The sequence below is a fragment of the Microbulbifer maximicatervae (SeqCode) genome (assembly GCF_052467815.1).
The window spans coordinates 842672-895000 of sequence record NZ_CP174326.1; the positions used below are offsets into that span (position 1 = coordinate 842672).

Below are 52329 nucleotides of genomic sequence, written 5' to 3' on the forward strand. Positions count from 1 at the left end.
CTTTTAAAGGCGCCCAGAAAGAGATTGCCGATAAGATTCTCAAAGAGCTTCGCGATCGATTCCGCTTCCTCGTCGATGTCGGCCTGAATTACCTGACCCTAAACCGCAGTGCAGAAACCCTCTCCGGCGGCGAAGCACAGCGCATTCGCCTCGCCAGCCAGATCGGCGCCGGCCTCGTGGGCGTAATGTATATTCTCGACGAGCCCTCTATCGGCCTACACCAGCGGGACAACGAGCGCCTGCTCAACACCCTTACCCACCTGCGCGATATCGGCAACACGGTTATTGTGGTGGAGCACGATGAGGATGCCATTCGCAGTGCCGACTTTATCGTCGATATTGGCCCCGGTGCCGGTGTCCATGGTGGAGAAGTCGTGGCAGCGGGTACCGCCGATAAAATTTCCAAATGCAAGAAATCCCTAACCGGTCAGTACCTCTCCGGCAAAAAGAAAATTGCCGTACCGGAAGAACGCTACGTACCCGACTCGGACTATTTGTTGCGCCTCGAAGGGGCCAGTGGAAATAATTTACAGGACGTCGATCTGGAGATCCCAGTAGGATTATTTACCTGTGTAACCGGTGTATCCGGCTCTGGTAAGTCCACCCTGATTAATACAACACTCTATCCTCTTGCCGCCACTGCACTTAACAAAGCAACAACTCTTAAGGCCTCTCCCTATAAAGAAGTACACGGTCTGGAGCACTTCGACAAATGCGTGGATATTGATCAGAGTCCTATCGGGCGCACTCCTCGCTCAAACCCGGCAACTTATACCGGTATTTTTACCCCAATTCGCGACTTGTTTGCTGGCACCCAGGAAGCCCGCTCACGGGGCTATAAACCTGGACGCTTCAGCTTTAACGTCAAGGGTGGGCGCTGTGAAGCCTGCCAGGGCGACGGGGTGATTAAGGTAGAAATGCACTTTTTGCCGGATGTCTATGTACCCTGTGATACCTGTCACGGCAAGCGCTACAACCGCGAGACCCTGGAGGTACACTACAAGGGCAAGAATATCCACGAAGTATTGGAAATGACCGTGGAAGATGCACGGGAATTCTTTGACCCTGTGCCCGCAATCGCGAAGAAGTTGCAAACCCTAATGGATGTCGGCCTCTCATATATCAAGCTGGGCCAGGCTGCCACCACTCTCTCAGGCGGTGAAGCCCAGCGGGTAAAACTCTCCCGCGAGCTATCCAAACGAGACACTGGGCAAACCCTGTACATCCTCGACGAACCGACTACCGGCCTGCACTTTGCCGATATCCAATTACTGCTGGATGTTCTGCATCGCCTGCGCGATCACGGCAATACCATCGTAGTGATCGAACACAATCTGGACGTGATCAAAACTGCAGACTGGATTGTAGACCTAGGCCCGGAGGGTGGCTCTGGTGGCGGACAAATTATTGCCACAGGGACACCTGAGGATGTTGCGGAAATGGACATTTCCCATACCGGACGTTTTCTAAAAACCATGCTGAACTGATTGAACAAGAAAGGATGCTGAACTATCAATCGGCATCCTTTCTTATCAACTCACTTGAAAATAACTATTAGATAGGTGCGACAAGATATGAAGTTATTCAATCGCGACCGCTTAAATTTAGTGATCGCGGTAAGTGCAATTATGATTTCTCTGGCATCCTTCTACGCCACCTACTTGCAAGCCAGAGCTGCCAATCAACAAGTCAAAATAATGACAATGCCGGTTATTCAGTTCAGCCATGAGAACTATGACGAGGAAAGTAATCGGAACCTAATTACCTTTAACTTCCACAATGCCGGGTCCGGACCTGCCATCCTAAAGTCCGTTAGCTTCAAATATAAAAATACAGATTACTCAAGTACCCATGCTTTTTTACAAGCCTGCTGTCAGAAAGAGTATGAAATGATGATGGGTAAATATAATAGGAACCTTAAAAATCATCACCCTCCCCTTGATGAGGGGTTTCAAATCTCATCAGAGATCAACGAAGTTATCATTCCCGCACAATCGGAGTATCCTTTCTACTCTTTAAGTCGTGGTGCTACGACTTCTGAACTGTGGAAAAAAGTTGATAAAGAGAGGTGGAACCTTTCTATTTCCGCCTGCTTCTGTTCTCCACTGGGAAATTGCTATGAATCAAATTCAAAAAAAATCTCTATGGAAGTAAACCAGTGCCCTGACAATTAACTGCCTTGCCAGGCAGGTTCTAAGCGCTTAAGTCATTTCAAAATTAAAACAGGCAGGATGCCACAGTGAACATTGATATCAACTGCGATCTGGGTGAAGGCGCTGATTTACACAGCTGTGACAAGGATGCCCAAATCATGCCGTTTATTTCCCGCTGCAATATAGCTTGCGGCGGCCATGCTGGCACGCCCGAGATCATGGGTAGATCAATCGAAAATGCCCTAAAAAACAACTTAAAAATTGGCGCGCACCCCAGCTATCCTGATTGGGAAAATTTTGGCCGAAAATCTCTAGTTATCCCTCAAAATAAATTACTTGACTCTCTTTGTACACAGGTAGGCCAACTAGAAAATATCGCACGCAGCCTAGGAGCAACTTTAGACCATATTAAACTACACGGCGCTCTCTACAATGATATAGAGTCAAACAGGGAGCTCGCTAAAAGCATTATTACCCTACTCGACAAAGAATATCCTTCACTGAAAATTATTGGGTTAGCCAACGCTGCCATGCAGTTCGCTGCTGCCAAACAAAATAAAACATTTATTCGCGAAGGATTTATGGACAGGCAGTACCTCAGCAATAACCAACTAGCTCCACGCTCAATGGCGGGCGCTGTTATTGCTGAGACAGAACAGTGCTTAGAGCAGGCTATCTGCTTGGCAAAGGGCTTAGAATTTAACGATTATCATGGTGAAAAATTACAATTCTCTGTGGATACCATCTGCCTCCACGGCGATAATCCCCAAGCGCCCATTATCGCCAGACAACTTAATCAACATCTCAATGCAAACGGCGTGAGTATAGCTCGGTGACACACCCTGCCCCCCATATACCACTAGCTATTACCATTAACGGAGATTGTGCAGTAGATATCCGCTTTTCCGGCAAACCATGCAAAGCTCTTAGCCGGACAATTATCGGTTTGAGAGCGGCTCTATTAAATGAAGTGCATCCAGGTATCATTGATATCATTCCTGCATACCAGTGCTTAACTGTTATTTTCAATCCTTCCCTATGGGATCACAAAACCTTATACCAATTACTCACTAAAACTACCGAGGACTTTCTAAACAACCCTGCCCCCTTCACCAGTAGACCACGTATAGTGCGTATTCCCGTATGCTACGAAGAAGGCTTTTCTCCAGACCTTGAGGCATTATCAGAACATACCAAATTATCGTCACAGGAAATCATCAAACGACATACCGCACAACGTTACTTAGTGCATATGTTGGGCTTTACTCCAGGCTTCTTATACCTTGGCGGACTTGACCCAAAGCTATATTGCCCCAGAAAAGAAACTCCCCGAACCAGAATTCCCGCAGGCGCTGTCGGGATAGGTGGAGAACAAACAGGCATCTACCCACAAGCTACACCGGGGGGATGGCAAATTATTGGCCAGACACCCCTTAGTCTTTTTCAACCTGCGGAACCCTCCCCATTTATCGCTGCACCTTTAGATGAAATTGAGTTTTATGCAATAGATTCTCAGCAATTTCATATACTCTCGCAGAGTACTAAAAGTAGTTCACCCTAAAAAGGAGGGTCTATGGGTATTCACTTTCTTCGAGCAGGGCTACAGACAAGTATTCAGGACCTGGGTCGTCCAGGCATGATGCACTGTGGAATTCCATGGGGAGGTGCTGCCGACCCACTATCGATGAAAATAGCCAACCTGTTATTAGGAAACCCGTTAGGGCACCCAACCTTTGAGATCACCCTGCTCGGTCCTAGAATCGAATTCCACTGCAATCTCACTATCGCTATAGCCGGAGGCCAATTCAGAGGTTCCTTAAATAACGAGTCAATTGATAATTTCCGCACCTATAGGGTTAAGCCTGGTGATATTTTGGATATAGCTCAAGCTATTTCCGGTGCAAGAACCTACCTTGCGATTTCTGCCAAGATAGACGCACCCAATATCTTAGGTAGCTCTGCAACTCACGTTATAAGTAAATTTGGTGCAAATAGTGGCAAACCGATCACATCTAACGAAGTCATCCACTTTAAAGAAGTCCACACCGCAAAAGAATCTGTACTAAATAAAAGGTTTCACCTTCACTACTCACATAATTCAAAGCTACGGCTAGTGGCTGGGCCAGAGAGCAATTTATTTTCCAAGAAATTTATTGAACACTTTTACGGCTCAACCCATCTGGTTTCTACCCAAAGCAATCGTATGGGCATTCGTCTATCCACTAAAAAAAATTCTACAATTCATAAAATTACAAACGGAAAGACACAACTATCATCAGCAGGACTCTATCCCGGCAGCATTCAAGTACCACCCGATGCCAATCCTATTATTTCCTTTATTGAGGGACAGACTATTGGCGGGTACCCCCGAATAGGCCATATTATAAAATCGGAACTTCATCGCCTGGGTCAGCTAGCCCCAAAAAACAAAATCACATTTCAAGAAATAAGCATTGAAGAATCGCGTGAAATTTTCAAAAAGAAACAAGACCTAATTAAAAAACTCCAACAGAGCCTGAATCTTAATCACAGGGAGGCACTATCCCTTTAATACAAGCATAAACATTATCAGATACAGAACTATTTAATGCTCAAAAATAACAGCATAAAGTAGAGAATAAAAATTACGCCAAAATAGACAAAATAATTTTATTAACAATTTAAATGGAATATTTTTGGACAAAAAAAAGAAAAAACATTACAGAAATTCTGTGACCGGCAAGTTTCCCCTCATATCTTTCTAGACCAAAACATCATTATTAACTAACCTCATTGGGTTTTACCCAAACAGCGATTTGGACTAGCGTGCAAGTTGATTATCTATAGGGAGCAAATAAATCTCCAAACAATTATTTCAGGATCAACAAAGCACATTCCAAAGAGAAAACACACAATACCTTAAGGGGATTAATAATGATAAAAATTCTCCGCGGTTTTATTTCAATACTCTTAGCGAGTTCTCTACTTATCACAGCGCATGCAAATGCAGAACCGGGTGATTACAACTTCTGGACTACCCTAAAGCATTTGTTTGATCCACCCAATGCCGATGCGCCAGTCACCTCGCAGCAAGCTGAGGGGATGTATCCACTAACTATGGATGATCCCAGTTTTAATGATGATTTTGATCCTGGCGACTACAACACCTGGCAAAAAATTGATGTACCTACCAGTACAGGTGCCATGTGTGGGAATGGATCACCCTATAAGTTCTTTGTTCACCGTGTTCCAGATACCAGTAACACCATTTTCTATTTCGAGGGTGGTGGGGCATGCTGGGACTATGAAAGCTGCTCAGGACAAGCTGGTATTCGCGGGGCTCGCAACCCCAATGGCATTCCCGATGATTACCTAAGCAATGTGCACTTGTTAGATTTTACAAATTTCGAGAATCTTACTACCGCTGGCGTATCCCCTTTGATTTATACACATCATCCCTACGACCAGTATAAAACTGGCGAGTGGAATATGGTTTACGTGCCATACTGCACTGGGGATATCTACGTAGGCGATAAAACTGAAATATACGAGGACACTACTGGCGAGAACCCCGACCTTATCTGGCACCACAATGGATTACGCAACGTTCAGGCAGTTACTTCCTGGGTGAAAAATAATTTGCAAAAACCGAAGCAGATGCTCGCTGCGGGTTGTAGTGCAGGCAGTATTGGTGCCCTGTTTAATTATTCAAAATTGCGCGAGGATATGAATGTCGATTATGGCTATCTCCTCGATGATTCAGGCCCTCTCTATCAGGCACCTTTAGACGGGAGTGACAGCACCCAATATCCCTCATTACCGCTACATAAAGAAGTGCTGCGCTCTTGGACTACCTATACCGCCGATAGCGATGAAAGCTCGGAAAACCCCATCACTATGTTAAAAGCCATAACACCGGGATTCGAAGCCAATCAGCTAGCCTCACTTTATGCTGCGCTTTCCAATAAATTCCCCTCAGATCGATTGGGTATTACGCACTTTCTTGCTGACGGGAATTTTTCATCCTACTCCTACGAGAGATTTTATGAGGATATTTATAATGATCCCGATGCAGACTCCCGTTTAAATAAATTGCGACAGCGCTGGCAGAAAGATACCCATGAAAATTTGATTCCACTGCTGGATCAAACTAGTAACTGGGGCTATTACTTCCCGATGTTCCGCAACTTGAACGAGAGCCACTGCACAACCATTATCGATTTAAACTATGGTGAGATTGCCGAGCACGGGCTTGAATTAAAAGATTTCCTCGACAACATCGTCAATCATAACGGTGGAGGAATGATTCGGGCATACGAAACCGATGAGGTTTCAGATTATGAGGACAATAGTAACTGGTTCTATGATCTGATCGGCTTGTTTATGTAATTAAAATGCCCCCAGCGCTGCCGGTAACTAGCTGGCAGCGCTGAATGATAGAAAGCCTAACTGCCATATACCGCCTCACGGGCGTCCTGAAGGCGTTTACGTAAGTATTCATGTCTACTCATACCATCGGGAAAGGACGTCATCTGCTGAACTTCCTCAACGATCGAGCGCTCAAGATCCTTATAGGTGGAAAAGCCCGGAACCTCGACATGAGGGTCGTAATCCCTGATCACCGTTTGCGCTTTATCCCGATAAATATTAAATAGCTCTTCAGCTCTTTGGGTGAACTCTGCCTGGTTAAGGCTATTTTTTTCCAGCCAGGCCAACTTCATTGAAAGCGCTTCATAGCCTGTAATACGCGATTCCCGCTCTATTTTTTCAATTGCATCCCAGGCCTCTTCACCAGAGAGATTGCCCAGGTCTGCAAAGTAGTCCTTGAGCGCCTGCTTAACATTCTCACGGTCCAGATAAGCCTGAACCCGAGGATGATTTAATAACTCTTCGACTTCCCCATGTTCCAGCTGGGACCAGGGTATGCTGTCAGAAATATTCTTTACTAATTCACTATCATCTTTTAGCGGCTCTATCATCTGGCGCACCTTGGCCACACTTGAGCGCACATCAATATCGTAGTGATCAACCCCTACAACGGCGAGCGTTACTGCTCCGGCAAGCAAAATCAGCTTTTTCATAATTAGTTACCGAGCAAATTAGAAATTATGTATTTGTCTGTCGGTAACTATCTAAGCAGAGAATTGGGAGAGCATGAAAGAAAATAACGCCCTCACCAATGAATAGAGTGCCAATATCTTACAGACTGATTAGCTAGCCAACCCAGTTAACAGCTTGCTCATCGTCTTTTTTTCCTACACAGGGCTCATCCTTGGTCTTCGGCGCCACATAGCCTACCTGTTGCTCCCGCGGAAGGTTTGCGGACTCCCAATTGGAAACCGCTTCTGCGCAGAGGCTGCGTTGCTCAGGGGATAGCGCAACACCATTGGGCCATTTTCCAAGTTCAATGGCTCGCTTTAAGCTGCCCACAATCTCGGGATTCAAACTCTTTAACAGTTGCTCAAAAGACATACAAAAATCTCCTTATGGCAAAAAAAAGGCCGGTCAAAGACCGGCCTTCCGTAGCGCTATGGCTAATAACGCTTAAGCTTCAGCAGCTTCGTCTTCTACTTGAGGACGGTCTACCAGCTCAACGTATGCCATCGGCGCCTTATCACCAGCGCGGAAACCGCACTTCATGATACGGATGTAACCACCAGGACGGGCTTCGTAACGAGGACCCAGCTCGTCGAACAACTTGCGCACAGCATCCTTATCACGGATACGAGCGAAAGCCAGACGGCGGTTAGCAACACTGTCTTTCTTAGCCAGAGTGATCAGCGGCTCGGCAACGCGGCGCAGTTCTTTGGCTTTGGCCAGTGTGGTTTTGATCAGTTCGTGCTCCACCAGAGAGGCGCTCATGTTCTTGAACATGGCCTTGCGGTGAGCGCTCGTGCGGCTGAATTTACGGCCACTATAGCGATGACGCATGACTCAATTCCTTACGACCTAAGTTGCTGTCACAGCAGGTCGTTCTGGAGCGGTGTCGCGCTAAGCTGTAGCACCGCTCGGGTTCTTTCTACTAATCACGACACCGTCGCGACTACCAAATGCTTACAGGGGGCTTAACTTGCTGTCGCCTTTCAGGCTGGCCGGCGGCCAGTTTTCCAGGCGCATACCCAGGGACAAACCACGGGAAGCCAGTACGTCCTTGATTTCAGTCAGAGACTTCTTACCAAGATTCGGCGTCTTCAGCAGTTCTACTTCAGTGCGCTGAATCAGATCACCGATGTAGTAAATGTTCTCTGCCTTCAGACAGTTCGCCGAACGTACAGTCAACTCCAGGTCGTCTACCGGGCGCAGTAGTACCGGATCAACTTCAGGCTCTTCAGCCTTCGGCTGTGCATCCTTCTCGCCTTCCAGGTCCACAAATACTGCGAGCTGTTGCTGCAGAATAGTGGCGGCGCGACGAATAGCCTCTTCCGGGTCCAGGGTACCGTTGGTCTCCAGATCCAGAACCAGCTTATCCAGGTCAGTGCGCTGCTCTACACGCGCGCTTTCCACGCTGTAGGAAACACGACGCACTGGGCTGTATGAAGCATCCAGCTGCAGACGGCCAATTGCACGGCTTTCCTCTTCCTCGCCACGACGAGCATCGGCGGGCTGGTAGCCACGGCCGCGCGCTACAGTGAGACGCAGGTTGAGCTCGATATCACCAGTAATGTTGGCGATCACGTGCTCAGGATTAACGATCTCGATGTCGTGATCTACCTGGATATCTCCGGCAGTCACCGCACCTGGGCCCTTTTTGCTCAGGCTCAATACCGCCTGATCCTTACCGTGCATAACAACGGCGATTTCTTTCAGGTTGAGCAGGATTTCAATTACATCTTCCTGCACACCTTCGATCGCGCTGTACTCGTGCTCGACACCTTCGATTTCCACCTCGGTGACGGCGCAGCCCGGCATGGAGGACAGCAGGATGCGACGCAGCGCATTGCCAAGAGTGTGGCCAAAGCCACGCTCCAGGGGCTCCAAAATCACTTTGGCGTGATTCGGATTGTACTCGGTGACGTCAATACGACGCGGTGTCAAAAACTCGTTGACAGCAGTCTGCATAGCCATACCTGTTTACAGTTGCATTCCTTAAAGTGGACTTATTGTTACTTGGAGTACAGTTCCACGATAAGGTTTTCGTTGATCTCTGCCGGCAGATCGACACGATCCGGAGTGCGCTTGAAAGTGCCTTCCAGTTTGCTCGCGTTTACGTCTACCCACTCGACATCGCCACGCTGGGCAGCGAGGGAAACGGAATTCTGGATACGCAGCTGCTTCTTGGCTTTCTCACGTACAGCGATAACGTCGCCTTCTTTAACCTGGAAAGAAGGGATGTTAACGGTAGTGCCGTTTACAAGAATCGCTTTGTGGGAAACCAGCTGACGCGCTTCAGAGCGAGTTGAGCCGAAGCCCATGCGGTAAACCACGTTGTCCAGACGCTGCTCGAGAAGTTGCAGCAGGTTTTCACCTGTAGCGCCCTTCAGACGTGCTGCTTCCTTATAGTAGTTACGGAACTGCTTTTCCAGTACGCCGTAGATACGACGAACTTTTTGCTTTTCACGCAGCTGAATACCGTAGTCGGACAGACGACCGCGACCAGCGCCATGCTGACCGGGTTTGGATTCTGCGCGACACTTGGAGTCGTGCGGACGAACACCACTCTTCAGCTGCAGGTCAGTCCCTTCACGACGGGACAGTTTACATTTTGGTCCAATATAACGTGCCATTTTGTCAGCCCCCTCTTACACGCGACGCTTTTTAGGTGGACGACATCCGTTATGCGGGATAGGCGTCACGTCGGTGATGTTGGTGATCTTGTAGCCGCAGTTGTTCAGTGCGCGAACGGCAGATTCGCGACCGGGGCCAGGGCCCTTAACTTCTACGTCGAGGTTTTTCAGGCCGTATTCCTGAGCTGCAGTACCTGCGCGCTCAGCGGCAACCTGGGCTGCAAACGGGGTGCTCTTACGCGAGCCACGGAAGCCAGATCCACCTGCAGTGGCCCAGCTGAGGGTATTACCCTGGCGATCAGTGATCGTCACGATCGTGTTGTTGAACGATGCGTGGATGTGGGCAATACCGTCGACAACGGTCTTTTTGACCTTCTTGCGAACAGTAGTTTTTGGCTTAGCCATACCAGTATCCTAAATCCTGTATCAAATCCCCTCGGCGATTAGCCGAACGGGGCATCTTGAACCGCGATTTCGCGCCTTAGTTAAGGCTTACTTGCGAATCGGCTTGCGCGGACCCTTACGGGTGCGAGCATTGGTCTTGGTGCGCTGACCACGCAGCGGCAAGCTGCGACGGTGACGCAGACCGCGATAACAACCCAGGTCCATCAAACGCTTGATGTTCATGGATATTTCACGGCGCAGGTCGCCTTCCACGGTCAGTTTTGCAACTTCACCACGGATGGTTTCGATCTGCTCTTCAGACAGTTCGCGGATTTTGGTGGATTCAGCGATACCAACCGCTGCCAAAATAGACTGAGCCGTAGTGCGACCAACCCCATAAATGTGGGTCAGGGAGATTACGGCGTGCTTGTGGTCTGGTACATTGACACCAGCAATACGTGCCATAGAGGCGTACTCCACGTATTGGAGCCACTGCTTTATATTAAGTATGTGACTCTACTTTGATTTCGGCGCTGACAGCGACTAAAAAACCGGCGGCGCCACCAAAAAGGCGCGCAAGAATAGCTTTTCAGACACTAATTTGCAATAGCCAACGTCCGCATCGGTCCCCCGAAGCGGATGAAGACGACAGTCAACGCCCCCAGTTGGAAGCTTGCTGTTGCTAACTTCCCACCCCAAAAAACTTCCCGGGGTGTTGCCATTCGATACGGGGCTGTATCGAGTAGCGAATTTTTCCAGCTTTTACAGAGGCGCCCTATGGGCGCTCTCCGCAAGGGGCTGGCCCCTTCTTAGCCTTGACGCTGCTTGTGACGTGGCTCAGCGCTGCAGATTACCCGCAGAACACCCTTGCGACGCACGATTTTGCAGTTACGGCAGATCTTTTTTACAGAAGCGCGTACTTTCATGACCTTACCTCAATTCAATCAAACTGCGAGCAGGCGACGCCCTAGCGACGACCGTAGCTTTGCAGGTTAGATTTTTTCATCAAACCCTCGTACTGGTGCGACAGCAGATGCGATTGTACCTGTGCCATAAAGTCCATCACTACGACTACAACGATCAGCAGTGAGGTACCCCCCAGATAGAAGGGAACGTTAAACCCAACCACCAGGAACTGCGGCAGCAGGGATACCAGTGCGATGTATACAGCACCCACCAGAGTGAGGCGAGTCAGCACGCTATCGATATAGCGGGCCGTCTGCTCTCCAGGGCGAATACCTGGCACATAAGCACCGGACTTTTTCAGGTTATCCGCAACTTCATTCGGGTTGAACATCAACGCCGTGTAGAAGAAACAGAAGAAACCAATCAACAGTGCGAACAGAATAATGTTCAGCGGTTGCCCTGGTCCAAGCTGCAACGCCATCCACTGCAGGATCTCTGCACCGAGACCTTCCCCGCCCTGACCAAACCACTGTGCCAGTGTGGCCGGGAACAACAGGATACTGCTGGCAAAGATTACCGGAATTACACCGGCCATGTTTACCTTCAGCGGCAAGTGGCTCGCCTGTGCAGCTGGAGCTGCAGAGTAACGTCCCGCTTGGCGCCTGGCATGGTTGATCGTAATGCGGCGCTGGCCGCGTTCCATAACAACCACAAAGAACACTACAGCAAGAGCGATGACGCCAATCATCAACAGCATGAGTATGTGCAGCTCACCCTGTCTCGCCTGTTCAAATGCCTGGCCGATGGCACCGGGTAAACCGGCGACGATACCGGCAAAAATCAGCATGGAAATGCCGTTGCCAACACCGCGCTCAGTGATCTGCTCACCGAGCCACATCATAAATACAGCACCAGTCACCAGTGACGTTACCGCCACAAAGTAAAAACCAAACGCGGGCTCAGATGAGTAAGCCAGGTTCTGCCCTGCCAGGCCGAAAGTCATACCGATCCCCTGAATCAGGGCCAGTATTACCGTCAGATAGCGGGTGTACTGGTTGATCTTACGTCTTCCGGCCTCCCCTTCCTTCTTCAACGCTTCCAGAGAGGGAGTCACCGCGCTCATCAACTGCATGATGATGGACGCGGAGATGTAGGGCATGATGCCCAGCGCCAGAATACTCATCCTTTCCAGGGCGCCGCCTGAAAACATGTTAAACAGGCCAAGGATGGTTCCCTGGTTCTGGTTAAACAGGTTTGACAGCTTTTCCGGATCAATGCCGGGCACCGGAATATGTGTCCCCAGTCGATAAACAAGAATCGCTAGAAACAGAAAACGAAGGCGAGCCCAAAGCTCGCCCAATCCCTTGCTGTTGCCCAGGGGATTTCCACCGGATCCTGGTCGTGCCATTGGCGCCTCGATTAGTCTTCTATTTTACCGCCAGCAGCTTCAATCGCTGCCTTTGCACCTTTGGTAACTCCCAGACCCTTAACGGTAACAGCTTTGGTCAGCTCACCTGAGAGGAACACTTTGGCGCGTTTAATATGGCTGCCGATAATATCGGCATTCTTAAGCGCTGCCAAATCGATTACGTCATTTTCTACCTTCGCCAGCTCAGCCAGACGTACTTCTGCGGTAAAGCGAGAAACACGAGCGGTGAAACCGTACTTAGGAAGACGCTTCTGCAAAGGCATCTGACCGCCTTCGAAGCCCGGACGAACACTGCCGCCGGAACGCGCTTTCTGACCTTTGTGGCCGCGGCCACCGGTCTTACCAATTCCGCTACCAATACCGCGACCAACGCGCTTGGCGCTGTGCTTGTGGCCTGGTGCTGGAGACAAGTCGTTCAAACGCATGTTATTCCCCCTCAACCTTAACCAGGTAGTTTACTTTGTTGATCATACCGCGCACGGAGGGAGTATCCTCCACTTCCACTGTGTGGCCGATGCGGCGCAGGCCCAGACCCGCAACGCACGCCTGATGACTTTTCAGGCGTCCGTTGATGCTTTTGGTCTGGGTCACTTTTATGGTCTTCTTAGCCATGGTCTTAACCCACCAATAACCTTAAATCCGAGCTGTAATTAGCCCAGAATCTCTTCGACAGATTTACCGCGCTTGGCAGCTACATCTTCCGGGCTCTGCATTTGCTCCAGAGCTTTGAAAGTTGCACGTACTACGTTCACCGGGTTGGTGGAGCCGTAACACTTAGCCAATACGTTGTGTACACCAGCCATTTCCAGAACGGAGCGCATAGCACCGCCGGCAATTACACCGGTACCCTGGGAAGCGGGCTGCATGTAAATCTTGGAACCGCCGTGGCGACCATTGGTAGCATACTGGATGGTGTCACCATTCAGGTCTACCTGGATCATGTTGCGGCGTGCAGATTCCATCGCCTTTTGAATCGCTACAGGCACTTCACGTGCCTTGCCACGACCAAAGCCAACACGGCCATTGCCATCACCAACTACGGTCAGTGCGGTAAAGGCGAAGATACGACCACCTTTAACAGTCTTGGCAACGCGGTTGACCTGGACCAGCTTCTCCTGCAGGCCTTCGTCGTTGCTTTTGTCTTTCTCTCTAGCCATAACTCAACCCTTAGAATTTCAGACCGGCTTCGCGGGCAGCGTCAGCCAGAGCCTTAACACGGCCATGGTATCTGAAGCCGCTACGATCGAAGGCAACTTGTTCAACGCCAGCGGCTTTCGCACGCTCAGCGATCAGTTTGCCAACTGCGGCAGCAGCGTCAGCGTTGCCAGTTTTACCAGAGCGCAGGTCCTTGTCCAGGGTAGAGGCGGAAGCCAATACCGCGCTGCCTTCGGCAGACAGGATCTGTGCGTAAATGTGGCGCGGGGTGCGGTTCACGGTGAGGCGAACGGCGCCCAGCTCACGGATCTTGGCGCGGGCACGACGTGCACGACGCAAGCGAGATGCTTTCTTAACGTTCATATCTATGCCCTACTTACTTCTTCTTGGCCTCTTTGCGATACACGCGCTCGTCGGCATAACGGACACCCTTACCTTTGTAGGGCTCCGGCGGACGGAACGAGCGGATCTCAGCGGCCACTTGGCCCAGCAGCTGTTTATTGCTGCTCTTCAGTACGATTTCAGTCTGGGATGGAGTTTCCGCAGTCACGCCTTCCGGCAACTGATAATCGATCGGATGGGAGAAGCCCAGGGTCAGGTTAACCGCTTTACCGGCTGCTTTCGCACGATAACCAACACCCAGCAACTGCAGCTTCTTCTCGAAGCCCTTGCTTACGCCTATCACCATGTTATTGACCAAAGCACGGGTGGTACCCGCCAAGGCTCTGGCCTGCTTGGAGTTATTGCGCGCGGCAAAAGTCAGCTGGCTTTCAGCCTCGCTCACTTCTACATCACCGTGAATAACCATATCCAGGTTACCGCTACCGCCTTTAACAGCGATATTTTGACCTTTCAGGTCTACGGTTACACCTGCGGGGATAACTACCGGACTATTTGCTACTCGAGACATTGCAACCCCCGCTTAGAATACGGTGCAAAGCACTTCGCCACCGATACCAGCCTGACGTGCAGCGCGGTCAGTCATCACACCATTAGAGGTGGAAACGATCGCTACACCCAGGCCACCACGTACGGTAGGCAGAGCTTTTTTACCAGTGTAAGCGCGCAGGCCCGGACGGGAAACGCGATTGAGCTCGGCAATAACCGGCTTGCCCTGGAAGTATTTCAGAGCAATGGTCAGTTCCGGCTTAGCGCCTTCGCTTACGTTTAAATCAGTAACGTAACCTTCGTCTTTCAGGACTTTGGCCACTGCTACTTTCAGTTTGGATGATGGCAGGGTGACTTCCGCCTTTCCGCGCGCCAGGGCATTGCGGATGCGAGTCAGCATATCTGCCAACGGATCTTGCATACTCATCTTATGAGACTCCTCAAATCTGCCTTAAACCAGCTGGTAATTACCAGCTGGACTTCACGAGGCCAGGAACATCACCACGCATCGCAGCTTCACGAAGCTTGTTACGGCACAGGCCGAACTTGCGGTATACAGCGTGGGGGCGACCAGTAATACGACAGCGGCGTTGCTGACGTACCGGGCTTGCATCGCGCGGCATTTTCTGCAGCTTGAGTTGAGCCTCCCACTGCTCCTCTTCGGAAGCAGTGGAACTGGCGATGATCGCCTTCAGCTCTTGACGCTTCTCGGCGTACTTAGCTGCGGTTCGAGCGCGCTTGTTTTCGCGCGCAATCATGGATTTCTTCGCCATGGAATCCTCTTAACCCTTGAAAGGGAAGTTGAACGCTTTCAGCAGCGCACGACCTTGATCGTCGTTTGCAGCTGTAGTGGTAATACAAATATCCAGACCGCGGAGCTTGTCTACTTTGTCGTAGTCAATTTCCGGGAAGATGATTTGCTCAGTCACGCCCATAGAGAAGTTACCGCGGCCGTCGAACTGCTTCGGGCTAATGCCACGGAAGTCGCGGATACGCGGAATCGCGATGTCAACCAAACGCTCCAGGAACTCATACATGCGCTCACCGCGCAGAGTTACCTTGCAGCCGATCGGCCAACCGTCACGAATCTTAAAGCCCGCAATAGACTTGCGCGCTTTAGTAACGATGGGCTTTTGACCAGTAATTGCTGTCATATCGTTGACAGCGTGCTCCAGCACCTTCTTATCACCAATCGCTTCACCAACACCCATGTTGATGGTGATCTTGGTGATGCGCGGCACTGCCATCACATTCTCGAGACCAAGCTCTTCTTTTAGCTTGGCCACGAGGTCCTTAGTGTAGAGCTCTTTAAGCTTTGCCATGATCTACCAACCTGCTTTTGCGTCAAGAGCCTTAGATGGCTTCGCCGCTGGATTTGAAGACGCGAATCTTAGTGCCGTCTTCCAGTACTTTAAAGCCCACCCGGTCAGCCTTCTGGGTGTTAGGGTTGAAGATGGCTACGTTGGAAGCTTGGATAGCAGCTTCTTTTTCAACGATGCCACCTGCAATACCCATCTGTGGGTTTGGCTTTTGGTGCTTTTTGATCATCTGTATGCCGGAGACAATCAGACGACCGTCGTTCAGTACTTTACGTACTGAACCACGTTTGCCCTTGTCACGACCGGCGATAACGATCACTTCGTCGTCACGCTTGATCTTGCGCATAACTCTTCTCCGCTCGAGGCCTAGATAACTTCGGGAGCGAGGGAGATGATCTTCATGAACTTCTCACCGCGCAATTCGCGAGTTACCGGACCAAAAATACGGGTGCCAACCGGCGCCAGTTGCTGGTTCAGCAGCACCGCTGCGTTATCGTCAAATTTAATCAGGGAACCGTCCGCGCGACGCACACCTTTTTTGGTGCGAACCACAACGGCGTTCATTACCTGACCTTTCTTCACTTTACCGCGGGGGATGGCTTCCTTAACGGTTACCTTGATAATGTCGCCCACGCCGGCATAACGACGATGGGAGCCGCCCAGCACCTTGATGCACATGACGCGGCGAGCCCCACTGTTGTCAGCTACTTCTAAGTAGGATTCCGCTTGAATCATTGTCTCTCTCCGAAACCTTTCAATTCGGCAGTCAATGCGCTAGGGGTTATACCTTCGCCGCACGCTCTACAATTTTCTGCAAAGCCCAAGATTTGCTCTTGGACAGAGGACGAGATTCCTCGATGGTTACAACATCACCGATGCTGCAATCATTGTTCTCATCATGTGCCTTGAGCTTTGTGGACTTGTTTACAATTTTGCCGTAGATCGGGTGCTTAACACGGCGCTCGATCAAAACGGTGATGGTTTTATCCATCTTGTCACTCACAACCTTGCCGGTCAGAGTACGCTTCAGTTTTGCTTCAGCCATGATTAATTACCTGCCTTCTCGGTCAACACAGTCTTTATGCGAGCAATGTCGCGACGAGTCTGCTTCAGCAGATGAGTCTGAGCCAGTTGACCGGTGGATTTTTGCATACGAAGCTTAAATTGAGCTTCGAGCTGGTTCAGCAGTTCCTGGTTCAGCTCTTCAACTGACTTTTCGCGTAGATCTGCAGTCTTCATTACATCACCGAACGCTTAACGAAAGTTGTTTTTACAGGCAGCTTGGCCGCAGCTAGTGCGAAAGCCTCACGAGCCAGCTCCTCGGACACACCCTCCATCTCATAGAGGACCTTGCCCGGCTGGATCTGAGCTACCCAGTATTCAACGCCACCTTTACCTTTACCCATTCGAACTTCGAGGGGCTTATTGGTAATTGGCTTGTCTGGAAACACACGAATCCAGATTTTACCGCCACGTTTAATGTGACGAGTCATTGCGCGACGAGCCGCTTCGATCTGGCGCGCAGTAATGCGACCACGACCGGTAGCCTTAAGGCCAAACTCGCCAAAGCTCACTTTAGAGCCGCGCTGAGCAAGACCGCGGTTGCGACCCTTCTGTACCTTGCGGAATTTTGTACGCTTTGGTTGCAGCATTTGCGTACCCCTTATTTAGCAGCTTTTTTGCGGCTCTTTACCGGCTTCTCATCGGGCACTTCGTCACCGATTACCTCGCCTTTAAAGATCCACACCTTGATACCGATGATGCCGTAAGTAGTCTTCGCTTCAACATTGGCGTAGTCGATGTTGGCGCGCAGGGTGTGCAGGGGCACACGGCCTTCGCGATACCATTCGGTACGCGCGATTTCTGCACCGCCAAGACGGCCACTTACTTGAATCTTGATACCTTCGGCACCCTGACGCATAGCGTTCTGTACGGCACGCTTCATAGCGCGACGGAACATAACACGGCGTTCCAGCTGCTGGGCAACGTTCTGGCCAACCAGAGCCGCGTCCATATCAGGCTTGCGCACTTCTTCGATGTCGATGTGCACAGGTACGCCCATCTGCGCGCTTACTTCTTTGCGCAGACGTTCTACGTCTTCACCTTTTTTACCAATCACGATGCCCGGACGTGCAGTGTGAATTTTCACACGTGCAGTGTTTGCCGGACGTTCGATCTCGATACGGCTCACAGAAGCGTGGGCCAGTTTTTTGCGAATGTATTCGCGAACTTTCAGATCCGTGTACAGCTTGTCTGCGTACTCGTCGCTGCCGGCATACCAAACAGAGGTATGCTTTTTAACGATACCCAGACGAATGCCGGTAGGATGTACTTTTTGTCCCATGGTTTTCTCGCCTGCTCTCTTATTTCTCGGCCACTTTCACAGTGATGTGACAAGTACGCTTAAGAATGCGATCAGCACGACCTTTAGCACGCGGCTTAATGCGCTTCATGGTCATACCTTCGTCCACAAAAATTGTGGAAACCTTCAGCTCGTCAACGTCAGCACCTTCGTTGTGCTCAGCGTTGGCAATGGCCGACTCCAGTACTTTCTTAATGATCGCCGCACCCTTTTTAGTACTGAAAGCCAGTATATCCAGGGCCTCTTCAACGCCTTTGCCGCGAACCTGATCAGCTACCAGTCGCGCCTTTTGCGCCGATAGACGTGCGCCGCGTAATTTTGCTGCTACTTCCATCTTTATAACCTCGGCTTAGCGCTTCTTCGCTTTCTTGTCCGCAGCATGACCGCGGTAAGTGCGGGTAGCAGCGAACTCGCCCAGTTTATGGCCAACCATTTCTTCGTTAACCAAAACGGGCACGTGTTGACGACCGTTGTGCACGGCAATCGTCAGTCCAACCATTTCCGGCATAATCATGGAACGGCGGGACCAGGTTTTAATCGGCCGACGATCGTTTGCTGCAATCGCTGCCTCCACCTTCTTGATCAAATGCAGATCAATAAAGGGACCTTTCTTTAATGAGCGTGGCACTGTCGATTCCTCTCTAGCTGCTCAGACATCGCGCGGCTTACTTGCCGCGACGACGTACTATCATCTTATCGGTGCGCTTGTTCTTGCGCGTTTTCTTACCCTTGGTCGGAACGCCCCACGGAGTAACCGGATGACGACCACCAGAGGTACGGCCTTCACCACCACCGTGCGGGTGATCTACCGGGTTCATCGCCACACCGCGAACGGTAGGACGAACACCACGCCAGCGTGCAGCACCAGCTTTACCCAGCTTGCGCAGGCTGTGCTCGGAGTTGCTCACTTCACCCAGGGTTGCGCGGCACTCAGCGAGAACCTTGCGCATTTCGCCGGAACGCAGACGAATGGTCGCATACTGACCTTCACGAGCTACCAGCTGCACAGAGGCACCAGCAGAACGGGCCAGCTGAGCGCCTTTGCCTGGCTTCAGCTCGATCGCGTGGATTACAGAACCTACCGGAACGTTGCGCAGAGGCAGAGTGTTACCCACAACAATCGGTGCGGCATCGCCGGACTGAATGGTGGCACCTGCTTTCAGGCCTTTCGGTGCGATAATGTAACGACGCTCACCGTCGGCGTAACACACCAGAGCGATGTGTGCGCTGCGGTTGGGATCGTACTCCAGACGCTCAACTTTAGCCGGAATACCGTCTTTGTTGCGCTTGAAGTCGATTACACGGTAGTGCTGCTTGTGGCCACCACCGATGTGACGGGTAGTGATACGACCATTGTTGTTACGGCCACCACTTTTGCTCTTGCTCTCCAACAGAGGAGCGTAAGGAGCACCCTTGTGCAGGTCGGTGTTAACAACCTTAACCAGGTGACGACGGCCGGCGGAGGTCGGTTTTGTTTTTACAATTGCCATTGTAACGGTCCCCTTTACTCAGCAGCTTCAAAATTGATGTCGCTGCCCTCAGCCAGGCGAACGTAGGCTTTTTTCCAATCGCTGCGCTGGCCCATGCCATTGCGAGTGCGCTTGGTTTTGCCTTTTACGTTCACGGTGCGAACCTGCTCAACGGAAACGTTAAACAGCTTCTCAACCGCAGCCTTGATCTCAGCTTTTTCGGCGTCGGTGGTAACCTTGAAAACTACCTGATTGGCGCTATCCGCCAGTCCAGCAGCTTTTTCGGAAATTACCGGGCCCAGCAGTACTTTGTAGAGTCGCTCTTGGTTCATCCCAGCACCTCTTCAATTTTCTTGAGCGCAGAAACGGTAACCACGACCTTATCAAAGCGAATCAGGCTTACTGGATCGATCGCCTGTACATCGCGGACGTCGATCTTGTGCAAGTTGCGTGCGGCCAGGTAGAGGTTTTCGCTAACCTCTTCAGTCACGATCAGCGCATCGGACAGATCAAACTGAGCCAGTTTGCTTACCAGCTGCTTGGTCTTGGGTGCGTCCACATCAAAGGACTCAACCACTACCAGGCGCTCCTGACGAGCCAGCTCAGACAGAATGCAACGCAGTGCAGCGCGGTACATTTTTTTGTTCAGCTTAACGCTGTGATCGCGCGGATCAGCGGCGAAGGTTACGCCACCGGAACGCCACAGCGGGCTGCGGATAGTACCGGCACGTGCGCGGCCAGTACCTTTTTGGCGCCATGGCTTCTTACCACCACCAGAAACATCGGAACGATTTTTCTGCGCCTTGGTACCCTGGCGAGCGCCGGCCATGTAGGCCACAACTGCCTGGTGTACCAGATCTTGGTTGAACTCACGTCCGAAAGTCACTTCAGAGACAGCTACTGTGCCTTTAGCGCCTTCGGGAGTAGCGATATTCAGTTCCATATCTATTTCCCCTCAGACTTAGGCTTTAACTGCCGGACGAACGATAACGTTGCCACCGGGTGCACCGGGTACAGCGCCTTTAACCAACAGCAGGTTGCGTTCGGCATCGACACGAACCACTTCCAGGTTTTGCACGGTTACGCGCTCAGCACCCATGTGTCCGGCCATCTTCTTGCCTTTCCATACGCGGCCAGGAGTCTGACATTGACCGATAGAACCGGGTGCGCGGTGAGACAGGGAGTTACCGTGGGTTGCGTCCTGGGTGCGGAAATTCCAACGCTTAACGCCGCCCTGGAAGCCTTTACCTTTGGAAGTGCCGGTTACGTCGATCATCTGGCCAGCTTCGAAGCTGGAAACAGTAATTTCAGAACCGATTTCGAAAGTCTCTTCAGAACCGTCAGTGCGCAGTTCGAAAAGATTTGTGCCAGCCTCTACATTGGCTTTGGCGAAGTGGCCCGCTGCGGGCTTGGAGACACGGGAAGCTTTGCGGCTGCCTACTGCTACTTGAACAGCGCTGTAACCGTCAGTTTCCTGAGTTTTCACTTGGGTGACGCGATTCGGAGCAACCTCAACAACGGTTACCGGAATGGATACGCCATCTTCAGTGAAGATGCGAGTCATGCCGCTCTTGCGGCCGACAATACCTATAGTCATCTTTTTTAACCTCTCAGTGCACGGGGCTTTAACCCACTGCGGCCGCCCAATTTCAGAGCGTTACACTACCCGGACCGTTTTCGCCCGGGATTCGGTAGTTAGTAAAAGTGTTAGCCGAGACTAATTTGGACCTCAACACCGGCCGCCAGATCGAGCTTCATCAGCGCGTCGACGGTTTTCTCGGTAGGCTCAACGATGTCCAGCAAACGCTTGTGAGTACGGATCTCATACTGATCGCGAGCGTCTTTATTAACGTGCGGGGAAATCAGTACGGTGTACTTCTCTTTGCGAGTCGGCAGCGGGATAGGACCGCGAACTTGTGCGCCAGTGCGCTTAGCCGTCTCTACGATCTCCTGAGTGGACGCGTCGATCAGCTTGTGATCGAAGGCCTTCAGGCGAATACGGATACGTTGACCCTGCATGGAATCAAACTCCAATTATTAACTAAAGAACGTCCTCTTACGCAGCCCCGAGGGCGGGCGAAAAGGAGCGCGAATTCTACGGGGAGCGCAGCAGGCTGTCAACTGTACAGGCTGATCAAATTTCAATCTGTTGAAACTACAATTGAGTACCCCAAGCGGAACGAGGTATCCACAATGACTATCGCCGCAACACTGAGTCAATATTTAAATGACCAATCGGTCGATTATCACCTGATTCAGCACCCACACACTCGCACCAGCCGGGAAAGCGCCCGCGCAGCTCACGTGCGAGAGGATCAGGTGGCAAAAGCGATTTTGCTTCAGGATATAGAGGGTTACGTAATGGCTGTGATCCCAGCCAGCAGCAGCCTCGATATGCGCTCTCTTCACAATGAGACGGGGCGAAACTCACTGCAAATGGTCTCGGAAACCGAGCTCGGCGCCATATTCCCAGACTGTGAACTGGGCGCCCTGCCCGCCCTAGGCCAGGCTTACGGAATTACCACCCTGCTAGACACCAGTCTTGGACACCGTGAAACCATTTACTTTGAGGCCGGTGACCACGAAGAACTGGTTGAGATGAGCGGCCCTCAATTCACCAAGCTGTTTGCGGGCAGCAGAAGCTGTGATTTAAGCCGGGATTGGCCATAAGCTCGCTAGATTAAAAGCAAATATTAGCGGCCGCAGATATGCCGGAAAGGATTCAATATTGAGCTGTTAACAGAGAGGGGTGATGCTCGTAGCACCAAACAACACCAGCTGGTGCAAGTAGGCAATTATCGGGCACAAAAAAGCCGCAGCGCGTCCGCTGCGGCTTTTTATTTAGATCAGGAGTAACTATTACTCGATGATCTTGGCAACAACGCCCGCACCTACGGTACGACCACCTTCGCGGATAGCGAAGCGCAGGCCGTCTTCCATGGCGATCGGAGCGATCAGGGTAACAACCATTTGAATGTTGTCGCCCGGCATTACCATTTCAGTACCTTCCGGCAGCTCTACCGCACCAGTTACGTCGGTAGTACGGAAGTAGAACTGAGGACGGTAGCCTTTGAAGAACGGGGTGTGACGACCACCTTCGTCCTTGGACAGTACATACACTTCCGCTTCGAACTTGGTGTGCGGAGTGATGGAGCCCGGCTTAGCCAGTACCTGACCACGCTCTACTTCGTCACGCTTGGTGCCGCGCAGCAGTGCGCCGATGTTCTCACCAGCACGACCTTCGTCGAGCAGCTTGCGGAACATTTCAACACCAGTACAGGTAGTAGTGGTGGTTTCTTTGATACCAACGATTTCGATCTCGTCGCCAGTGTTGATCACACCGCGCTCTACACGACCAGTTACAACAGTACCACGGCCAGAGATAGAGAATACGTCTTCGATCGGCATCAGGAACGGCTGATCTACAGCGCGCTCTGGCTCAGGGATGTACTCATCCAGAGTCTCTACCAGCTTCTTAACAGCGGTAGTACCCATTTCGTTGTCGTCTTCGCCGTTCAGGGCCATCAGAGCGGAGCCAACGATGATCGGAGTGTCGTCACCTGGGAACTCGTACTGATCCAGAAGTTCGCGAACTTCCATTTCTACCAGCTCGAGCAGCTCTTCGTCGTCTACCATGTCCGCTTTGTTCAGGAATACAACGATGTAAGGTACACCTACCTGACGGGAAAGCAGGATGTGCTCACGAGTCTGCGGCATGGGGCCGTCAGCTGCGGAACATACCAGAATAGCGCCGTCCATCTGAGCAGCACCGGTGATCATGTTCTTAACGTAGTCGGCGTGTCCCGGGCAATCTACGTGAGCGTAGTGGCGAGTCGGGGACTCGTACTCAACGTGAGAAGTAGCGATGGTGATACCGCGCTCACGCTCTTCCGGTGCATTGTCGATACCGTCGAAAGCAACAGCGTCACCGCCCCAAACTTCCGCACATACGCGGGTCAGAGCAGCAGTCAGGGTGGTTTTACCGTGGTCAACGTGACCGATGGTGCCCACGTTCACGTGGGGCTTGGAACGTTCAAACTTTTCTTTTGCCATCTTTAGATGTCCTCTAGCTAAAAGTTTGCCAAAGGGGCCCCAGCTGTTGGCCCAGCCCCCTTTAAGCAGAAGTTAATTAGGCCTTAGTCTTGGCGATGATCTCATCGGCAACATTTTTCGGCGCTTCGGCGTACTTCAGGAATTCCATGGTGTAGGTAGCACGGCCCTGAGTAGCAGAACGCAGGTCAGTTGCGTAACCGAACATTTCTGCCAGAGGTACTTCCGCATTGACAACCTTACCGGAGGGGTTGTCTTCCATACCCTGGATGAGGCCACGGCGACGGTTGAGGTCACCAACCACATCACCCATGTTCTCTTCCGGAGTTACCACTTCCACCTTCATCATCGGCTCGAGCAGCACCGCACCGCCCTGACTGGACAGCTTCTTGGTCGCCATAGAACCGGCGATCTTAAACGCCATTTCATTGGAGTCCACATCGTGGAAGGAACCGTCGTACAGAGTCGCCTTCAGGCCCAGCAGCGGGTAGCCAGCCAGAACACCGTTCTTCATCTGCTCTTCGATACCTTTCTGTACCGCAGGAATGTATTCCTTCGGTACCGCACCGCCCACGATTTCGTTAACGAATTCCAGACCTTCCTGAGACTCGTCTTCGGCGGGCTCAAACTTCACCCATACGTGACCGTACTGACCGCGACCACCGGACTGACGAACGAACTTACCTTCGATCTCAGAGGTGTTGCGGATAGTTTCACGGTAGGCAACCTGAGGCTTACCGATGTTCGCTTCAACGTTGAACTCACGCTTCATGCGGTCAACGATGATATCCAGGTGCAATTCACCCATACCGGAGATAATGGTCTGACCGGTTTCCTCGTCAGTCTTCACGCGGAAGGACGGATCTTCCTGGGCCAGCTTGCCGAGGGCAATACCCATTTTTTCCTGGTCCGGCTTGGACTTGGGCTCAACCGCAACAGAAATTACCGGCTCGGGGAACTCCATACGCTCCAGAACAATCTTGTTGTCTTCGGCACACAGGGTGTCACCAGTGGTTACGTCTTTCAGACCAATCGCAGCAGCGATGTCACCAGCCAGTACTTCTTTAATTTCCTGACGATCGTTGGAGTGCATTTGCACCATACGACCGACACGCTCTTTCTTCATTTTTACGGAGTTGTATACCGCAGTACCGCTCTCCAGCTTACCGGAGTAAACACGGAAGAAAGTCAGGGTACCAACGAAGGGGTCGGTAGCAATTTTGAACGCCAGTGCAGCGAACGGCGCATTGTCGTCAGCTTCGCGGCTCTCAACAGTTTCGCCATCTTCCAGAGTACCTTCGATCGCCTTAACTTCAGTCGGCGCCGGCAGGTATTCGATAACTGCGTCCAGTACAGCCTGTACACCCTTGTTCTTGAACGCAGAACCGCCCAGAACCGGTACAATTTCGTTGGCCAGGGTACGCTGACGGATAGCTGCCTTGATTTCTTCTTCGGACAGCTCACCTTCTTCCAGGTATTTTTCCATCAACTCTTCGCTGGCTTCAGCGGCCGCTTCTACCAGGTACTCGCGCATTTCGTCGCACTCGTCCTGCAGCTCAGCGGGGATGTCAGCGTAGTCGAAAGTCATGCCCTGGTCGGCTTCATTCCACAGAATGGCCTTCATCTTCACCAGGTCAACAACACCCTTGAACTCGTCCTCAGAGCCGATGGTCATCTGCAGAGGTACAGCATTCGCGTTCAAGCGGTCTTTCAGCTGGCTCACAACGTTGCGGTAGTTCGCACCGGCGCGGTCCATTTTGTTTACGAATACCATGCGCGGTACTTCGTATTTGTTCGCCTGGCGCCATACGGTTTCAGTCTGAGGCTGAACACCAGAGGAGCCACACAGTACAACAACAGCACCGTCTAGTACGCGCAGGGAGCGCTCAACTTCAATAGTGAAGTCAACGTGTCCTGGGGTATCGATGATGTTTACGCGGTGCTGGTCGAACTGCTGCTGCATGCCAGACCAGAAACAGGTAGTTGCAGCAGAAGTAATGGTGATACCACGCTCCTGCTCCTGCTCCATCCAGTCCATGGTGGCAGCACCTTCGTGTACTTCACCAATTTTGTGGGATAGACCAGTGTAGAAAAGTACGCGCTCGGTAGTAGTGGTTTTACCGGCGTCTACGTGGGCACAGATACCGATGTTACGGTAACGTGCGATGGGCGTTTTACGTGCCACAGTTGTATCCTCGATATAACGGCAAAAGGCAGCCTGGAATTTTCCGTGCTGCCTTTCGGTATTAATTTCCGATGTTGGTATTCATCAGACTTAGAAGCGGTAGTGAGAGAATGCCTTGTTGGCTTCTGCCATGCGGTGTACATCTTCACGCTTCTTGACCGCGCCACCCTTGTTTTGGGCTGCATCGATCATTTCGTTGGCCAGACGCTGAGCCATAGATTTCTCACCGCGCTTACGGGAGAACTCCACCAACCAACGCATTGCCAGAGCCGTACGACGCGAGGGGCGCACTTCTACAGGCACCTGATACGTCGCACCACCAACACGGCGGGACTTTACTTCCACCATAGGCGCGATATTTTCCAAAGATTCCTCGAATACTTCGATCGGATCTTTGTTCAATTTTTCAGAAATAGTCTCAAGTGCACCGTATACGATACGCTCTGCAACTGACTTCTTGCCGCTGATCATGACGTGGTTCATGAACTTGGCCAGGGTGACGTTCCCGAACTTGGGGTCCGGTAGCACTTCGCGCTTGGCGACTACTCGTCTTCTCGGCATGGGTATTGCCTCTCTTCAGGGTTATTCTGAGACGCCGCCGTAAAACATTACAATCCGGCGAGCTCAGCCTTACTCCGGTTGGAAACCGAAACGCAAATCGTTAAAGGTGATTAACCTTTAGGACGCTTGGCGCCGTACTTAGAACGGCCCTGCTTGCGATCGTTTACGCCGGCACAGTCAAGTGCACCGCGTACAGTGTGGTAGCGCACACCCGGCAGGTCTTTTACACGACCGCCGCGAATCAGTACCACGCTGTGCTCTTGCAGGTTGTGGCCTTCACCACCGATGTACGAAGTTACTTCGTAACCGCTGGTCAGACGCACACGGCAAACCTTACGCAGTGCAGAGTTCGGCTTCTTCGGTGTAGTGGTGTACACACGAGTGCAAACTCCGCGACGCTGCGGGCTAGCCTGCAGAGCAGGAACGTCGCTTTTTTCAACTTTGCGTTTTCTCGGCTTACGAACCAACTGGTTGATCGTTGCCATTAAAAATCACTCCAAAAATAAAATGCCCCCACCTCTAACAGTGAGGGCCTATCGTCTGTGTGTATCGTCCGATCCTGGGATCAAACGGAACACCCCACATAAGCGGGGGCCGCATTCTATAAGCGACAACCCGCCTAGTCAATCGGCGACGGAAGTAAGTGCTTACATCACAGACAGTCGCCAATATCAGATCGGGCACCTAAGTGCCCCAACCTACCCCACTCCACCAACAGATAGAGTGGGATACGCCTTATTCGCCTGAGGACTTCAGTGCCTCAGTCAGAGCTGCTTCAACCTCAGCTGCGGAAGGTCCTTCACCGAAGGCCTCTTCCAACTGCAGGCTGCGCTTGCGCTTGCGCTCGCTGTGGTAAGCCAGACCGGTACCAGCCGGGATCAAGCGACCCACAACCACGTTCTCTTTCAAGCCGCGCAGGTTGTCTTCCTTACCAGTTACCGCCGCTTCGGTCAGAACGCGAGTGGTTTCCTGGAACGAAGCCGCTGACAGGAAGGACTCAGTTGCCAGGGACGCTTTGGTAATACCCAGCAGCAGGCGTTCGAACTGAGCGGGCTGCTTGTTCTCGGCACGCAGCTGTTCGTTCTCTTCGATCACGCGCTGGTATTCAACCTGGTCGCCCTTAATCAAGCTGGAATCACCCATCTCGGTGACTTCAACTTTACGCAGCATCTGACGCACGATGGTTTCGATGTGCTTATCGTTAATGCCTACACCCTGGAGGCGGTAAACCTCCTGGATCTCGTTGGTGATGTAGCGAGCCAGCTCTTCAACACCTTTCAGGCGCAAAATATCGTGCGGGTTGGACGGGCCATCGGAGATAACCTCACCCTTCTCTACGGTTTCACCTTCGAACACGGTCAGCTGGCGATGCTTTGGAATCAGAACCTCGTAGTGGTCCTTACCATTGGCCAGCGGCTTGCCGTCACGCGGAGTAATCTGCAGACGAACCTTGCCTTTGGTCTCTTTACCGAAGGAAACGGTACCGGAAATTTCCGCCAGAATGGACGGCTCTTTCGGCTTACGCGCTTCAAACAGGTCGGCAACGCGGGGCAGACCACCGGTGATATCCTTGGTACCGCCGGATTCCTGCGGAATACGTGCAATTACGTCACCCACGTTCACCTGCTTACCTTCAGCCAGGCTGAGGATTGCACGCGGCGGCAAGGCGTAGTGCGCAGGCGCATTACTGTTAGCCAGAGTCAGCTCTTCGCCGTTCTCATCCAGCAGGGTTACCGCTGGGCGCAGATCTTTACCCGCTGCCGGGCGCTCGGCCGGATCGATAATCTCGATAGAAGACAGGCCAGTGATATCGTCGGTCTGCTTGCGGATGGAGAGCCCTTCTTCCATACCGGACAGTTTCACCCAACCGGCAACCTCGGTGATGATCGGGTGGGTGTGCGGGTCCCACTTGGCCACGATCTGGCCACCGTCTACCTCGGCACCTTCATAGACGCTGATCACAGCACCGTAAGGCAGCTTGTAGCGCTCGCGCTCGCGACCGGCGCTGTCGGCAATCGCCAGCTCACCGGAACGGGACACGGCTACCAGAGTGCCGACTTCGGTTTTAACCGTCTTAACATTGTGCAGACGTACGGTACCGCCCTGCTTCACCTGGATGCTGTCCGCAGCGGAGGCACGGCTTGCAGCACCACCGATGTGGAAGGTACGCATGGTCAGCTGGGTGCCCGGCTCACCGATGGACTGTGCGGCAACAACGCCCACAGACTCACCCGGGTTGGCGCGGTGGCCACGGGCCAGGTCGCGGCCGTAACACTGGGCACAGATACCGTGTGCAGTCTCACAGGTGATCGGGGAGCGAACCAGAACCTCATCGATGCCCATGGCTTCGATGCGCTCTACCCACTTCTCGTCGATCATAGTGCCGGCAGAAACGGCGATTTCATCACTGCCCGGTTTCAGTACATCGCGGGCCACTACACGGCCGAGGATACGGTCACCGAGAGATTCGATAACGTCACCGCCCTCGATTACCGGCGCCATGGTCAGACCATCGTCGGTGCCACAATCCAGCTCGGTAATTACCACGTCCTGGGCCACGTCAACCAAACGACGGGTCAGGTAACCGGAGTTAGCGGTTTTCAGTGCGGTATCCGCAAGACCTTTACGAGCACCGTGGGTCGAGATGAAGTACTGCTGTACAGTCAGACCTTCACGGAAGTTTGCCGTAATGGCGTTCTCGATAATGGAGCCATCCGGACGGGCCATCAGACCACGCATACCCGCGAGCTGACGGATCTGAGCTTCAGAACCACGAGCACCGGAGTCTGCGTACATGTATACGGAGTTGAAGGAGTCCTGCTTGGTCTCGTTGCCCTCGCGGTCGATCACCTTCTCTTTCTTGATACCGGCCATCATCGCCTGGGTTACCTTGTCGTTGGTGCGGGACCAAACGTCGATAACCTTATTGTACTTCTCACCCTGGGTTACCAGGCCGGAAGCAAACTGGCTTTCAATCTCTTTCACTTCCGCTTCAGCGGCATCGATCAGCTCAGCTTTCTCAGCCGGAATCTCAAAGTCGTTCACACCAATGGAGGAACCGGACTTGGTAGAGAAGTCGAAACCGGTGTACATCAGCTGGTCGGCAAAAATAACCGTCGCCTTCAGGCCTACCTTGCGGTAGCACTCGTTCAGGGCGCGGGAGATCGCCTTTTTCTTCATCGGCTGGTTGACGTGCGCAAACGGCAGGCCTTCCGGCACGATATTCCACAGCAGCGCGCGGCCTACAGTGGTGTCCTGAATGGAGATAGTCTCGTGCTTCTCACCGTCTTCGCCGACGATATTTTCGCGGATACGCACCTTGATCTTCGCTTGCAGACCAACCTGCTTGGCGTAGAAAGCACGGCTCACTTCTTTGATATCGGAGAAGAACATGCCTTCGCCTTTATCGTTAACGCGCTCACGGGTCATCCAGTACAGACCCAGTACCACGTCCTGGGACGGTACGATGATCGGCTCACCGTTGGCAGGCGACAGGATGTTGTTGGTGGACATCATCAGCGCGCGGGATTCCAGCTGCGCTTCGATCGTCAGCGGTACGTGTACCGCCATCTGGTCACCGTCGAAGTCGGCGTTATAGGCCGCACAAACCAGCGGGTGCAGCTGGATTGCCTTACCTTCAATCAGTACCGGTTCAAACGCCTGGATACCCAGACGGTGAAGGGTCGGTGCACGGTTAAGCAGTACCGGGTGCTCGCGGATCACTTCGTCGAGGATATCCCAAACGACAGCTTCCTCGCGTTCAACCATCTTCTTGGCAGCTTTGATCGTAGTGGCCAGGCCACGGGATTCCAGCTTGCCAAAGATAAACGGCTTAAACAGTTCCAGTGCCATCTTCTTGGGCAGACCACACTGATGCAGACGCAGGGTCGGACCTACCACGATCACGGAACGACCGGAGTAGTCAACACGCTTACCCAGCAGGTTCTGACGGAAACGACCCTGCTTACCTTTAATCATGTCAGCCAGGGACTTCAGCGGGCGCTTGTTGGAGCCGGTGATGGCGCGACCACGACGGCCGTTATCCAGCAGTGCGTCAACAGATTCCTGCAGCATGCGCTTTTCGTTGCGCACGATAATGTCCGGCGCGTTCAGCTCAAGTAGACGCTTCAGACGGTTGTTACGGTTGATCACACGACGGTAGAGGTCGTTCAGATCGGAGGTCGCGAAACGACCGCCATCCAGCGGTACCAGCGGGCGCAGATCCGGCGGCAGAACCGGCAGAGCCTTCATCACCATCCACTCCGGGTTATTACCGGACTTGTAGAAGGCTTCCAGCAGCTTCAGGCGCTTGGACAGTTTCTTGATCTTGGTTTCGGAGTTGGTCGCCGGGATCTCTTCGCGCAGGCGCTGGATTTCTGCGGGCAGCTCGATGTCCGCCATCAGCTCCTGGATCGCCTCGGCACCCATTTTCGCTTCAAACTCGTCGGCGAACTCTTCCATCGCCTCAAAGTACTGCTCGTCATTCAGCAGCTGGCCGCGCTCCAGGGTAGTCATACCCGGCTCGGTAACCACGTAAGATTCGAAGTACAGCACGCGCTCGATATCGCGCAGGGTCATGTCCAGCAGCAGGCCGATACGGGACGGCAGGGATTTCAGGAACCAGATGTGTGCAACCGGGCTGGCCAGCTCGATGTGACCCATGCGCTCACGGCGAACCTTGGCCTTGGTCACTTCAACGCCACACTTCTCACAGATAATGCCGCGGTGCTTCATGCGCTTGTACTTACCGCACAGGCACTCGTAGTCTTTTACCGGGCCAAAGATCTTGGCACAGAACAAGCCTTCACGCTCGGGCTTGAAGGTACGGTAGTTGATGGTCTCCGGCTTTTTCACTTCGCCGTAGGACCAGGAGCGAATCATGTCCGGTGATGCCAGACCGATACGAATCGCATCAAACTCTTCCAGCTGCTCCTGGGACTTCACCAGATTTAATAAATCTTTCAAGGCCTTTCCTCCACTAGGGGGTAGTCAACCCGGCACTCGCACTAGCCGCCGGGCTAGCCAGCTGCCCCACTGCTTCGAGGGGCGCTGGCACTTGTCTCATTTCACCTGCCAACAGGCTTCGGTACGGGTTCGGATTTACTCGTGCTCAAGCTCGAAGTTCATACCGAGAGAGCGGATTTCCTTAACCAGTACGTTGAAGGATTCCGGCATGCCCGGCTCCATACGGTGGTCGGAGTCCACGATGTTCTTGTACATCTTGGTACGGCCTTCCACGTCATCGGATTTAACCGTGAGCATTTCCTGCAGGGTGTATGCAGCGCCGTAAGCTTCCAGCGCCCACACTTCCATCTCCCCGAAGCGCTGACCACCGAACTGGGCTTTACCACCCAGCGGCTGCTGGGTTACCAGGCTGTAGGAACCGGTAGAACGCGCGTGCATCTTGTCGTCTACCAAGTGGTTCAGCTTCAGCATGTACATGTAGCCCACAGTTACCGGACGCTCGAAAGCATCGCCGGTGCGGCCGTCGTGCAGGGTGATCTGACCGGAGTCCGGGATATCGGCAAGACGCAGCAGCTGCTTGATCTCACTTTCATCGGCACCGTCAAATACCGGGGTCGCCATAGGTACACCGCGACGCAGGTTTTGCGCCATGGTCATGACTTCCTCATCGGAGAACTCGTCGAGTTCTTCCTTGCGTCCGCCAGTGGAGTTGTAGACCTCTTCCAGGAATCCGCGCACCTTGGCGATTTCCTGCTGCTCCTTGATCATCTTGTCGACTTTAACGCCGAGGCCTTTAGCGGCCATGCCCAAGTGCATTTCCAGAACCTGACCAACGTTCATCCGCGAGGGAACGCCCAGCGGGTTCAGGACGATATCTACCGGCTCACCGTTTTGGTCATAAGGCATGTCCTCAACGGGCTTGATTACGGAGATAACACCTTTGTTACCGTGACGACCGGCCATCTTGTCGCCCGGCTGGATGCGGCGTTTGATCGCCAGGTAAACCTTGACGATTTTCAGCACGCCCGGAGCCAGGTCATCGCCGGACTCCAGTTTCTTCTTCTTGTCTTCGAAGGCTTCATCGAGCAGCTTGCGACGCTCTTTCAGCTGAGCTTCCGCTTTTTCCAGCTGATCGTTCAGGCTGTCGTCTTCCATACGCAGCTTGAACCAGTCTTCGCGCGGCAGAGCGGCGAGGACTTCAGCGGTCATCTCATCGCCCTTCTTAACACTCTTACCACCGGCGGCCTTTTGGCCCAGCAGAGCCTGTTGCAGACGCTCGAAGGTCGCACCTTCAACGATGCGGTATTCTTCGTTAAGATCCTTGCGAACCTCGTCCAGCTGTGACTTCTCGATATCGAGGGAGCGCTGGTCTTTCTGCAGGCCGTCGCGGGTAAATACCTGAACGTCGATCACCGTACCGCGGGTGCCACTGGGCGCGCGCAGGGAGGTGTCTTTAACGTCGGAGGCTTTTTCACCGAAGATCGCGCGCAGCAGCTTCTCTTCCGGAGTCAGCTGGGCTTCACCTTTCGGAGTAACCTTACCCACCAGGATATCGCCAGCGCCTACTTCTGCGCCGATGTATACGATGCCGGACTCGTCCAGCTTATTCAGGGCAGATTCGCCAACATTGGGGATATCCGCAGTAATTTCCTCACTGCCCAGCTTGGTATCGCGGGCAATACAGGTCAGCTCCTGAATGTGGATGGTGGTAAAGCGGTCTTCCTGTACAACGCGCTCACTGATGAGGATGGAGTCCTCAAAGTTGTAACCATTCCAGGGCATAAATGCGATGCGCATATTCTGGCCCAGAGCCAGCTCACCCAGGTCTACAGAGGGACCATCGGCGAGGATATCGCCACGGACTACACGATCGCCGGTATTAACGATCGGGCGCTGGTTGATACAGGTATTCTGGTTGGAGCGGATGTATTTGGTCAGGTTGTAGATATCCACACCTGCATCACCGGCTTCCACCTCAGCATCGGCCACGCGAACAACCACACGGCTTGAGTCAACGCGCTCAATAATGCCGCCGCGCTTAGCGACCACACACACGCCGGAGTCGCGCGCTACAGTGCGCTCCATACCGGTGCCCACCAGCGGCTTTTCAGCGCGCAGGGTCGGTACCGCCTGACGTTGCATGTTCGATCCCATCAATGCACGGTTGGCGTCATCGTGCTCGAGGAATGGAATCATCGCCGCAGCTACGGAAACCACCTGCTTGGCGGAAACATCCATATACTGGATTTCGCCCGGTGCTTTCAGGGTAAATTCGCCCTGGTGACGCACGCTGATCAGGTCATCAACAAAGTTACCGTTGTCGTCTACTTCCGCAGACGCCTGGGCAATAATGAAGTTGGCTTCATTGATCGCGGACAGGTACGCAATTTCATCAGTTACCTTGCCATCGACCACTTTGCGGTAGGCGCTCTCGAGGAAACCGTAATGGTTAGCGCGGGCGTAAGTGGCCAGGGAGTTAATCAGACCGATGTTCGGTCCTTCCGGCGTCTCAATCGGACATACGCGGCCGTAGTGAGTCGGGTGCACATCGCGCACCTCAAAGCCAGCGCGCTCACGGGTCAAACCACCCGGGCCGAGGGCGGAAACACGACGCTTGTGAGTCACTTCCGACAGCGGGTTGTTCTGGTCCATAAACTGGGACAGCTGCGAGGAACCGAAGAATTCCTTCACGGCAGCGGCAACCGGCTTGGCATTGATCAGGTCCTGAGGCATCAGGCCCTCGGACTCCGCCATGGACAGGCGCTCTTTAACAGCGCGCTCTACACGTACCAGGCCAACGCGGAACTGGTTTTCAGCCATTTCGCCTACGGAACGCACGCGACGGTTACCCAGGTGATCGATATCGTCGACCATGCCCTGACCGTTGCGGATATCGATCAGAGTCTTCAGAACTTCGACGATATCTTCTTTGCTCAGAGTGCCGGGGCCAGTCTCGTCTTCGCGACCCAGGCGGCGGTTGAACTTCATGCGGCCAACAGCGGACAGGTCGTAACGCTCGTCGGTAAAGAACAAGTTCTCGAACAGCGCTTCTGCGGACTCTTTGGTGGGCGGTTCGCCCGGGCGCATCATACGGTAGATCTCTACCAGCGCTTCCAACACAGTGCGAGAAGGCTCTGCACGCAGGGTGTCGGAGATAAACGGACCGCGATCCAGGTCGTTGGTGTACAGGGTTTGGAAACTCTTAACGTTCAGTACACGCAGCTTGGCGATTACTTCATCAGTAATCTCGGTGTTACAGTCGATCGCGATCTCACCGGTGGACTCATCGATGATGTCGTTCGCCAGTACACGGCCAAACAGGTACTCGAGCGGTGCTTCCAGCTTTTCTACGCCGGCCTTTTCCAACTGACGGATATGACGCGGGGTAATACGGCGACCCTCTTCGACAATCACCTTGCCCTGGCCGTCTTTGATGTCAAAAGAAGCAACATCACCGCGCAGGCGGGATGGAATCAGCTCCAGGCTGACACGGTCTTCCAACAGCTCAAAGGTGCTGGTCTCGAAGAACATTTCCAGCATTTCCTGGGAGGTGTAACCCAGGGCGCGCAGCAGAATAGTCGCTGGCAATTTACGGCGACGATCGATACGCACGAATACCAGGTCTTTCGGATCGAACTCGAAGTCCAGCCATGAGCCACGGTAGGGGATGACACGCGCGGCGTACAACAGCTTACCGGAAGAGTGAGTCTTGCCTTTGTCGTGATCGAAGAATACACCCGGGGAACGGTGCAGCTGGGATACGATAACGCGCTCGGTACCATTGATTACGAAGGTACCGTTGTCGGTCATGAGCGGAATCTCGCCCATGTAAACTTCCTGCTCTTTAATGTCCTTAATGGACTTATTCGCAGATTCTTTATCGTAAATAATCAGACGCACACGCACGCGCAGCGGACATGCATAGGTTACGCCGCGCAGGGTACATTCCTTAACGTCAAAAGCGGGCTTACCCAGCGTATAACTTACGTACTCCAGGGCGGCATTGCCGGAATAGCTGACAATCGGAAATACAGATTTAAACGCCGCTTGCAGGCCAACGTCCATACGGTCGTCGGGGCGCTTGTCGGCCTGTGTAAAGTTGCGATAAGAATCGAGCTGTATCGCAAGCAGAAAGGGCACATCCATGACCTTAGGCAGTTTGCCAAAATCCTTGCGGATACGTTTTTTCTCAGTATATGAGTAAGCCATTCAAATTCCCCAGCTTGATCAGTGACAAGACTTCGTGGGACTCCAGTCCAGAGCCCCTCCGGGCGAGAAGCCTCTGGTCAATGCAACTTGCCTGCACTGGCCAGAAACCTCTCCGCTTGCTTTTGGGTAGCGCTACTGCGCTATGGTTAAATGAGGTTTGCCACGGTTTTTAAATCCCGCCGGCACCGGTAAAAACCTCAGTACCGCAAACGGCAAAAAGGCCGGCGGACAAAAGTCCACCAGCCTTACCGCTACCCGCCGCTTTACGCGACAGCTAGCGGGAGACGCAAGAACCGAATTACTTCAGTTCTACAACTGCGCCAGCTTCTTCCAGCTCTTTCTTAGCTGCTTCAGCTTCGTCTTTGCTTACGCCTTCTTTCAGCGGGCTCGGAGCGCCGTCTACCAGACCTTTAGCTTCTTTCAAGCCCAGGCCAGTGATGCCGCGAACAACTTTGATCACGTTCACTTTCTTGTCGCCTGGGGAGGTCAGGATTACGTCGAAAGAGTCTTTCTCTTCAGCGGCAGCTTCGCCACCAGCTGGGCCAGCTACAACTGCTGCAGCAGCAGTTACGCCGAATTTCTCTTCCATTGCTTCGATCAGCTCAACAACATCCTTAACGGACATTTCGGCAACAGCATTGATGATATCTTCTTTAGTCAGAGACATGATTCAGTACCTGAATTGGTTTGAGCAGTAGCTGCTCGTATTTCGTTTTGAAACTGCGATTCGCTCTAGCGAAAAAATTACGCAGCTTCCTGCTCTTTTTGGTCGCGAACGGCCGCAATAGTGCGAACCAGCTTGCCAGCAGATGCTTCTTTCAACACGCTCATCAGCTTGGCGATCGCCTCGTCGTAAGTCGGCAGGCTTGCCAACAATGCGACGTCGGTGATCGCGCCTTCGAAGGCAGCACCTTTCAGTTCCAGCTTGTCATTGCCTTTAGCGAACTGGCTCAGGATGCGCGCGCCGGCACCTGGGTGTTCGTTAGAGAATGCAATGATGCTAGGACCTACGAATTTGTCAGTCAGACATTCGTATTCGGTACCTGCCAGAGCGCGACGCGCCAGAGTATTGCGGACGACTTTCAACCAAACGCCGTTCTCGCGAGCCTCTTTGCGCAGAGTGGTCATGTCATTCACGGTTACGCCGCGGGAATCCGCAACAACCGCAGACAGAGCACTTTCAGCAGCTTGCTGGACATCTGCGACAATCGCTTTCTTGTCTTCGAGTCCAATAGCCATAGTGTCACTCCTGGATTTGAAAAAAACCGGACTTAAACGTCCGATCCGTTCCGGTGCATAAAGCTCAAATCCAGTAAAAATACTGGTTTGGGCGACACCGTCTGCGTAGGCTCGAACCTCGCAATGGCCAACCTGGCCGAAGTTCGGATTAAGCCAGGCACGTTAAACCTAAACGCACCTGACACCTACGGTCTTTGACGGCCCACCTTCTGCCGAAGCATTCAGGTGGACCCCAAAGTTCGATTTACTGAGAGGTGATCACACCCCGCAGTGATATTTAGATATTCAGGGAAGACTGATCGATAACCAGACCCGGGCCCATAGTGGTGCTCAGGGTGATTTTCTTCAGATATACACCTTTTGCAGAAGCCGGCTTGGCTTTCTTCAGGTCGGCAACCAGAGCTTCCAGGTTCTCTTTCAGAGAGTTCGCATCGAAAGCCACTTTACCGATACCACCGTGGATAATGCCGCCTTTGTCAGCGCGGAAACGCACCTGACCAGCTTTGGCATTTTTAACCGCAGTAGCAACGTCTGGAGTTACAGTGCCAGTCTTCGGGTTCGGCATCAGGCCGCGCGGGCCGAGGATTTGACCCAGTTGACCTACAACGCGCATCGCATCGGGGGAAGCGATTACTACGTCGAAGTCCATCTTGCCTGCTTTAACGTCGGCAGCCAGCTCGTCCATACCGATCAAGTCAGCGCCCGCTTCTTTAGCGGCGTCAGCGTTAGCACCCTGGGTGAAAACAGCTACGCGAACTTCTTTACCAGTACCGTGCGGCAGAGTAGTTGCACCGCGAACAGCCTGGTCGGATTTACGTGGGTCGATGCCCAGGTTTACAGAAGCGTCTACAGTTTCTGCAAACTTAACGTTGGACAGCTCTTTCAGCAGGGCTACGGCTTCTTCGATACCGTAAGCCTTACCAGCTTCAACCTTCTCAGCGATTACGCGCTGACGCTTGCTCAATTTAGCCACTTAGAGACCCTCCACTTCGATACCGGCGCTGCGAGCGGAACCGGCGATAGTGCGCACGGCCGCGTCCAAGTCGGATGCAGTCAGGTCTGCTTTCTTCATTTCTACGATCTCTTCCAGCTGAGCGCGGGTTACTTTACCCACTTTCTCAGTGTTCGGACGACCGGAACCGCTCTTGATCTTGGCAGCCTTGCGCAGCAGTACAGCGGCGGGCGGCGACTTCATGATGAAGGTGAAGGAGCGGTCGTTGTATACAGAGATTACAACTGGAACTGGCAGACCTGGCTCGAGGCTCTGGGTCTGGGCGTTGAACGCCTTACAGAATTCCATGATGTTCACACCGTGCTGACCCAGTGCGGGACCAACGGGCGGACTCGGGTTGGCCTGACCGGCCTTAACTTGCAGCTTGATATAAGCTTCTACTTTCTTAGCCATTACAGCTCTCCTCTAGTTGGGTATTAACGCCCGCCACTCAGCCATAAGGTTTAAGGGCAAGCTCCCCGAACCCCGAAATGAAAACTCATTTTTCGGGGACGCGAAAACCCCCTTCCACCTCGCGGCGAAAGGGGGCAAAAAATTTATACTGGAATCAGGTCTTCTCTACCTGACTGAACTCCAGTTCAACCGGGGTGGAACGTCCGAAGATCAACACAGCCACTCGCAAGCGACTCTTCTCGTAGTTAACCTCTTCAACCACACCGTTGAAATCATTAAACGGACCGTCGATAACTCGAACCATTTCACCGGGCTCAAACAGAGTCTTGGGCTTGGGCTTATCGGCGGAATCGTCGATGCGATTCAGGATAGCCTGCGCTTCGCGGTCAGTGATCGGGGCTGGCTTATCCGCCTTACCGCCGATAAAACCCAGTACTCGGGGAGTTTCTTTCACCAAGTGCCAGGTATCGTCATTCAATTCCATTTCTACCAGGACATAGCCCGGGAAAAACTTGCGCTCACTCTTACGCTTTTGCCCTGCGCGCATCTCAACCACTTCTTCCGTGGGAACCAGGACTTCACCAAACAGGTGGTCCATTTCGTTCAGCTCAATGCGCTCTTTCAGGGAGCTGGCGACACGCTTCTCATAGCCCGAGTAAGCCTGGACCACATACCAATTCTTTGACATGTATCAACCTTTAGCCGATAAATTTGGAAGCCGCCCAACCCAGAGCCGAATCAAGCGCCCACAAGATAAGCGCCATAATCAACACGAAAACAACCACAATCGCTGTGGTCTGGGTTGCTTCTTGGCGGGTCGGCCAAACCACACGCCTGACTTCAGTTTGCGCTTCGCGCAACAGTTGCCACAACGCATTGCCTTTGGCGGTATTTACAGCCACAACCAGAGCTACCAGACAGATGGCAGTTACTGCCAACACTCGGTAAAACAAAGGGAATTCGGCGTAATATGAATTGCCTGCAACAGCACCGCCCACCAGCAGCACTATTAACAACCACTTCAGACCGTCAAGACGAAAGGTTTTCGCTTCTGTTTTAGCATTCATATAAGAAGCCCTTAGCGCACTATAGATAATCTTTTAGCGCTCATAAACACAAAAGCCCCACTGACAAGTAGGGTTTTGCGACACCCCTAAGCTTATCTAAGCGGAGTGATTAAAAATGGCAGGCCAGGAGGGACTCGAACCCCCAACACCCGGTTTTGGAGACCGGTGCTCTACCAATTGAACTACTGGCCTGTACAGTGTGAGCACTTTCGCACTCAAAGATGAGAGAGCTACAGGAACTCTCCCACCTGGTGCACCACATAGAATATTGTGATGCAGAAATCAAAGATTACTCAATGATCTTAGCAACAACGCCCGCACCTACGGTACGACCACCTTCGCGGATAGCGAAGCGCAGACCGTCTTCCATGGCGATCGGAGCGATCAGGGTAACAACCATTTGAATGTTGTCGCCCGGCATTACCATTTCAGTACCTTCCGGCAGCTCTACCGCACCAGTTACGTCGGTAGTACGGAAGTAGAACTGAGGACGGTAGCCTTTGAAGAACGGGGTGTGACGACCACCTTCGTCCTTGGACAGTACATACACTTCCGCTTCGAACTTGGTGTGCGGAGTGATGGAGCCCGGCTTAGCCAGTACCTGACCACGCTCTACTTCGTCACGCTTGGTGCCGCGCAGCAGTGCGCCGATGTTCTCACCAGCACGACCTTCGTCAAGCAGCTTGCGGAACATTTCAACACCAGTACAGGTAGTAGTAGTGGTTTCTTTGATACCAACGATTTCGATCTCGTCGCCAGTGTTGATCACACCGCGCTCTACACGACCAGTTACAACAGTACCACGGCCAGAGATAGAGAATACGTCTTCGATCGGCATCAGGAACGGCTGATCTACAGCGCGCTCTGGCTCAGGGATGTACTCGTCCAGAGTCTCTACCAGCTTCTTAACAGCGGTAGTACCCATTTCGTTGTCGTCTTCGCCGTTCAGGGCCATCAGAGCGGAACCAACGATGATCGGAGTGTCGTCACCTGGGAACTCGTACTGGTCCAGAAGTTCGCGAACTTCCATTTCTACCAGCTCGAGCAGCTCTTCGTCGTCTACCATGTCCGCTTTGTTCAGGAATACAACGATGTAAGGTACACCTACCTGACGGGAAAGCAGGATGTGCTCACGAGTCTGCGGCATGGGGCCGTCAGCTGCGGAACATACCAGAATAGCGCCGTCCATCTGAGCAGCACCGGTGATCATGTTCTTAACGTAGTCGGCGTGTCCCGGGCAATCTACGTGAGCGTAGTGGCGAGTCGGGGACTCGTACTCAACGTGAGAAGTAGCGATGGTGATACCGCGCTCACGCTCTTCCGGTGCATTGTCGATACCGTCGAAAGCAACAGCGTCACCGCCCCAAACTTCCGCACATACGCGGGTCAGAGCAGCAGTCAGGGTGGTTTTACCGTGGTCAACGTGACCGATGGTGCCCACGTTCACGTGGGGCTTGGAACGTTCAAACTTTTCTTTTGCCATTGCAGCCTCCTATATATAGGCGAGCCGATAACGGCACCACCCACGTCCAGAACATGCACATCCGACCCGGAAAATCCGACCCCGGACACAAACAACCGCAAGAGCTTTCACTCTTGCGGTCATATAAAATGGAGCTCATGGGCGGATTTGAACCGCCGACCTCACCCTTACCAAGGGTGTGCTCTACCCCTGAGCTACATGAGCTAAAATCTTGCCGATAACGGCATCTTAAAATGTTGCACCCTGGAGAGCATTCCAACCAACCCCAAAACTTGGAGCGGGCAGCGGGGATCGAACCCGCATCATCAGCTTGGAAGGCTGAGGTTCTACCATTGAACTATGCCCGCTTTCGGGACCTCCATGCGAAACCCTTCGATTTCGCGCAACACCCTAAGGTGTAATATGGTGCAGGGGGGTGGATTCGAACCACCGAAGCTTTCGCGTCAGATTTACAGTCTGATCCCTTTGGCCACTCGGGAACCCCTGCTCAAAGCGGTGTGCATTGTCTACACATCTCACTGCACTGTCAACAATTTTTCTTTAAATTTCACATACTTAGCAGCGAAACCTAATTTTGACAGCAACGGGATGAAAATGGAGCTGGCGAGAGGAGTCGAACCCCCGACCGGCTGATTACAAGTCAGCTGCTCTACCAACTGAGCTACGCCAGCCCTATCCCGTTCATTGCCGAAGTTGTTAAGTCACCCTCGTCAATGGAGGCGGGATTCTATGGGAACTTATCTCGACACGCAACACCCTTTTTGCAGATAAATCATATTTTTTATGTCGCCTATTCCAACTTGTTGAAAAAAACAGCGATTCGAGACGCCACCTGATGATTTTCTGATAAATCTGCTTTTTTGTTAGCCAAGTACTTCAGAACAAAGATTTGGGCGCCGATCCAGATCCGGGTATTCACTTTGCAGTTGTCGCCAAAATTCTTCTGCAAGACTTTCTGTGCTGCCAGGGGGCATAACTATCCACCGCTCCATATAGGTTTGCGGCTCCTCCTTGAACTGCGCGGTAACCCCCCTCTCCTTCAAAACGGCGGTATGGGACTCAGCTCGGGCTCGCTCACTGAAAATCCCAAATGAAATGCCATTTTCCAATGCGCCTTTGGGAATGACATAGCTGTCGATCCCCTGAGACTGTAGTTCACGCAAGCGGTTGTAGGCCTCCCGCCTCGAACTCAGTGGCGGCAGATATACCCAGTAGCGCATCTGCCCCTGCATTTCTATATCACGCAGCTCGGCTTTAACCTGAAGGGAGCGGATTCGCTGCAAGAGATCCTCGCCCTGGTACTCCTCCGCGAAAGGTCCCAACAGTGTACAAAGCTGCTCAACCTCAAAGGACTCCTTACTCAATGCGCCGGTCTTCGCTGGAGCAGGTAGCTCTTCAGGGGATATTTCGCTAACGAGGGCAATTTTCTTTCCCTCCGACTCGTGAGGGATCGGGCTCTTGCCGCTACTTAACTGCGGAGACGGCGCTACCAACATATACCAGGCAAAAAGCACAGCGTTCAGGGCGACTAAAGAAAGGGCTATCCAGCGCATAACAGAGTAAATTTTTATGGATTACTAAGGGCCAACCCATCCATCACCAGATCGGGAACCAGGCGATGTTCGTGCTGGTAAACTGCGGAGAGCAACTGCGCATCCCCGCCGGTTAACCACAATAAAGGGGGGGAACCGGAGTGGACCTGCAATTCTTCCATTGCTCGATCAACCGCACCCAACACCATCAGCAAGAGGCCACGGTTTATCGCCTCATTGGTATTGCGTCCCGCGCCCAATGTTTTTGTCAGGGCCAGTGCCTCACGACTCTTTGCTGCATGGGTATCGACACTGAGAACGCGATTCATCAATCCGAAACCGGGAACGATATATCCCCCAATGTGGCGCCCGCTATTGTCCAGCAAATCTAAGGTGACCGCACTGCCGCAATCCACAATTAATGATGCTCGGGGAGATTGCTGGTAGGCCGCCAACATTGCCAGCCACCGATCCACCCCCAGGGCGGAGTGGTCTTCATACCCACAGATAACGCCGGCACATTGGGGCGCTACTGCCGAGAATTCAGCCTCCAGTGTGAACAGGTCTCGGGCCACCTGACTCAAGAATTCAGCAACAACGGGACCGGCAACATTCACTACCCGAAAACGGTAGGGGGTTAAGTCTGCCCAACCCTCAGGCAAAATCTGCTGGCGCAACTGCCCAGTTTCGATATCACCACGGGCAATTACCTCGCCTTCGACCAGGTAGCGCCACTTACCCCGTGTATTGCCGACATCCAGCTCTAGAATCACACCTGCCCCCGCAACGAGATTTCCCCCCCATGAAATGACTTTTGCCCTTTATCAGTGTCGAGTAACAAGGCTCCTTTTTCATCGACACCGGCCGCAACACCTTCCCAGCTCAAATTACCTGACCGCAATTGAACCGGCTGCCCGGCAAACTGGTCTAGGGTTGACCACGATTCCCGGTAAGCGGCGAAGCCCCCTTCCGGGTAAGTTTCCAACATCGGTAACAGCTCGCTGAGAATCGCCGCAGTTAATTCACTGCGGCCAATACCCGGACGGACTTGCTGGAGATCTGCCCATGGTTGATCAATCTCCTCAGCTGTCTTTGCATTGAGACCATTATTCAACCCGATACCGATAACCACGGAACAGCGGTCGGTTAAATCCCCTTTTAGCTCAAGTAATACACCGGCCAATTTACGGCCCTGGCACCACACATCATTTGGCCACTTCAGGCGCACACCCGGTACAGAAAAGCGCTCGAGCGCTTTTGCCACAGCAACACCGACGGCGAGACTCAACCCCTCCAGGCTTTGTACACCGCCATTAAACTCCCAGCCCACTGAGAGGCTGATACTTGTGGCATATGGGCTGACCCAATTGCGACCACGGCGACCCCGACCGGCACTTTGCCGCTCGGCGAGAATCGCTACAGCATGCCCCTTACCTTCTTCAAAACGCTCCAATATCAGCGAGTTCGTTGAACTCAACTCATCAAAAACCCGCAACTCGCGCAGTAGCGCTCGGACTGAACCATCCAGCTGAGCGGTAACAGTCTGCGCAGATAGCAAGTCGAGACCTCCCGGCAAGCGATAACCTCGCCCCTTAGCAGACTCAAGCGTCAGACCGTAGCTCTCAAGCTTTTGTAGTTGTTTCCAAACAGCGGCTCGGCTGACACCAAGCGCATTCCCGAGGGATTCTCCCGAGTGTATTTCCCCATCCGCCAGCAGCTCCAGCACCGGGCGAAGCTGTTCTAATGGTGTTTTTGCGGCGACGTCCTGCAATTTGTTCAACCTTTTACATAATGGCGGCCATAGCGATGCCCGAGGCTCGTCAGGACTTCATAACCGATAGTCCCGGCATACCCAGCGACCTCATCCACCGTAAGCTGGTCATTGAGAATCTCGATTGACTGAAGGGAGCCCCGCTCCTCTTCACTGAGCCCCGAAATATCGAAAGTGGTAGAGTCCATTGATATACGCCCGACAATTGGTAGAGGGCGGCCGTGCCCCCATCCGCGCCCCCGCCCCCCTTGGGCTCGTATAATGCCATCGGCATATCCACCCCGAGCTACCGCAAGCCAACTATCTCCGGGAACTTCCTGGGTCGCACCATACCCCACAGATCGGGACTGACTGACATAGCGCTTTTGGACAATTGGCAAGCCCAAAGTCACCGTTGGACGCATCGGGTTTTCAGCCTCAGGGACAGGGTTAAGGCCATATAGTGCGGAGCCCGGTCGGGCAATATCAAAGTGATAATCCTCACCCAAAAAGATGCCGGATGAGTTCGCAAGGCTGAGCTGTATATCCGGGCACAGTTCCCGCATGCGATCGCCCGCGGTCTTAAACTCGTTCAACTGAAGCTTATTATGCGGATGCTGGGGCTGATCTGCACAGGCAAGGTGACTGAAGAACATCCGAACATCGGCGGACTCCAAGAGAGGGCGGTCCTTGAGCAGCAATTCGAACTCATCCGGGGTCAATCCCAGCCGAGTCATGCCGGTATCAATTTTTACGGCGCAAGGGGCCTCCAACTGAGCTTTCTCGCAGATTTCAACCCAGCTCTTCAATTGATCCAGAGTAAACAATGTGGGGATCAAACCCGCGCGAGCGCACTCTAGTTCAGCGCCGGGCCTGACACCGGTAAAAATGACTATATTCACATCGTTGCCGAGGTCACTGCGCAAGCGCTCCCCCTCGACTTGGGTGGCCACAAAGAAATCGCGGCATCCCTGAGCGTATAGCGCTGGTGCAACATGAGCCATTCCCAAGCCGTAAGCATCCGCTTTAACCACAGCACCGCACCGGGTGCCGGCTTTCAAGCGATTAGCCAGATCCTGATAGTTATCTGCTATAGACCTCAGGTTGATACTTAATAACCCTTCACGAAAGTCACTCATACCGGTACAACTCTCTAAATCAGTAAGCTAGGTAGCTCCGAGCAGACTCTCTCGCTGCAGCGCTCGGGCACCGCCTAATATACACCCAACAACCAATAAAAGGCTGACTAGTGAGCCAGCAATCATCAGTGATATGGAGACCGTATCCCCAACCAGTAGAGCCTTAAACCACTGCTGTTGCGCGACCAGCGGGACCAACTGCCAGGCAGGCTCCTCTAGCTCTATGGATGACATATCCAATATTAACAACATAGTGACAGGTAAAATCTGCAATATACTCAATTGAGTTTGGGCATCTTTGAATGACTGGGAACGCAACGCTAACAATATTTGCAGTACGGCAACCAATAGAGCCAGTGGGAGCAGGGCTAGCGCCATAGCAACCGTGCCACTCAGCGTAGTTGCATGTTGTATCCCCATTTCAGCCAAGGGCAAAAATGGAAAAACAGCCATTAGCGAAACTAACGCAAGAATTGAAGATAACCAACTGATACTGGCTACAGCGAGCACCTTGGCCAGGACCACCTGCCAGGCCGCCAGAGGTTGCTGCAATAATACTTCAAAACTCATTCTCTCCCTCTCACCGGCAGAGGCATCAATGGACGAGGACAAGCAACCTATAAACAGCGTCATTATCAAGAGTGTCGGTATTGAACCAACAATCCAGGCACTGCGGGTAGACGGGGTACTGACATCCCTGACCTGGACTTGCCAGGGTGCCATTGTTTTTAGTGGGACTCCCCTAGCGACCATTCTTTGTTGAACAATGAGCTGTTGTAGCTCACCCAGCTTTTGTTGAACATGACTCGCGCCTTGCCCGCTGAAACGATCGGAGCTATCAACATACAAATAAATCTTGGGGCTGCGGAAATTGCGATAATCGGTAGAAAAACCTTCGTCAATTTTCACAACTGCATCGTAACCTTCATCAAGTAAAGCTATCGGGCTCCCTTCTGACAGGCTATCCAGTTCCACCCGCCCTTTGCTCAGCTGCTGCTCCAATACTGGTAAATCCTGACCGCCTAACAACGCTAGCTGAAAAGTCCTCTCCCCTTGGGACTTAAACATAAACAGAGTCATCGATGCGATCATTCCGGGAAATGAAATGGCAAACAGCACAGACAAATACAGTGCTCGCCGGTCACGCCAAACCTCTAATGACTCCTTCTTCAGAAGAGCAGACATGGCGGGAGTAAATAATAGGTTTAAAAATTTCATGCCATCACCTCCCCTTTAACCCCGTAAGCCAGAGTGACGAAACTATCTTCCAGGTTTTTACAGCCTGTGCGTTCTACAAGCTCATCTGGGGTACCACTATCGACAATAGCACCGTTAGCCATCACCAATACTCTATCTGACAACTCAGTGACTTCAGCCATAATATGACTGGAAAATAAAATGGCTACGCCCTCAGAGCGTAACCGCAGAAGTGTTTTCCGCAGCAGTCTCGCTGCAAGGACATCTAGCCCACGAGTCGGTTCATCGAGTATCAAATGCGTAGGCCGGTGGACTAGCGCCCGCGCCAGCGACACTTTCATTCTCTCCCCCTGGGAAAAGCCTTTTGTCCGACGTTGCCACAAATCTTCTAATTCCAGCTCTTCTCGAACAGAATTCAATGCGCGCTTAAGCTCTGTCCCAAATAATCCTTGCGCACTGGCAAAAAATGATAAGTACTCCGCTACAGTAAGTCGTTCATACAAGCCTTCACGATCGCCGACAACGCCCAATTTCCGCCTTATTTCTAATGGCTTTTCGGCCACATTAAGCCCACTAACAAATACTGTACCTTCATCCGGTTTTACCAACCCCGTTATAATTCTCAGGCAAGTAGTTTTACCGGCTCCATTAGCTCCCAGCAAAGCGGTTATTTGGCCATCAGGTATATTGAAGTGCAGGTCTTTGAGTACTTTCTTTCCAGAGAATTGCTTGTGAATAGATTTAACAGCAATCATTTGTTATCCCCTTGGCTCGATAGCAACTCACTGGATACCGCTTTATCAATTTCAGGTCCAAAAGCACCCGCCATAAAAGGTGGTCTCTGAATATCCGCAATACAATCACTATCTAAAGAAGCAAGTGGAGATTTTAGAAAATCATCTATTAGCTTTGGTATACAACCTCGCATACTATTGATATGCCCACCACCTGGAACCACTACCTGTTTTAATTCTGAAAGATACCCCAAGCTTTGTTCTGCATAATAATGTGGGGTAATAGGATCAGCCTCCCCGGAAATAATTAACACAGGATGATTTCTTTCTTCCGGGACTTCGTAAGTGATAGGAGATACGGGCCACACCTTGCAACCCTCAGCAAAAATCTCAAAAAAAGCATCACCTAAAAAGCTATCGCGAATATCTGCAGCCAGCTCTTCCTCTGTAGTGCGATTTAATTCTTCAGCGCAAGCAACTGATAAGGTGAGCCCCAAAGACATACTTCCATCATCAGATAAAAGTCCAACCAACCCCGATAGCGGTAAATAATTACCCTCCTCAGCCTGGCTAATAGCATATGGTAACTGCGCTGCCGTTTCAGGTGCGTAGAGCGCGGTCCTTATCAGGTTTTGTATGAAGCTACGAGGAACTCTTGTTTCCATTGTGCGACCAGAGTGAGGGTCCGGGAAATTCGCTGCCCTTCCATCCCAGTCCCTAAGCAAGCTATCCAGGTCAGATCTCCAATCGCCAAATTCGGAGCACACCGGATCCTGACTGCAGTCTTTCTCCAGTTTTAGCAGCGCCTTTTCAGCAGCTTGCGCAGTAAGAAAAACTTTTGAATCAATCGGGGCTACAGCATCCAGGATCAGGACACTTAAACTTTCGGGATACCATTGCTGGTAAAGAAGCGCGGTGCGAGTTCCCCAAGAACCTCCCCACAAAGCAATTTTTTTATGCCTCAACTGGAGGCGCACTTCCTCCAGATCATCAACCGCTTGACGGCTATGCAGGGCTTTCGCAAAGGAAGAGTTTTCAAGGTAGCAAGTTGAGAATTGATCGGTGACCGCCTCCAGATCCATATGGACTTCTCCGTCGATCCCACAGTCAAGTGCTGCCGAGTAACCCGAACCGCGTCTATCGACAAGAACGATCGCCCTACTCTGATTAACTTTATATAAGGCATTTAGAATCGGGGTCAGATAACTGGCTGCCTGGCCGGGGCCGCCGGCCAGTAAATAAAGTGGCTCCAGCCCAATGTCATTAACTGCTGGGGCTATCATTACCGCTAGGTCTACTGCAGCTTCTCCTTCACCAACCGGTATCTTTGTACAGCGCAGAGCATGGCTCCAGCCATCCAGGTAGCAGGACTCGAAGTTATTCTCTTTTCTCTCTTCTGCAACTGCTGGAGATAGCCCTATAAACAAGCTGATCGCGAAGATCGACCTCTGTATCCAAACCACTGCCAACCCCCTATCCACCGAATTTATCTCAACCAGTGTATCGAACTGCTCCTAAGGTGTCGTCATCCAACAAAGGTCAGATATTTGCATTTGCATTAGCGCCCACCCCTGCACAGTGGTATGGTTTCTTATTTACTTGCCCATGATTGCACACATGAGCTTTTCAGACCGAGAAAAACACCTAATCCGAGCCGCCTTTGCCTGGGGCCAAATCACACAACAGGAAGGCTATACACTTTCTGATCTTGAAATTGAAAAATCGGTTCTCTTCCGACGATTGCTTGGTGGCCGGCCGCCATTGGCATTTCCGCCACCATTGCGTCACGGATTTCCCTGGTATGACGTTATTGAAGGGCGTAGCGAACACTTAGTGAGCGCATCCGAAGCCTCACCTGAATGCAGCATCATTGCACCGGGCTGTAAGCTCGGGGATACCTGCATCCTTATTGACGGCGCCTTTTGGCGCGTAGTCGAAACTGTTCGCGAGCACGAAGAATATATCGTTGAATGGGGCCAATACCCAATGCAATGGCGCTTGAAAAAGCATTGGGAAGTAAACTATGAAATGACACAACAGCTTCATAGTTTTCGTAAAGATAACCCCAATGCCGAAGTGAGCTTTGACAACTATTTAAGCCAAAGGGAGTACCGGGAATTTCGCATAGACAATGATCAGACGGTATGGCTCTGTGAATGGCAATTAAGCCGCACTAGCCTCTCTGGTTGGGTTTGGGTTGGGACAATACTACCTGTTCCCGATTATCAGCTCGTTCCAGTATTCGACGATGATCACGGCCCGGTTATTCTCGGCGAGGATGGTAATTCCAATGGGCAGGCCTGGCTGCGTATTGAAGATGCCAAAGATGAATACCGCTTCGTTAAACTATTGGGAACCTACGACTACCAATCGCTAATTACTGCGAGCACCACTGAGCTGAAGACCTTTTTACAAGATCTACAGCAAGAAGAGTCAGCAGACATTGAAGTATTGGATTGGCACCAGAACAATGCCGCACGACGCTTTGCTCTCCCTGCCGAGCTGGTTCCACTGGAAGACCTCAGTTTGAATGATATGAACTTTGATCTCGTTCCAGATAACGCATTTGCCTACTAGCCCACCCAAGCCCCACCTAGTGGGGCTTTTTTTATCCCCAAATTTTTCTTCCCTCGCATACTGGCGTACCAATCAGCCGCAGTAATCCACAGATTTATCGCTCATAACACTGTTAATAACTGATGTCCGTTTTATGGCGTCTTTGTTACCAACAGAAACCATGGATAGAGCTGTGTATAACTCCGGGATATCCCCTGCCAGCCCCGTGGTTGCTTGGCTCTATTGAAGGCGGGTAAAAAAGCAGCACTTTTTGCGCGGATTTCCACAGCCAGGTGTTACTAACAGAAAGTCTGGATAGAGTTGTGCATAACTTTAATAAACGGGCTACAGGCCCCGTGGTTACAGGGGATTACTGCAGAGACTAAAAAATCACCGATGTTTTTACCGGCTAAATTTAATTTTTGGCGGGAGTGGTATGGGTACTTTTCTGGTTTTTACGCGAGTTATTTTTGTTGGATTATTTTTTGAGTGAACGCAAAGGCGTTTGCTACGGAGGTCGGTAAAGACCTATTTTTATAGGCTTTTTAGGAGAGCGTCTGTTTAAGCTGCTCAGGTAGTTTTAGGTTTTTCTTTTTTTTAATTACTGACTGATTTTTTAAATAGAAAGTTGAGCATTAAAGTTTTTCAGAATTACTTTTATTTTTTCTATTTAATTTTTGCCAAGTACTTTCTGCTCTCTCTCTTTCTTCCCTTTCTTAGTTTTTTTATTTTTGTTTTTTAAAATATTTTTCAGCCATAAAAAAAGGGCCACCCTGTTGGGTGGCCCTTTTCGGATTAGAAGCCTGACGATGACCTACTCTCACATGGGGAAGCCCCACACTACCATCGGCGATGTTGCGTTTCACTTCTGAGTTCGGCAAGGGATCAGGTGGTTCCACAACTCTATGGTCGTCAGGCAAACTGGCTTGGGTTGGCGTTGGTCTTATAAGCAATGTGCTTGGCCTGCCGTGTTATCGCTGTTTGCCTCGGTCATGATGGTGACCGGCGATAACCCCAAATAAGTCGGTAAAACAATCTGTAGTAATACACCGCAAGCGATCGTATGTCTCTAACTCACAATCCGCTAGCTTGGCTAGTCGTTAGTAACCATCTCTGTTGTATGGTCAAGCCGCACGGGCAATTAGTACTGGTTAGCTCAACGCCTCACAACGCTTCCACACCCAGCCTATCAACGTGGTAGTCTTCCACGGCCCTTCAGGAGGCTCAAGGCCTCAGGGAGATCTTATCTTGAAGGAGGCTTCCCGCTTAGATGCTTTCAGCGGTTATCCCGTCCGAACATAGCTACCCGGCAATGCCACTGGCGTGACAACCGGAACACCAGAGGTTCGTTCACTCCGGTCCTCTCGTACTAGGAGCAACTCTTCTCAAATCTCCAACGCCCACGGCAGATAGGGACCGAACTGTCTCACGACGTTCTAAACCCAGCTCGCGTACCACTTTAAATGGCGAACAGCCATACCCTTGGGACCGGCTTCAGCCCCAGGATGTGATGAGCCGACATCGAGGTGCCAAACACCGCCGTCGATGTGAACTCTTGGGCGGTATCAGCCTGTTATCCCCGGAGTACCTTTTATCCGTTGAGCGATGGCCCTTCCATACAGAACCACCGGATCACTATGACCTACTTTCGTACCTGCTCGACATGTCTGTCTCGCAGTCAAGCGCACTTATACCATTATGCTCATTGCATGATTTCCGACCATGCTGAGTGCACCTTCGTACTCCTCCGTTACTCTTTGGGAGGAGACCGCCCCAGTCAAACTACCCACCATACACTGTCCTCGATCCGGATAACGGACCAGAGTTAGAACCTCAAACATACCAGGGTGGTATTTCAAGGACGGCTCCACAACAACTAGCGTCATTGCTTCAAAGCCTCCCACCTATCCTACACAAATAGGCTCAAAGTTCAGTGCAAAGCTGTAGTAAAGGTTCACGGGGTCTTTCCGTCTAGCCGCGGGTACACTGCATCTTAACAGCGATTTCAATTTCACTGAGTCTCTGGTGGAGACAGCGTGGCCATCGTTACGCCATTCGTGCAGGTCGGAACTTACCCGACAAGGAATTTCGCTACCTTAGGACCGTTATAGTTACGGCCGCCGTTTACCGGGGCTTCGATCAAGAGCTTCGCCGAAGCTAACCCCATCAATTAACCTTCCGGCACCGGGCAGGCGTCACACCCTATACGTCCTCTTACGAGTTTGCAGAGTGCTATGTTTTTAATAAACAGTCGCAGCCACCTGGTCACTTCGACCGGCCTCAGCTTAGGGAGCAAGTCCCATCACCAAAACCGGCGTACCTTCTCCCGAAGTTACGGTACCATTTTGCCTAGTTCCTTCACCAGAGTTCTCTCAAGCGCCTTGGTATTCTCTACCTGACCACCTGTGTCGGTTTAGAGTACGATTCACTATTACCTGAAGCTTAGAAGTTTTTCCTGGAAGCAGGGCATCAACCACTTCACCCACTAA

58 protein-coding genes, 5 tRNA genes and 2 rRNA genes (2 of these 65 only partly in view) are annotated in these 52329 nt (G+C 52.1%); 8 read left to right on the forward strand and 57 right to left on the reverse strand.

Annotated features, from left to right (window positions below; all coding sequences use genetic code 11):
* The 6 genes from uvrA to ACJJIW_RS03575 form a co-directional block, all read left to right on the forward strand.
* A protein-coding gene (gene uvrA, locus ACJJIW_RS03550) for an excinuclease ABC subunit UvrA (RefSeq protein ID WP_444936713.1) crosses the window boundary here: on the forward strand, window positions 1–1487 show its 3' portion. The gene continues 1339 nt to the left of window position 1, outside the view; 1487 of the gene's 2826 nt are visible here — the last part of the coding sequence; its start codon lies off the left edge, out of view; it ends in the stop codon at window positions 1485–1487.
* A gap of 87 nt (window positions 1488–1574) precedes the next feature.
* Window positions 1575–2174, forward strand: a complete 600-nt coding sequence (locus ACJJIW_RS03555) for a hypothetical protein (protein ID WP_444892721.1) — start codon at window positions 1575–1577, stop codon at window positions 2172–2174.
* Between the two features lie 65 nt (window positions 2175–2239).
* Window positions 2240–2989 (forward strand): 5-oxoprolinase subunit PxpA, encoded by a 750-nt coding sequence (gene pxpA, locus ACJJIW_RS03560; protein ID WP_444936714.1) that lies wholly within the window; start codon window positions 2240–2242, stop codon window positions 2987–2989.
* Window positions 2986–3714 carry a 5-oxoprolinase subunit PxpB gene (gene pxpB / locus ACJJIW_RS03565; RefSeq protein WP_282934382.1) on the forward strand — a complete coding sequence of 243 codons (729 nt, stop codon included), beginning with the start codon at window positions 2986–2988 and terminating at the stop codon, window positions 3712–3714. The genes pxpA and pxpB overlap by 4 nt, the downstream gene beginning before the upstream one ends.
* A 12-nt stretch (window positions 3715–3726) precedes the next feature.
* Window positions 3727–4704 carry a 5-oxoprolinase subunit C family protein gene (locus ACJJIW_RS03570; RefSeq protein ID WP_444936715.1) on the forward strand — a complete coding sequence of 326 codons (978 nt, stop codon included), beginning with the start codon at window positions 3727–3729 and terminating at the stop codon, window positions 4702–4704.
* Window positions 4705–5066: 362 nt separating this feature from the next.
* Complete coding sequence (locus tag ACJJIW_RS03575) at window positions 5067–6521, forward strand: pectin acetylesterase-family hydrolase (protein WP_413664286.1); 1455 nt, start codon at window positions 5067–5069, stop codon at window positions 6519–6521.
* A 56-nt stretch (window positions 6522–6577) separates the two neighbouring features.
* On the opposite strand, the gene ACJJIW_RS03580 is transcribed toward ACJJIW_RS03575, so the two are convergent.
* The 30 genes from ACJJIW_RS03580 to rpsJ form a co-directional block, all read right to left on the reverse strand.
* Window positions 6578–7213, reverse strand: coding sequence for a hypothetical protein (locus ACJJIW_RS03580; protein WP_444892718.1), 636 nt, complete (start codon window positions 7211–7213; stop codon window positions 6578–6580).
* A gap of 133 nt (window positions 7214–7346) precedes the next feature.
* On the reverse strand, window positions 7347–7604 hold the full coding sequence (locus tag ACJJIW_RS03585) for a YeaC family protein (protein WP_413664284.1): 258 nt from the start codon (window positions 7602–7604) through the stop codon (window positions 7347–7349).
* A gap of 72 nt (window positions 7605–7676) precedes the next feature.
* Entirely contained in the window at window positions 7677–8063 is a 387-nt protein-coding gene (gene rplQ / locus ACJJIW_RS03590) for a 50S ribosomal protein L17 (protein ID WP_108731671.1), read from the reverse strand.
* 123 nt (window positions 8064–8186) lie between these two features.
* On the reverse strand, window positions 8187–9191 hold the full coding sequence (locus tag ACJJIW_RS03595) for a DNA-directed RNA polymerase subunit alpha (protein ID WP_444936716.1): 1005 nt from the start codon (window positions 9189–9191) through the stop codon (window positions 8187–8189).
* Between the two features lie 44 nt (window positions 9192–9235).
* Entirely contained in the window at window positions 9236–9856 is a 621-nt protein-coding gene (gene rpsD / locus ACJJIW_RS03600; protein WP_108731669.1) for a 30S ribosomal protein S4, read from the reverse strand.
* Between the two features lie 15 nt (window positions 9857–9871).
* Window positions 9872–10261 carry a 30S ribosomal protein S11 gene (rpsK, locus tag ACJJIW_RS03605; protein ID WP_020411406.1) on the reverse strand — a complete coding sequence of 130 codons (390 nt, stop codon included), beginning with the start codon at window positions 10259–10261 and terminating at the stop codon, window positions 9872–9874.
* 87 nt (window positions 10262–10348) lie between these two features.
* On the reverse strand, window positions 10349–10705 hold the full coding sequence (rpsM, locus tag ACJJIW_RS03610; protein ID WP_444936717.1) for a 30S ribosomal protein S13: 357 nt from the start codon (window positions 10703–10705) through the stop codon (window positions 10349–10351).
* A gap of 344 nt (window positions 10706–11049) precedes the next feature.
* On the reverse strand, window positions 11050–11166 hold the full coding sequence (gene rpmJ / locus ACJJIW_RS03615) for a 50S ribosomal protein L36 (RefSeq protein WP_010133825.1): 117 nt from the start codon (window positions 11164–11166) through the stop codon (window positions 11050–11052).
* A gap of 41 nt (window positions 11167–11207) precedes the next feature.
* A complete protein-coding gene (secY, locus tag ACJJIW_RS03620) occupies window positions 11208–12554 on the reverse strand; it encodes a preprotein translocase subunit SecY (RefSeq protein WP_282934389.1) in 1347 nt (448 codons plus the stop codon).
* A gap of 11 nt (window positions 12555–12565) precedes the next feature.
* Window positions 12566–13000, reverse strand: a complete 435-nt coding sequence (rplO, locus tag ACJJIW_RS03625; protein WP_282934390.1) for a 50S ribosomal protein L15 — start codon at window positions 12998–13000, stop codon at window positions 12566–12568.
* Between the two features lies 1 nt (window position 13001).
* Window positions 13002–13187, reverse strand: coding sequence for a 50S ribosomal protein L30 (gene rpmD / locus ACJJIW_RS03630; RefSeq protein ID WP_020411402.1), 186 nt, complete (start codon window positions 13185–13187; stop codon window positions 13002–13004).
* Between the two features lie 38 nt (window positions 13188–13225).
* Window positions 13226–13732, reverse strand: coding sequence for a 30S ribosomal protein S5 (gene rpsE, locus ACJJIW_RS03635; RefSeq protein ID WP_282934391.1), 507 nt, complete (start codon window positions 13730–13732; stop codon window positions 13226–13228).
* Window positions 13733–13742: 10 nt separating this feature from the next.
* The gene (rplR, locus tag ACJJIW_RS03640) at window positions 13743–14093 is read right to left on the reverse strand and encodes a 50S ribosomal protein L18 (RefSeq protein ID WP_282934392.1); all 351 of its coding nucleotides are present in this window, start codon (window positions 14091–14093) and stop codon (window positions 13743–13745) included.
* Window positions 14094–14106: 13 nt separating this feature from the next.
* Complete coding sequence (gene rplF, locus ACJJIW_RS03645) at window positions 14107–14640, reverse strand: 50S ribosomal protein L6 (RefSeq protein ID WP_282934393.1); 534 nt, start codon at window positions 14638–14640, stop codon at window positions 14107–14109.
* A 12-nt stretch (window positions 14641–14652) separates the two neighbouring features.
* Window positions 14653–15045 carry a 30S ribosomal protein S8 gene (rpsH, locus tag ACJJIW_RS03650; RefSeq protein WP_282934394.1) on the reverse strand — a complete coding sequence of 131 codons (393 nt, stop codon included), beginning with the start codon at window positions 15043–15045 and terminating at the stop codon, window positions 14653–14655.
* Window positions 15046–15085: 40 nt separating this feature from the next.
* Window positions 15086–15391 carry a 30S ribosomal protein S14 gene (rpsN, locus tag ACJJIW_RS03655; RefSeq protein WP_020411397.1) on the reverse strand — a complete coding sequence of 102 codons (306 nt, stop codon included), beginning with the start codon at window positions 15389–15391 and terminating at the stop codon, window positions 15086–15088.
* 9 nt (window positions 15392–15400) lie between these two features.
* Window positions 15401–15940 carry a 50S ribosomal protein L5 gene (rplE, locus tag ACJJIW_RS03660; RefSeq protein WP_020411396.1) on the reverse strand — a complete coding sequence of 180 codons (540 nt, stop codon included), beginning with the start codon at window positions 15938–15940 and terminating at the stop codon, window positions 15401–15403.
* A 31-nt stretch (window positions 15941–15971) separates the two neighbouring features.
* A complete protein-coding gene (gene rplX / locus ACJJIW_RS03665; protein WP_108731661.1) occupies window positions 15972–16283 on the reverse strand; it encodes a 50S ribosomal protein L24 in 312 nt (103 codons plus the stop codon).
* Window positions 16284–16303: 20 nt separating this feature from the next.
* Window positions 16304–16672: a 50S ribosomal protein L14 gene (gene rplN / locus ACJJIW_RS03670; RefSeq protein WP_067151032.1), complete on the reverse strand. Its 369-nt coding sequence runs from the start codon at window positions 16670–16672 to the stop codon at window positions 16304–16306.
* A gap of 46 nt (window positions 16673–16718) precedes the next feature.
* Window positions 16719–16982 (reverse strand): 30S ribosomal protein S17, encoded by a 264-nt coding sequence (gene rpsQ / locus ACJJIW_RS03675; RefSeq protein WP_108731660.1) that lies wholly within the window; start codon window positions 16980–16982, stop codon window positions 16719–16721.
* Window positions 16983–16984: 2 nt separating this feature from the next.
* A complete protein-coding gene (gene rpmC, locus ACJJIW_RS03680; RefSeq protein WP_020411392.1) occupies window positions 16985–17176 on the reverse strand; it encodes a 50S ribosomal protein L29 in 192 nt (63 codons plus the stop codon).
* On the reverse strand, window positions 17176–17589 hold the full coding sequence (gene rplP, locus ACJJIW_RS03685; protein WP_282934395.1) for a 50S ribosomal protein L16: 414 nt from the start codon (window positions 17587–17589) through the stop codon (window positions 17176–17178). Before rplP ends, rpmC begins: the two co-directional genes overlap by 1 nt.
* 11 nt (window positions 17590–17600) lie before the next feature.
* Complete coding sequence (gene rpsC, locus ACJJIW_RS03690; protein ID WP_282934396.1) at window positions 17601–18281, reverse strand: 30S ribosomal protein S3; 681 nt, start codon at window positions 18279–18281, stop codon at window positions 17601–17603.
* A gap of 19 nt (window positions 18282–18300) precedes the next feature.
* On the reverse strand, window positions 18301–18633 hold the full coding sequence (gene rplV / locus ACJJIW_RS03695) for a 50S ribosomal protein L22 (protein ID WP_282934397.1): 333 nt from the start codon (window positions 18631–18633) through the stop codon (window positions 18301–18303).
* A 15-nt stretch (window positions 18634–18648) separates the two neighbouring features.
* On the reverse strand, window positions 18649–18927 hold the full coding sequence (rpsS, locus tag ACJJIW_RS03700) for a 30S ribosomal protein S19 (protein WP_069946924.1): 279 nt from the start codon (window positions 18925–18927) through the stop codon (window positions 18649–18651).
* 37 nt (window positions 18928–18964) lie between these two features.
* Complete coding sequence (gene rplB / locus ACJJIW_RS03705) at window positions 18965–19789, reverse strand: 50S ribosomal protein L2 (RefSeq protein WP_108731657.1); 825 nt, start codon at window positions 19787–19789, stop codon at window positions 18965–18967.
* Between the two features lie 14 nt (window positions 19790–19803).
* Window positions 19804–20100 (reverse strand): 50S ribosomal protein L23, encoded by a 297-nt coding sequence (gene rplW, locus ACJJIW_RS03710; RefSeq protein ID WP_282934398.1) that lies wholly within the window; start codon window positions 20098–20100, stop codon window positions 19804–19806.
* Complete coding sequence (gene rplD, locus ACJJIW_RS03715; RefSeq protein WP_020411385.1) at window positions 20097–20711, reverse strand: 50S ribosomal protein L4; 615 nt, start codon at window positions 20709–20711, stop codon at window positions 20097–20099. The genes rplW and rplD overlap by 4 nt, the downstream gene beginning before the upstream one ends.
* A gap of 18 nt (window positions 20712–20729) precedes the next feature.
* Window positions 20730–21365, reverse strand: coding sequence for a 50S ribosomal protein L3 (rplC, locus tag ACJJIW_RS03720; protein WP_108731654.1), 636 nt, complete (start codon window positions 21363–21365; stop codon window positions 20730–20732).
* A 110-nt stretch (window positions 21366–21475) separates the two neighbouring features.
* The gene (gene rpsJ, locus ACJJIW_RS03725; RefSeq protein ID WP_010133849.1) at window positions 21476–21787 is read right to left on the reverse strand and encodes a 30S ribosomal protein S10; all 312 of its coding nucleotides are present in this window, start codon (window positions 21785–21787) and stop codon (window positions 21476–21478) included.
* A gap of 174 nt (window positions 21788–21961) precedes the next feature.
* Between rpsJ and ACJJIW_RS03730 the strand changes: the two genes are divergently transcribed.
* The gene (locus ACJJIW_RS03730) at window positions 21962–22438 is read left to right on the forward strand and encodes an aminoacyl-tRNA deacylase (protein WP_282934399.1); all 477 of its coding nucleotides are present in this window, start codon (window positions 21962–21964) and stop codon (window positions 22436–22438) included.
* A 189-nt stretch (window positions 22439–22627) separates the two neighbouring features.
* Here ACJJIW_RS03730 and tuf (ACJJIW_RS03735) read toward each other — a convergent pair whose 3' ends face one another.
* The 25 genes from tuf (ACJJIW_RS03735) to ACJJIW_RS03855 all read right to left on the reverse strand — a co-directional run bounded on the left by tuf (ACJJIW_RS03735) (window position 22628) and on the right by ACJJIW_RS03855 (window position 48747).
* Window positions 22628–23821: an elongation factor Tu gene (gene tuf, locus ACJJIW_RS03735; protein WP_108731642.1), complete on the reverse strand. Its 1194-nt coding sequence runs from the start codon at window positions 23819–23821 to the stop codon at window positions 22628–22630.
* A 76-nt stretch (window positions 23822–23897) separates the two neighbouring features.
* Window positions 23898–26003 (reverse strand): elongation factor G, encoded by a 2106-nt coding sequence (gene fusA, locus ACJJIW_RS03740; protein ID WP_444892717.1) that lies wholly within the window; start codon window positions 26001–26003, stop codon window positions 23898–23900.
* A 90-nt stretch (window positions 26004–26093) separates the two neighbouring features.
* Entirely contained in the window at window positions 26094–26564 is a 471-nt protein-coding gene (gene rpsG / locus ACJJIW_RS03745; RefSeq protein ID WP_152451131.1) for a 30S ribosomal protein S7, read from the reverse strand.
* Between the two features lie 110 nt (window positions 26565–26674).
* On the reverse strand, window positions 26675–27049 hold the full coding sequence (gene rpsL / locus ACJJIW_RS03750) for a 30S ribosomal protein S12 (RefSeq protein ID WP_108731651.1): 375 nt from the start codon (window positions 27047–27049) through the stop codon (window positions 26675–26677).
* Between the two features lie 250 nt (window positions 27050–27299).
* Window positions 27300–31529 carry a DNA-directed RNA polymerase subunit beta' gene (rpoC, locus tag ACJJIW_RS03755; protein ID WP_282934401.1) on the reverse strand — a complete coding sequence of 1410 codons (4230 nt, stop codon included), beginning with the start codon at window positions 31527–31529 and terminating at the stop codon, window positions 27300–27302.
* 135 nt (window positions 31530–31664) lie between these two features.
* Entirely contained in the window at window positions 31665–35738 is a 4074-nt protein-coding gene (rpoB, locus tag ACJJIW_RS03760; RefSeq protein WP_282934402.1) for a DNA-directed RNA polymerase subunit beta, read from the reverse strand.
* Window positions 35739–36036: 298 nt separating this feature from the next.
* The gene (gene rplL, locus ACJJIW_RS03765) at window positions 36037–36405 is read right to left on the reverse strand and encodes a 50S ribosomal protein L7/L12 (RefSeq protein WP_282934403.1); all 369 of its coding nucleotides are present in this window, start codon (window positions 36403–36405) and stop codon (window positions 36037–36039) included.
* A 77-nt stretch (window positions 36406–36482) separates the two neighbouring features.
* A complete protein-coding gene (gene rplJ, locus ACJJIW_RS03770) occupies window positions 36483–36977 on the reverse strand; it encodes a 50S ribosomal protein L10 (RefSeq protein ID WP_108731647.1) in 495 nt (164 codons plus the stop codon).
* A 277-nt stretch (window positions 36978–37254) separates the two neighbouring features.
* The gene (rplA, locus tag ACJJIW_RS03775) at window positions 37255–37950 is read right to left on the reverse strand and encodes a 50S ribosomal protein L1 (RefSeq protein ID WP_108731646.1); all 696 of its coding nucleotides are present in this window, start codon (window positions 37948–37950) and stop codon (window positions 37255–37257) included.
* Complete coding sequence (gene rplK, locus ACJJIW_RS03780; protein WP_108731645.1) at window positions 37951–38382, reverse strand: 50S ribosomal protein L11; 432 nt, start codon at window positions 38380–38382, stop codon at window positions 37951–37953.
* A 154-nt stretch (window positions 38383–38536) separates the two neighbouring features.
* Window positions 38537–39070, reverse strand: coding sequence for a transcription termination/antitermination protein NusG (gene nusG, locus ACJJIW_RS03785; protein WP_108731644.1), 534 nt, complete (start codon window positions 39068–39070; stop codon window positions 38537–38539).
* A 10-nt stretch (window positions 39071–39080) separates the two neighbouring features.
* On the reverse strand, window positions 39081–39449 hold the full coding sequence (gene secE / locus ACJJIW_RS03790) for a preprotein translocase subunit SecE (RefSeq protein WP_108731643.1): 369 nt from the start codon (window positions 39447–39449) through the stop codon (window positions 39081–39083).
* Window positions 39450–39565: 116 nt separating this feature from the next.
* Window positions 39566–39641: transfer RNA gene (locus tag ACJJIW_RS03795), tRNA-Trp, on the reverse strand.
* A gap of 97 nt (window positions 39642–39738) precedes the next feature.
* Complete coding sequence (gene tuf / locus ACJJIW_RS03800) at window positions 39739–40932, reverse strand: elongation factor Tu (RefSeq protein WP_108731642.1); 1194 nt, start codon at window positions 40930–40932, stop codon at window positions 39739–39741.
* Window positions 40933–41061: 129 nt separating this feature from the next.
* Window positions 41062–41136 (reverse strand) — tRNA-Thr (locus ACJJIW_RS03805).
* A 69-nt stretch (window positions 41137–41205) separates the two neighbouring features.
* Window positions 41206–41279: transfer RNA gene (locus ACJJIW_RS03810), tRNA-Gly, on the reverse strand.
* A gap of 56 nt (window positions 41280–41335) precedes the next feature.
* A tRNA-Tyr gene (locus tag ACJJIW_RS03815) sits at window positions 41336–41419 on the reverse strand.
* Window positions 41420–41527: 108 nt separating this feature from the next.
* Window positions 41528–41603: transfer RNA gene (locus tag ACJJIW_RS03820), tRNA-Thr, on the reverse strand.
* Window positions 41604–41795: 192 nt separating this feature from the next.
* Window positions 41796–42485 (reverse strand): SPOR domain-containing protein, encoded by a 690-nt coding sequence (locus ACJJIW_RS03825; protein ID WP_444936718.1) that lies wholly within the window; start codon window positions 42483–42485, stop codon window positions 41796–41798.
* Window positions 42486–42499: 14 nt separating this feature from the next.
* Window positions 42500–43237 carry a type III pantothenate kinase gene (locus tag ACJJIW_RS03830; protein WP_444936719.1) on the reverse strand — a complete coding sequence of 246 codons (738 nt, stop codon included), beginning with the start codon at window positions 43235–43237 and terminating at the stop codon, window positions 42500–42502.
* Window positions 43234–44235: a bifunctional biotin--[acetyl-CoA-carboxylase] ligase/biotin operon repressor BirA gene (gene birA / locus ACJJIW_RS03835; RefSeq protein ID WP_444936720.1), complete on the reverse strand. Its 1002-nt coding sequence runs from the start codon at window positions 44233–44235 to the stop codon at window positions 43234–43236. The genes ACJJIW_RS03830 and birA overlap by 4 nt, the downstream gene beginning before the upstream one ends.
* A gap of 5 nt (window positions 44236–44240) precedes the next feature.
* Window positions 44241–45353 carry an alanine racemase gene (alr, locus tag ACJJIW_RS03840; protein ID WP_444936721.1) on the reverse strand — a complete coding sequence of 371 codons (1113 nt, stop codon included), beginning with the start codon at window positions 45351–45353 and terminating at the stop codon, window positions 44241–44243.
* Between the two features lie 27 nt (window positions 45354–45380).
* Window positions 45381–46571, reverse strand: a complete 1191-nt coding sequence (locus ACJJIW_RS03845; RefSeq protein WP_444936722.1) for an ABC transporter permease — start codon at window positions 46569–46571, stop codon at window positions 45381–45383.
* Window positions 46568–47305 carry an ABC transporter ATP-binding protein gene (locus tag ACJJIW_RS03850; RefSeq protein WP_444936723.1) on the reverse strand — a complete coding sequence of 246 codons (738 nt, stop codon included), beginning with the start codon at window positions 47303–47305 and terminating at the stop codon, window positions 46568–46570. The genes ACJJIW_RS03845 and ACJJIW_RS03850 overlap by 4 nt, the downstream gene beginning before the upstream one ends.
* Window positions 47302–48747, reverse strand: a complete 1446-nt coding sequence (locus ACJJIW_RS03855; protein ID WP_444936724.1) for an alpha/beta fold hydrolase — start codon at window positions 48745–48747, stop codon at window positions 47302–47304. The genes ACJJIW_RS03850 and ACJJIW_RS03855 overlap by 4 nt, the downstream gene beginning before the upstream one ends.
* Window positions 48748–48901: 154 nt before the next feature.
* On the opposite strand from ACJJIW_RS03855, the gene ACJJIW_RS03860 reads away from it, so the two are divergent.
* On the forward strand, window positions 48902–49861 hold the full coding sequence (locus ACJJIW_RS03860; protein ID WP_282934413.1) for a hypothetical protein: 960 nt from the start codon (window positions 48902–48904) through the stop codon (window positions 49859–49861).
* Between the two features lie 780 nt (window positions 49862–50641).
* On the opposite strand, the gene rrf is transcribed toward ACJJIW_RS03860, so the two are convergent.
* Both rrf and ACJJIW_RS03870 read right to left on the reverse strand, forming a co-directional pair.
* Window positions 50642–50757: ribosomal RNA gene (gene rrf / locus ACJJIW_RS03865) — 5S ribosomal RNA — on the reverse strand.
* A gap of 203 nt (window positions 50758–50960) precedes the next feature.
* Window positions 50961–52329 (reverse strand): 23S ribosomal RNA (locus ACJJIW_RS03870) (it continues 1513 nt past the right edge of the window).

Coding starts and splice junctions, on each gene's coding strand:
- ACJJIW_RS03555 (WP_444892721.1), top strand. CDS start 1,575: ATGAAGTTATTCAATCGCGACCGCTTAAATTTAGTGATCGCGGTAAGT.
- ACJJIW_RS03570 (WP_444936715.1), top strand. CDS start 3,727: ATGGGTATTCACTTTCTTCGAGCAGGGCTACAGACAAGTATTCAGGAC.
- ACJJIW_RS03575 (WP_413664286.1), top strand. CDS start 5,067: ATGATAAAAATTCTCCGCGGTTTTATTTCAATACTCTTAGCGAGTTCT.
- ACJJIW_RS03580 (WP_444892718.1), bottom strand. CDS start 7,213: ATGAAAAAGCTGATTTTGCTTGCCGGAGCAGTAACGCTCGCCGTTGTA.
- ACJJIW_RS03585 (WP_413664284.1), bottom strand. CDS start 7,604: ATGTCTTTTGAGCAACTGTTAAAGAGTTTGAATCCCGAGATTGTGGGC.
- rplQ (WP_108731671.1), bottom strand. CDS start 8,063: ATGCGTCATCGCTATAGTGGCCGTAAATTCAGCCGCACGAGCGCTCAC.
- ACJJIW_RS03595 (WP_444936716.1), bottom strand. CDS start 9,191: ATGCAGACTGCTGTCAACGAGTTTTTGACACCGCGTCGTATTGACGTC.
- rpsD (WP_108731669.1), bottom strand. CDS start 9,856: ATGGCACGTTATATTGGACCAAAATGTAAACTGTCCCGTCGTGAAGGG.
- rpsK (WP_020411406.1), bottom strand. CDS start 10,261: ATGGCTAAGCCAAAAACTACTGTTCGCAAGAAGGTCAAAAAGACCGTT.
- rpsM (WP_444936717.1), bottom strand. CDS start 10,705: ATGGCACGTATTGCTGGTGTCAATGTACCAGACCACAAGCACGCCGTA.
- rpmJ (WP_010133825.1), bottom strand. CDS start 11,166: ATGAAAGTACGCGCTTCTGTAAAAAAGATCTGCCGTAACTGCAAAATC.
- secY (WP_282934389.1), bottom strand. CDS start 12,554: ATGGCACGACCAGGATCCGGTGGAAATCCCCTGGGCAACAGCAAGGGA.
- rplO (WP_282934390.1), bottom strand. CDS start 13,000: ATGCGTTTGAACGACTTGTCTCCAGCACCAGGCCACAAGCACAGCGCC.
- rpmD (WP_020411402.1), bottom strand. CDS start 13,187: ATGGCTAAGAAGACCATAAAAGTGACCCAGACCAAAAGCATCAACGGA.
- rpsE (WP_282934391.1), bottom strand. CDS start 13,732: ATGGCTAGAGAGAAAGACAAAAGCAACGACGAAGGCCTGCAGGAGAAG.
- rplR (WP_282934392.1), bottom strand. CDS start 14,093: ATGAACGTTAAGAAAGCATCTCGCTTGCGTCGTGCACGTCGTGCCCGC.
- rplF (WP_282934393.1), bottom strand. CDS start 14,640: ATGTCTCGAGTAGCAAATAGTCCGGTAGTTATCCCCGCAGGTGTAACC.
- rpsH (WP_282934394.1), bottom strand. CDS start 15,045: ATGAGTATGCAAGATCCGTTGGCAGATATGCTGACTCGCATCCGCAAT.
- rpsN (WP_020411397.1), bottom strand. CDS start 15,391: ATGGCGAAGAAATCCATGATTGCGCGCGAAAACAAGCGCGCTCGAACC.
- rplE (WP_020411396.1), bottom strand. CDS start 15,940: ATGGCAAAGCTTAAAGAGCTCTACACTAAGGACCTCGTGGCCAAGCTA.
- rplX (WP_108731661.1), bottom strand. CDS start 16,283: ATGCGCAAGATCAAGCGTGACGACGAAGTGATCGTTATCGCCGGTCGT.
- rplN (WP_067151032.1), bottom strand. CDS start 16,672: ATGATTCAAGCGGAATCCTACTTAGAAGTAGCTGACAACAGTGGGGCT.
- rpsQ (WP_108731660.1), bottom strand. CDS start 16,982: ATGGCTGAAGCAAAACTGAAGCGTACTCTGACCGGCAAGGTTGTGAGT.
- rpmC (WP_020411392.1), bottom strand. CDS start 17,176: ATGAAGACTGCAGATCTACGCGAAAAGTCAGTTGAAGAGCTGAACCAG.
- rplP (WP_282934395.1), bottom strand. CDS start 17,589: ATGCTGCAACCAAAGCGTACAAAATTCCGCAAGGTACAGAAGGGTCGC.
- rpsC (WP_282934396.1), bottom strand. CDS start 18,281: ATGGGACAAAAAGTACATCCTACCGGCATTCGTCTGGGTATCGTTAAA.
- rplV (WP_282934397.1), bottom strand. CDS start 18,633: ATGGAAGTAGCAGCAAAATTACGCGGCGCACGTCTATCGGCGCAAAAG.
- rplB (WP_108731657.1), bottom strand. CDS start 19,789: ATGGCAATTGTAAAAACAAAACCGACCTCCGCCGGCCGTCGTCACCTG.
- rplW (WP_282934398.1), bottom strand. CDS start 20,100: ATGAACCAAGAGCGACTCTACAAAGTACTGCTGGGCCCGGTAATTTCC.
- rplD (WP_020411385.1), bottom strand. CDS start 20,711: ATGGAACTGAATATCGCTACTCCCGAAGGCGCTAAAGGCACAGTAGCT.
- rplC (WP_108731654.1), bottom strand. CDS start 21,365: ATGACTATAGGTATTGTCGGCCGCAAGAGCGGCATGACTCGCATCTTC.
- rpsJ (WP_010133849.1), bottom strand. CDS start 21,787: ATGCAGGGTCAACGTATCCGTATTCGCCTGAAGGCCTTCGATCACAAG.
- ACJJIW_RS03730 (WP_282934399.1), top strand. CDS start 21,962: ATGACTATCGCCGCAACACTGAGTCAATATTTAAATGACCAATCGGTC.
- tuf (WP_108731642.1), bottom strand. CDS start 23,821: ATGGCAAAAGAAAAGTTTGAACGTTCCAAGCCCCACGTGAACGTGGGC.
- rpsG (WP_152451131.1), bottom strand. CDS start 26,564: ATGCCGAGAAGACGAGTAGTCGCCAAGCGCGAAGTGCTACCGGACCCC.
- rpsL (WP_108731651.1), bottom strand. CDS start 27,049: ATGGCAACGATCAACCAGTTGGTTCGTAAGCCGAGAAAACGCAAAGTT.
- rpoB (WP_282934402.1), bottom strand. CDS start 35,738: ATGGCTTACTCATATACTGAGAAAAAACGTATCCGCAAGGATTTTGGC.
- rplL (WP_282934403.1), bottom strand. CDS start 36,405: ATGTCTCTGACTAAAGAAGATATCATCAATGCTGTTGCCGAAATGTCC.
- rplJ (WP_108731647.1), bottom strand. CDS start 36,977: ATGGCTATTGGACTCGAAGACAAGAAAGCGATTGTCGCAGATGTCCAG.
- rplK (WP_108731645.1), bottom strand. CDS start 38,382: ATGGCTAAGAAAGTAGAAGCTTATATCAAGCTGCAAGTTAAGGCCGGT.
- nusG (WP_108731644.1), bottom strand. CDS start 39,070: ATGTCAAAGAATTGGTATGTGGTCCAGGCTTACTCGGGCTATGAGAAG.
- secE (WP_108731643.1), bottom strand. CDS start 39,449: ATGAATGCTAAAACAGAAGCGAAAACCTTTCGTCTTGACGGTCTGAAG.
- tuf (WP_108731642.1), bottom strand. CDS start 40,932: ATGGCAAAAGAAAAGTTTGAACGTTCCAAGCCCCACGTGAACGTGGGC.
- ACJJIW_RS03825 (WP_444936718.1), bottom strand. CDS start 42,485: ATGCGCTGGATAGCCCTTTCTTTAGTCGCCCTGAACGCTGTGCTTTTT.
- alr (WP_444936721.1), bottom strand. CDS start 45,353: ATGAGTGACTTTCGTGAAGGGTTATTAAGTATCAACCTGAGGTCTATA.
- ACJJIW_RS03845 (WP_444936722.1), bottom strand. CDS start 46,571: ATGAAATTTTTAAACCTATTATTTACTCCCGCCATGTCTGCTCTTCTG.
- ACJJIW_RS03850 (WP_444936723.1), bottom strand. CDS start 47,305: ATGATTGCTGTTAAATCTATTCACAAGCAATTCTCTGGAAAGAAAGTA.
- ACJJIW_RS03860 (WP_282934413.1), top strand. CDS start 48,902: ATGAGCTTTTCAGACCGAGAAAAACACCTAATCCGAGCCGCCTTTGCC.